This window comes from Clostridium tertium (genome assembly GCF_902652255.1).
Taxonomy (GTDB): domain Bacteria; phylum Bacillota; class Clostridia; order Clostridiales; family Clostridiaceae; genus Clostridium; species Clostridium tertium_A.
The window spans coordinates 1-57,671 of record NZ_CACRTO010000041.1 but is presented as its reverse complement, the minus strand read 5'-3'; the positions used below and the strand labels follow the sequence as shown (position 1 = coordinate 57,671).

At 27.3% G+C, this 57,671-nt stretch carries 62 protein-coding genes and 1 pseudogene; 2 read left to right on the top strand and 61 right to left on the bottom strand.

The genetic code is table 11. The features are described 5' to 3' along the window. Positions 1–134: 134 nt before the first annotated feature. The 61 genes and pseudogenes from GPX08_RS13140 to menA all read right to left on the bottom strand — a co-directional run bounded on the left by GPX08_RS13140 (position 135) and on the right by menA (position 55,783). The gene (locus GPX08_RS13140; protein WP_156627253.1) at positions 135–965 is read right to left on the bottom strand and encodes a hypothetical protein; all 831 of its coding nucleotides are present in this window, start codon (positions 963–965) and stop codon (positions 135–137) included. 26 nt (positions 966–991) lie between these two features. Then, positions 992–2,050, bottom strand: a complete 1,059-nt coding sequence (locus GPX08_RS13135) for a transglycosylase SLT domain-containing protein (RefSeq protein ID WP_156627267.1) — start codon at positions 2,048–2,050, stop codon at positions 992–994. Positions 2,051–2,183: 133 nt separating this feature from the next. Continuing rightward, positions 2,184–2,891, bottom strand: coding sequence for a hypothetical protein (locus GPX08_RS13130; protein WP_156627252.1), 708 nt, complete (start codon positions 2,889–2,891; stop codon positions 2,184–2,186). 1 nt (position 2,892) lies between these two features. After that, on the bottom strand, positions 2,893–4,788 hold the full coding sequence (locus tag GPX08_RS13125; protein WP_156627251.1) for an ATP-binding protein: 1,896 nt from the start codon (positions 4,786–4,788) through the stop codon (positions 2,893–2,895). A gap of 77 nt (positions 4,789–4,865) precedes the next feature. Continuing rightward, positions 4,866–5,366, bottom strand: coding sequence for a hypothetical protein (locus GPX08_RS13120; RefSeq protein ID WP_156627250.1), 501 nt, complete (start codon positions 5,364–5,366; stop codon positions 4,866–4,868). Positions 5,367–5,380: 14 nt separating this feature from the next. Next, positions 5,381–5,647 carry a hypothetical protein gene (locus tag GPX08_RS13115; RefSeq protein ID WP_156627249.1) on the bottom strand — a complete coding sequence of 89 codons (267 nt, stop codon included), beginning with the start codon at positions 5,645–5,647 and terminating at the stop codon, positions 5,381–5,383. A gap of 88 nt (positions 5,648–5,735) precedes the next feature. Further along, complete coding sequence (locus tag GPX08_RS13110) at positions 5,736–6,368, bottom strand: hypothetical protein (RefSeq protein ID WP_156627248.1); 633 nt, start codon at positions 6,366–6,368, stop codon at positions 5,736–5,738. A gap of 68 nt (positions 6,369–6,436) precedes the next feature. Next, on the bottom strand, positions 6,437–7,129 hold the full coding sequence (locus tag GPX08_RS13105) for a hypothetical protein (protein ID WP_156627247.1): 693 nt from the start codon (positions 7,127–7,129) through the stop codon (positions 6,437–6,439). Positions 7,130–7,145: 16 nt separating this feature from the next. Beyond that, entirely contained in the window at positions 7,146–7,799 is a 654-nt protein-coding gene (locus GPX08_RS13100; RefSeq protein ID WP_156627266.1) for a hypothetical protein, read from the bottom strand. 47 nt (positions 7,800–7,846) lie between these two features. Further along, positions 7,847–8,116, bottom strand: a complete 270-nt coding sequence (locus GPX08_RS13095) for a hypothetical protein (RefSeq protein WP_156627246.1) — start codon at positions 8,114–8,116, stop codon at positions 7,847–7,849. 18 nt (positions 8,117–8,134) lie between these two features. Further along, positions 8,135–10,744 carry a hypothetical protein gene (locus tag GPX08_RS13090; protein ID WP_156627245.1) on the bottom strand — a complete coding sequence of 870 codons (2,610 nt, stop codon included), beginning with the start codon at positions 10,742–10,744 and terminating at the stop codon, positions 8,135–8,137. A 7-nt stretch (positions 10,745–10,751) separates the two neighbouring features. Next, on the bottom strand, positions 10,752–12,386 hold the full coding sequence (locus GPX08_RS13085; RefSeq protein WP_156627244.1) for a TraM recognition domain-containing protein: 1,635 nt from the start codon (positions 12,384–12,386) through the stop codon (positions 10,752–10,754). 66 nt (positions 12,387–12,452) lie between these two features. After that, positions 12,453–14,285, bottom strand: coding sequence for a group II intron reverse transcriptase/maturase (gene ltrA / locus GPX08_RS13080; RefSeq protein ID WP_156627265.1), 1,833 nt, complete (start codon positions 14,283–14,285; stop codon positions 12,453–12,455). A gap of 717 nt (positions 14,286–15,002) precedes the next feature. Next, positions 15,003–15,683 carry a type IV secretory system conjugative DNA transfer family protein gene (locus GPX08_RS13075; protein ID WP_156627243.1) on the bottom strand — a complete coding sequence of 227 codons (681 nt, stop codon included), beginning with the start codon at positions 15,681–15,683 and terminating at the stop codon, positions 15,003–15,005. A 46-nt stretch (positions 15,684–15,729) separates the two neighbouring features. Then, positions 15,730–15,966: a hypothetical protein gene (locus tag GPX08_RS13070; RefSeq protein WP_156627242.1), complete on the bottom strand. Its 237-nt coding sequence runs from the start codon at positions 15,964–15,966 to the stop codon at positions 15,730–15,732. A gap of 3 nt (positions 15,967–15,969) precedes the next feature. Then, complete coding sequence (locus tag GPX08_RS13065; protein WP_156627241.1) at positions 15,970–16,254, bottom strand: hypothetical protein; 285 nt, start codon at positions 16,252–16,254, stop codon at positions 15,970–15,972. A 315-nt stretch (positions 16,255–16,569) separates the two neighbouring features. Continuing rightward, complete coding sequence (locus GPX08_RS13060) at positions 16,570–17,406, bottom strand: hypothetical protein (RefSeq protein ID WP_156627240.1); 837 nt, start codon at positions 17,404–17,406, stop codon at positions 16,570–16,572. Positions 17,407–17,878: 472 nt separating this feature from the next. Further along, the gene (locus GPX08_RS13055) at positions 17,879–18,229 is read right to left on the bottom strand and encodes a hypothetical protein (RefSeq protein ID WP_156627239.1); all 351 of its coding nucleotides are present in this window, start codon (positions 18,227–18,229) and stop codon (positions 17,879–17,881) included. A gap of 57 nt (positions 18,230–18,286) precedes the next feature. Then, entirely contained in the window at positions 18,287–18,424 is a 138-nt protein-coding gene (locus tag GPX08_RS13050; RefSeq protein WP_156627238.1) for a hypothetical protein, read from the bottom strand. Positions 18,425–18,783: 359 nt separating this feature from the next. Continuing rightward, the gene (locus GPX08_RS13045) at positions 18,784–19,002 is read right to left on the bottom strand and encodes a hypothetical protein (protein ID WP_156627237.1); all 219 of its coding nucleotides are present in this window, start codon (positions 19,000–19,002) and stop codon (positions 18,784–18,786) included. Beyond that, on the bottom strand, positions 19,002–19,238 hold the full coding sequence (locus GPX08_RS13040; RefSeq protein ID WP_156627236.1) for a helix-turn-helix domain-containing protein: 237 nt from the start codon (positions 19,236–19,238) through the stop codon (positions 19,002–19,004). Before GPX08_RS13040 ends, GPX08_RS13045 begins: the two co-directional genes overlap by 1 nt. Before the next feature lie 18 nt (positions 19,239–19,256). After that, positions 19,257–19,397 carry a hypothetical protein gene (locus tag GPX08_RS13035; RefSeq protein ID WP_156627235.1) on the bottom strand — a complete coding sequence of 47 codons (141 nt, stop codon included), beginning with the start codon at positions 19,395–19,397 and terminating at the stop codon, positions 19,257–19,259. 184 nt (positions 19,398–19,581) lie between these two features. Beyond that, a complete protein-coding gene (locus tag GPX08_RS13030; RefSeq protein ID WP_156627234.1) occupies positions 19,582–19,938 on the bottom strand; it encodes a hypothetical protein in 357 nt (118 codons plus the stop codon). Between the two features lie 208 nt (positions 19,939–20,146). Next, entirely contained in the window at positions 20,147–20,599 is a 453-nt protein-coding gene (locus GPX08_RS13025) for a hypothetical protein (RefSeq protein WP_156627233.1), read from the bottom strand. Positions 20,600–20,822: 223 nt separating this feature from the next. Beyond that, positions 20,823–23,015: a hypothetical protein gene (locus GPX08_RS13020; protein ID WP_156627232.1), complete on the bottom strand. Its 2,193-nt coding sequence runs from the start codon at positions 23,013–23,015 to the stop codon at positions 20,823–20,825. After that, positions 23,015–23,509: an LPXTG cell wall anchor domain-containing protein gene (locus GPX08_RS13015; protein ID WP_156627231.1), complete on the bottom strand. Its 495-nt coding sequence runs from the start codon at positions 23,507–23,509 to the stop codon at positions 23,015–23,017. The genes GPX08_RS13020 and GPX08_RS13015 overlap by 1 nt, the downstream gene beginning before the upstream one ends. A 1-nt stretch (position 23,510) precedes the next feature. Next, positions 23,511–23,978: a hypothetical protein gene (locus GPX08_RS13010; protein WP_156627230.1), complete on the bottom strand. Its 468-nt coding sequence runs from the start codon at positions 23,976–23,978 to the stop codon at positions 23,511–23,513. A 23-nt stretch (positions 23,979–24,001) separates the two neighbouring features. Beyond that, on the bottom strand, positions 24,002–24,538 hold the full coding sequence (locus tag GPX08_RS13005) for a hypothetical protein (protein ID WP_156627229.1): 537 nt from the start codon (positions 24,536–24,538) through the stop codon (positions 24,002–24,004). 292 nt (positions 24,539–24,830) lie between these two features. Next, positions 24,831–25,565, bottom strand: a complete 735-nt coding sequence (locus GPX08_RS13000) for a sortase (RefSeq protein WP_156627228.1) — start codon at positions 25,563–25,565, stop codon at positions 24,831–24,833. Between the two features lie 2 nt (positions 25,566–25,567). Then, a complete protein-coding gene (locus GPX08_RS12995) occupies positions 25,568–26,287 on the bottom strand; it encodes a hypothetical protein (protein ID WP_156627227.1) in 720 nt (239 codons plus the stop codon). Further along, entirely contained in the window at positions 26,268–27,080 is an 813-nt protein-coding gene (locus GPX08_RS12990) for a class C sortase (RefSeq protein WP_156627226.1), read from the bottom strand. Before GPX08_RS12990 ends, GPX08_RS12995 begins: the two co-directional genes overlap by 20 nt. 53 nt (positions 27,081–27,133) lie before the next feature. Next, positions 27,134–28,912, bottom strand: a complete 1,779-nt coding sequence (locus GPX08_RS12985) for an isopeptide-forming domain-containing fimbrial protein (RefSeq protein ID WP_156627264.1) — start codon at positions 28,910–28,912, stop codon at positions 27,134–27,136. A 46-nt stretch (positions 28,913–28,958) separates the two neighbouring features. Then, complete coding sequence (locus tag GPX08_RS12980; RefSeq protein ID WP_156627225.1) at positions 28,959–31,772, bottom strand: hypothetical protein; 2,814 nt, start codon at positions 31,770–31,772, stop codon at positions 28,959–28,961. 238 nt (positions 31,773–32,010) lie between these two features. Then, entirely contained in the window at positions 32,011–32,193 is a 183-nt protein-coding gene (locus GPX08_RS12975) for a hypothetical protein (protein WP_156627224.1), read from the bottom strand. A gap of 113 nt (positions 32,194–32,306) precedes the next feature. Beyond that, complete coding sequence (locus tag GPX08_RS12970; protein ID WP_156627223.1) at positions 32,307–33,149, bottom strand: hypothetical protein; 843 nt, start codon at positions 33,147–33,149, stop codon at positions 32,307–32,309. Between the two features lie 110 nt (positions 33,150–33,259). Next, on the bottom strand, positions 33,260–33,730 hold the full coding sequence (locus GPX08_RS12965; protein ID WP_156627222.1) for a hypothetical protein: 471 nt from the start codon (positions 33,728–33,730) through the stop codon (positions 33,260–33,262). A gap of 136 nt (positions 33,731–33,866) precedes the next feature. Further along, a complete protein-coding gene (locus GPX08_RS12960) occupies positions 33,867–34,571 on the bottom strand; it encodes a DUF2786 domain-containing protein (protein ID WP_156627221.1) in 705 nt (234 codons plus the stop codon). A gap of 12 nt (positions 34,572–34,583) precedes the next feature. Next, on the bottom strand, positions 34,584–34,931 hold the full coding sequence (locus GPX08_RS12955) for a PemK family transcriptional regulator (protein ID WP_156627220.1): 348 nt from the start codon (positions 34,929–34,931) through the stop codon (positions 34,584–34,586). A 12-nt stretch (positions 34,932–34,943) separates the two neighbouring features. Continuing rightward, the gene (locus GPX08_RS12950; RefSeq protein WP_156627219.1) at positions 34,944–35,726 is read right to left on the bottom strand and encodes a hypothetical protein; all 783 of its coding nucleotides are present in this window, start codon (positions 35,724–35,726) and stop codon (positions 34,944–34,946) included. A gap of 24 nt (positions 35,727–35,750) precedes the next feature. Beyond that, positions 35,751–36,260 carry a hypothetical protein gene (locus GPX08_RS12945; protein ID WP_156627218.1) on the bottom strand — a complete coding sequence of 170 codons (510 nt, stop codon included), beginning with the start codon at positions 36,258–36,260 and terminating at the stop codon, positions 35,751–35,753. A gap of 233 nt (positions 36,261–36,493) precedes the next feature. Beyond that, positions 36,494–36,685: pseudogene (locus GPX08_RS12940) on the bottom strand (pirin family protein); the annotation flags it as partial. Positions 36,686–36,883: 198 nt separating this feature from the next. After that, entirely contained in the window at positions 36,884–37,483 is a 600-nt protein-coding gene (locus GPX08_RS12935) for a nitroreductase (RefSeq protein ID WP_156627217.1), read from the bottom strand. A gap of 96 nt (positions 37,484–37,579) precedes the next feature. Next, positions 37,580–38,002, bottom strand: coding sequence for a MarR family transcriptional regulator (locus tag GPX08_RS12930; protein WP_156627216.1), 423 nt, complete (start codon positions 38,000–38,002; stop codon positions 37,580–37,582). Between the two features lie 421 nt (positions 38,003–38,423). Further along, positions 38,424–40,049: a diguanylate cyclase gene (locus tag GPX08_RS12925; protein WP_156627215.1), complete on the bottom strand. Its 1,626-nt coding sequence runs from the start codon at positions 40,047–40,049 to the stop codon at positions 38,424–38,426. Positions 40,050–40,246: 197 nt separating this feature from the next. Further along, positions 40,247–40,585: a hypothetical protein gene (locus GPX08_RS12920; protein WP_156627214.1), complete on the bottom strand. Its 339-nt coding sequence runs from the start codon at positions 40,583–40,585 to the stop codon at positions 40,247–40,249. Positions 40,586–40,808: 223 nt separating this feature from the next. Then, positions 40,809–41,858, bottom strand: coding sequence for a DUF4179 domain-containing protein (locus GPX08_RS12915; protein WP_156627213.1), 1,050 nt, complete (start codon positions 41,856–41,858; stop codon positions 40,809–40,811). Further along, positions 41,858–42,418 (bottom strand): sigma-70 family RNA polymerase sigma factor, encoded by a 561-nt coding sequence (locus tag GPX08_RS12910; protein ID WP_156627212.1) that lies wholly within the window; start codon positions 42,416–42,418, stop codon positions 41,858–41,860. The genes GPX08_RS12915 and GPX08_RS12910 overlap by 1 nt, the downstream gene beginning before the upstream one ends. 154 nt (positions 42,419–42,572) lie before the next feature. After that, positions 42,573–43,172 (bottom strand): CPBP family intramembrane metalloprotease, encoded by a 600-nt coding sequence (locus GPX08_RS12905; protein WP_156627211.1) that lies wholly within the window; start codon positions 43,170–43,172, stop codon positions 42,573–42,575. A gap of 40 nt (positions 43,173–43,212) precedes the next feature. Next, positions 43,213–43,512, bottom strand: a complete 300-nt coding sequence (locus tag GPX08_RS12900) for a hypothetical protein (protein WP_156627210.1) — start codon at positions 43,510–43,512, stop codon at positions 43,213–43,215. Between the two features lie 31 nt (positions 43,513–43,543). Next, positions 43,544–43,855, bottom strand: coding sequence for a hypothetical protein (locus GPX08_RS12895; RefSeq protein WP_156627209.1), 312 nt, complete (start codon positions 43,853–43,855; stop codon positions 43,544–43,546). A gap of 40 nt (positions 43,856–43,895) precedes the next feature. After that, positions 43,896–44,075, bottom strand: coding sequence for a hypothetical protein (locus tag GPX08_RS12890; RefSeq protein ID WP_156627208.1), 180 nt, complete (start codon positions 44,073–44,075; stop codon positions 43,896–43,898). 495 nt (positions 44,076–44,570) lie between these two features. After that, entirely contained in the window at positions 44,571–44,774 is a 204-nt protein-coding gene (locus GPX08_RS12885; RefSeq protein WP_156627207.1) for a transcription initiation factor TFIIIB, read from the bottom strand. A gap of 164 nt (positions 44,775–44,938) precedes the next feature. Then, a complete protein-coding gene (locus tag GPX08_RS12880) occupies positions 44,939–45,313 on the bottom strand; it encodes a hypothetical protein (RefSeq protein ID WP_156627206.1) in 375 nt (124 codons plus the stop codon). A gap of 206 nt (positions 45,314–45,519) precedes the next feature. Further along, on the bottom strand, positions 45,520–46,551 hold the full coding sequence (locus GPX08_RS12875; protein ID WP_156627205.1) for a DUF2804 family protein: 1,032 nt from the start codon (positions 46,549–46,551) through the stop codon (positions 45,520–45,522). A gap of 96 nt (positions 46,552–46,647) precedes the next feature. Beyond that, the gene (locus tag GPX08_RS12870; protein ID WP_156627204.1) at positions 46,648–48,345 is read right to left on the bottom strand and encodes a hypothetical protein; all 1,698 of its coding nucleotides are present in this window, start codon (positions 48,343–48,345) and stop codon (positions 46,648–46,650) included. Positions 48,346–49,059: 714 nt separating this feature from the next. After that, positions 49,060–50,886 carry a glutamine--fructose-6-phosphate transaminase (isomerizing) gene (gene glmS / locus GPX08_RS12865; protein ID WP_156627263.1) on the bottom strand — a complete coding sequence of 609 codons (1,827 nt, stop codon included), beginning with the start codon at positions 50,884–50,886 and terminating at the stop codon, positions 49,060–49,062. A gap of 1,197 nt (positions 50,887–52,083) precedes the next feature. Then, positions 52,084–52,833 (bottom strand): hypothetical protein, encoded by a 750-nt coding sequence (locus GPX08_RS12860; protein ID WP_156627203.1) that lies wholly within the window; start codon positions 52,831–52,833, stop codon positions 52,084–52,086. A 100-nt stretch (positions 52,834–52,933) separates the two neighbouring features. Further along, positions 52,934–53,206 (bottom strand): GIY-YIG nuclease family protein, encoded by a 273-nt coding sequence (locus GPX08_RS12855; protein WP_156627202.1) that lies wholly within the window; start codon positions 53,204–53,206, stop codon positions 52,934–52,936. A gap of 100 nt (positions 53,207–53,306) precedes the next feature. Next, entirely contained in the window at positions 53,307–53,768 is a 462-nt protein-coding gene (locus GPX08_RS12850) for a hypothetical protein (protein ID WP_156627201.1), read from the bottom strand. 155 nt (positions 53,769–53,923) lie between these two features. Next, positions 53,924–54,604 (bottom strand): hypothetical protein, encoded by a 681-nt coding sequence (locus GPX08_RS12845; RefSeq protein WP_156627200.1) that lies wholly within the window; start codon positions 54,602–54,604, stop codon positions 53,924–53,926. A 231-nt stretch (positions 54,605–54,835) separates the two neighbouring features. Then, the gene (menA, locus tag GPX08_RS12840; RefSeq protein ID WP_156627199.1) at positions 54,836–55,783 is read right to left on the bottom strand and encodes a 1,4-dihydroxy-2-naphthoate polyprenyltransferase; all 948 of its coding nucleotides are present in this window, start codon (positions 55,781–55,783) and stop codon (positions 54,836–54,838) included. Between the two features lie 122 nt (positions 55,784–55,905). Here menA and GPX08_RS12835 point away from each other — a divergent pair, with 122 nt between their 5' ends. Next, positions 55,906–56,823, top strand: coding sequence for a WYL domain-containing protein (locus GPX08_RS12835; protein WP_156627198.1), 918 nt, complete (start codon positions 55,906–55,908; stop codon positions 56,821–56,823). Positions 56,824–56,972: 149 nt separating this feature from the next. Next, positions 56,973–57,494 (top strand): ClbS/DfsB family four-helix bundle protein, encoded by a 522-nt coding sequence (locus GPX08_RS12830; RefSeq protein ID WP_156627197.1) that lies wholly within the window; start codon positions 56,973–56,975, stop codon positions 57,492–57,494. Positions 57,495–57,671 lie beyond the last annotated feature (177 nt).

The following is a 57,671-nucleotide window of genomic DNA, read 5'->3' as shown; positions in this document are numbered from 1 at the left end:
TTCCCCCAAAATAATTGGGGGACTAGGCAAAGCCTAGTGTTTCCTTGGGTACAAAAAAATTCCCAAAACGCCCAGTTTACGCCACTTAAACGCCACATAAACGCCACAAAACCTCCCAAGTTGATACATATTTTTTATTGGTAATTTTTCATTTTTTCTTCTAACTTTTTGATTTTTTCTTCATACTCTTTGCATTTTTCACTTTCAATTTTTATTTCACTTTCTAGCTGAATAATACTTGATTGATTAGACTTTATTGTATTTTCTGTTGCTTCAAGTTCACTTTCAGTTTGATATTCTTTGTCATTTTCTAATGTATTTATATTTTCTTTGAATAAATTTATTTTAGAATTTTTATCTGAAATTACTGTATTTATTGCTTCTATTTCTTTTTGAATATCTTTAATTTCATTTTCAATAACCTCGACTGTATATTCATTTATTCCTTTCTCTTTTAAGTCAGTATTAATATTTATATCTCTTACATCAGAATATAATTTAACACTTCCTTTACTCTCTCCATCAGTATTTTTATCTAATACAGTTAATGAAAGAGCTTCCCATTTCCTTGCTACCTTTGTAGTTATTATATAATCACTATTAGTTATTTTGGTTACTTTACTAGGTATAATTTGAGTTGGATTTGTCTTTTCCCTTACTTCAAAATCTAAATTTACTTTTTCATTTAAACTTTGATTTTTAACCTTAATGGTAAATTGAACTAATCCATTTTCATTGTTATATTGTCTATCCTTTAATGTAACTACTACACTATTTAATGGTATTTCTTTATTAATTTCTGTACTCATCAAACTCATTTCTTTATTAAAGAGAATATTTGATGATAGAAAAAATAAAACTCCAATTATACAAATTGAAGCTAAAAAATAATATGATATTGATTTATTCTTATCAAATTTTTTCTTTATATTATCTACTTTAATTTGTATATCTTCCTTCTTCAAACTTTCACCTTCTTTACTTTATTAATCTATTCAACAACTCTTCTAACTCGTCCATTAAATGTTTCTGTCCAATATGGATTGTTTAAATCTGCTATTTCTACTCCCCTAGTAGGACCATCATGTATAAACTTTCCACCACCTAAATAAACAGCAACATGACCATTAATTGTATAGGTATCAAAAAATAATAAATCTCCTCTTTTCATATCCTTTGGATTTATTTCCTTACCCATATTAACAAGTGAAAATGTTACTACACTTGCTCTATCTCCAAGCTGAACTCCTGAACTTGCATACATATAATGAACAAATGAAGAACAATCAAAACGACCAGCCAAAACATCTTCTTCCGTTCTTCCTCCACCCCATACATAAGGTGATTTTCCTACCCACTTCATTCCAGCTTCAATTGATTTTTCTATTATTTCATTACTACTTCCTAATAATCCAACACTACGAAATTCCATAGCATACTTAAATACTTTATTAGGATAATCATGTTGAGCTTTATCTAAATCTACACTCATTCCATAACCAGGACCACCATTATAACAAGCAAAAACTCTCCTTAATGTATCTTTAAAATCTTTATCATTTTCGCTTCTATCCCAACCAACTAGCTTCATATTTTCATTATTATTGTAATCTAATCTCTCTACTTTATTTTGCATATACAGAACATAATTGGTGTAATATCTCATCTCATATGCACCAGCAAATATTTGAGCTTTAGGATCATTTAGATATATATTCCACATATCTTCAGATGTTGAAAAGTTATAACCACCTTTTCTATAAGCATCTCCTAATCCCATATCAATTAAATATTTCCATAAGTCTTTACCCGTTGCTATATCATATTTTTGAATTTGCATCATCCCATACGCTCCACCGTATGAAGCATTAGGATTAAAATTACTTTCTTGTTTTGCAACTGCTGCTAATACCCAATTAGGAACATTAAATATACTAGCTGCTTCATTAAAATATGGTACAAAATCTTTAGGTACTCCTAATGCTCCAATATCAGTAATAAGTCCTCCACCACCGTCAGTTTGAAATTCTTGTGCCTTAAAAAGATACATAGTTACAGAACTTACTAATATTAAAAAGCTAATTGTTATTACTCCTACACTTGATACTAGAAGCTTACTTACTTTTTTTATTAACTGCTTTTCTTTTTCCAATAGCACCACCAACTTTTTTGTATTTTAACGCTTATATAACTCTGTAACTAACTACTTTATACTTATCATTGATCTTTAATAATTTAACTTCATATGAACTTCTTCCTGAGTTTGCTACTTGATCGTATTGGTCAACTACATTCCATTTAACATAAACATCAAATAAAATATAATCATTCTCATATTCATTTTCTTTCTCATATGACTGTACTTCTTCAATCACTTTTTTCTTAATATCTTGATTTTTACCAAGATACATATATAAAGCTTCTACCTCTGGTTTTAATTCATCTGCAACATATTTAACTGCTAACTCTACTGTTTCTTTTGGCTTTTCTATGTCAAAACTTTCTATGGCTTGTACAAAATTTTCAGCTACATTTTTTGCTTTAATTCTTTCCTTTAAGGAAAATTTACTTTCATTAAGAAGATTATTATTTTTTTTAATTTCTTCATCTGAACTTCCGTTTGATATTGTGCTTTTAAATCCTTTTTCTACAACAATATCTTCTTCCATAAAATTATTTTCCTTATCTGACTTATCTAGTTCTTTATCTAAATCATAAATGCTCTCACTTTCTTCATTAGAATTATTAGAATTTTCATTAGGCTTTTCTTCAAGATTATTTGAATATTCTTGTTTGTTTTTTATATCATGAATTAAATCTTCTCCTACAAATATTACTGATAAAACTCCTATTAATATAAAAAAAGCTATTATTAATTTTTTAAATTTCATACTAAGCACCACCCTTAAATAAATCTAATTCTTTACTTGTAACCTCTATTCTGAACTTTATATTTTTAAATCCATTGATCGCTAATATACATTCACCTTTTCTAAAGAAAGGTACTCCTTCAATTTCACTCTCTGTTAATTGACCATCAAAAATATCCATTAAAGCCTTTTTAGAATTATTATCTTGTTGCATGATAAACTTATATTGAGTTAATTCAAAAAGAGTTTTTATCTTTTGTAATGCTTCACTCTCTGCATTTTCAGGAACAACATCTCTAATACTTTGAGTTGCAAATATAAGTCCTGCAAAGTATTTTCTTGCTTCTCTTTCAAAAGAAATTAAATAATCAACTGCCATAATATTATTGGAATTTATGAACTTATGAGCTTCATCAATTAAAAGAAAATACTTTTTACTATCTTCAAAACTAATCTTTCCATCATCATATAACTTCTTAGCTGGAAGTCCTTGTTTTAAAGCATTATTCCATAATAGTGTCATTATGTTAAATGTTTGAGCGTTGAATATTCTTCTATCAAATTGAGTTAAGTTTTTAACTGCAAAACTTACTATTTGTTCATCATCAAAATTACTTATAGATGAATGTCCATTGAAAAGAGTTCCATAATCTCTTACCATACTTTCAATATTTAATATTATTAACTCTAATCTCTCTTGCTTTGTTGAAGTTAGATTCTTCTTTATAATTGCTCTCTCCACATCTTCATAAAGTTCATTTTTCGTATATTCCAATAACTGCTCCATTATTGGATATTCTGTAATTTCATAAGTAGTAGCTTTTTTTCTATCTATTCCATAACTTCTATAGAAATCACTTAAAAGTCTTTCAAATTCTCTTATTTCTGATTGCTCTGCTGTCGGAGAAATAAATTGATATAACATTGAAACTTTACTTAAATGAAGCATATAACTTTGTTCTTCTAATACCTCATTTGTTTCTTCATCAACTACTGTTGCGAATATCTGTAGTGGATTTATAATACCGTCTGTCCCATCTAAAGCTATTACTTTTCCCCCTAAAGCTTCAACTAAAGTTTTAAATTCACCTGATATATCTAAAACTCTAATTGTGTTATTTACTATTGCATTATCCATCATCAACTTTTTTAATAAAGTTGATTTTCCTGAACCCATAAGCCCTACTATTAAGGCATTAAATGATTTTCTATAATCATTCCTAGTAAAAATATCATATAAGACATTTCCACCAGTATATGTTCTACCTAAGTATTTTCCAGTTGGATCATTAAGTTCTGTAAAGTGAAAAGGATAGCCACCACCTAAAAATATTGAAGGTAATGGCTTTCCTACTCTTTTATTAGGATAATATGTTTGATCTGTAGCACTTGAAAATAATGACTTCCATTCATATTCTTGTTCATTAATACAAACAGCACCCCTATAACCTAAATTCTGTAACTTAATTAGTATCTCTTTAACTTTTGTGTCTAATTCTTCTAAAGTTAAAGCTGAAACATAATATCTTATAGTTACAAGTTTTATTATTTCCTCATTTTGAGTAATATCTTCTACTAATGCTTGTAATTTACTAATCTCTGATGTAGCTTTTATTCTGTCAATATTACTTGGAGCATCACCAGCTCTTGTAATCTGCTCTGTAATAGACCTATTAATTTTTTCTAATATCTTATCTTGATTTTCTGTGGAAACATCTATTGTTGTTGTTACATCTTCAAAATTTAATAAATCTTCTAACCAATAATCATTAACTTGTGTTTTAAATTCATATATTCTTATACAAGATTCGTACCCATCACCCTTGATAATAGCTCTTTCCGAAAAACTCACACCACCTACTGGCTGAATAGTTTTCAATAGATATGGATTGTATTCTATATTTTTTCTTAGTGCCATCTGCTTCACTCCTTACTGAAATTTAATCAAAATAAAAAAAGACACTAACTTTAATTAGTATCTTTTTTTAATTATCTTTAATATTCTATAAATATGTATCTATCATCATACAAAACAACAGCTACTGAACATCTTTTATTTATTATAAAAGATGTCTCTAATCCTTCTATACGGTTTCCTAGATCTTTTTTTACAATTTCTGAAATTAATTTTTTTATTTTAACATTATTATATCTAGTATTTATATAATAATGCTCTATGATTTCATTTTCATTTAAAGATGAAATCATATTTATCTTGTCTTTTTTCTTTAAGTATCTTCTTAACTTCAAAGGTAAATAATAATACTTATCAGACTCTTTATATATATTTATACAAAATATAATCTCATCTTCATCTTGAAAAATTTCGTTTAGTATTTTGTATAATTTTTCACTAACTTTTTCAATATATAATTCACATTCTTCTAAATGTGATATACTTTCTTCTAATTCAATAACTCTTTCATTTTTAAATTTCACATTCATATTAATCTTATCTACAAATAAATTAATTTCTTTATTGAAATTGCTTTTCATAAATATCTATTCCCCTATATTAAATTTAAATAACTAGGAATTATTAAATCAAACTTATTTTGTTTTAACACTTCAATAGTTAGTCCTATTACTTCATAACTATTAGTTATTCCGTCAATTTCATTAATTAAAATTAACTTTCTTAATATCTCACTCGATATAAGTTTTATATCCGAAGCATTTAATTCAAACTTTATATCTTTTGCTGAATTTTTTATACTTCTTTCTAATTTTTCAATTTCAAACTTTTCTACTCGATTATCTTTTTTTCTAATATTCATTCTAAATCAACTCCTTAACTCATATATTAAATTGTATCAAATTTTATCTAAAAATATCAAATTAAGGAGTATATCAACTTCCATATATCTAAAAATATGACTTAATATTCTTTTTATCTAATAGTTCATTTATTTTTTCAAAATCATACTCTCTCATATTTTCATCTTCTTCTCTCAACTTATCCAACATTTGAGATATAGTTAAATTATTTTTATCTTTAGCTATACACTTATTTACTTTAATAATCCTACTAAAAAAAGGTTCTTTAGTCTTATATCTCTCTAAATCTTTTTTTATATCAAATAGAATTCCTGTTAATGTAATATCCCAATATAATCCTAATATATTTATTGCATTATACAATTCTAATGAGATTGCATTCCATTTTTCTTTTTTCTCATTTACTCCATTATAGCCACTTCCCCCATTAACATTTTCATTAACATTAACTAATGGATTAAATATTTTAATTGGAGTTAATTGCGCTAATTCTATTAAACTTTTAGCAGCATGTTTTCCACAAACAATTATTTTCTGGTTAGAATTTACTTTCGATGTACATAAAAACTCATAATATTCATTGGTAATAATATCTCCTGCATCACTTTCCTTAGTTCTACCATTTAATAAACATGTATGAGTAATTATTTCAATATAATATTCTTCAACTATTTCTTTTCTCCTATCTTCTCCCCTACACTTTAAATGTTCTAACTGCATTAATATCACTCCTTAAACAAATATTTATTAAATTATACCAAAATTTATCTATTTAAGGCACTTTCAACTTATATTATTAACATTTCCAACTTATCAATCGAAACCTTTTCCATTGTTTCATAAGAATAAAAATCTCCTACATCTAATTTCCCATTCATATAAGCTATACTTGATACAGTTATATTATTCTTGCTATTTTCTGATATCCATAATGCAAAAATTACATTAGGTTCAATTGCATTTTCCCTATACTTAGTAAAAAATAAAATTTCATTAACATTTCTTAGTATTTTTTCTTTTACTATTTTTGTTTTAAATCCATTTTCTTTTAATAGTTTGTTATATTCTTCAAGCAAACTATTTTTAGCAATATCCTTACTTTTATAGTTTTCAGATATTAAATCAAACTGATTATCTTCTTGTAATTTATTTTCTATCTCTTTTATTACAAAATCTAAATCTTCATCTCCATTTATTATTGTTACTTCTTTTGTCCTAAATGCTTCAATTTTTTTGCTATTAAAAGAATATCTAAAAATAATGAACTCATATTTAGTTAAATATTTATTATCCCATTTAAGCCTTATATAACAAACTTTTTTATTTTTACTTATTGATAAATACGTATTATACAATATTTCTTTAATATAGCAATTATAATTATTATCTTTAAAATAATTAATTATGATTTGAATTTCTTTTTTAAATAATGCTCTATTCTCATTTTCGAATGGTATTTTTTCTAATAATCTTTTTATCACTTGATTTCACCTCTATTTAATTTATTAGTTTTGTATTAGGATTATTTAACTTAAATAATATTTTAAGTTTCTTTTCAACATCTAAAGGTTTTAATTGGATTGCTATATTTTGATTTCTTAATAATAATCCTTTAATTTCTTCCTTATTGTCTGTATCTCTAATAAAAATCATTATATAAAATTCTTTATTTTGTCTATTTTCCTCAAGAAATATTAACTGCTCTAATTTTTCTTTCAAGAAATTAGCATAAATTTCATTATCACATTCTTTTAATTTCTTTTCTAAAAATTTTTGCTGCTTTAATGTATTTACAGGAAACTTCATTGATATAAGTTTAAAGTCATATACATATCCTCGTAAAAATGATACGAAACTATATATGTGCATTTTTCTTTCAATCTCATTTAATGAATATATGTCCTTACTATCTATTTGAAATATATCAATATGTCCCATTTGGGTTATTATGCTATCATCATCATCTGCATCTTTAAAAGGCAATAACTCCTTAGTTGTTAGTAAAACCTTTTTATCTTCTTTTCTTATTTCTTTAAGCTCTTTTTTCTTTAGCTTCTTTTTTTCCTTTAATAACTTCTTTTCTTCCTTAGTTAATTTTACCTTTTCTTTCTTTATATCCTTTTTTATATTTATATTTTCAAATTTTTTTATTGCCATAAAATCCTCCAATCAAAAAGGTGTCCTTGAGGGACACCTATCTATTCTCTAGCATAAGCTTTTTTATTTCTTATTAAAGCATAATATATACTTTGAAATTTTCTTTTTTCAGGATTTATGCTACTCTTACTAGTTAATATAATAGAAATAGTAAACATAAATAAATAGTAAGGTACAATTAATGGGGTATATACCAGGGAACTTAATGCCCAGGATATAATTAATACAGAACCTACAAAAACTATATCAAACAAATATAAACTCTTAGTAAACTTCATTGATGATGAAATTTCCTTTGGTAATACATACATAAATTTCACCTACCTTATTTAAATTTTATTTTTCTTACGTTTTATATTCCACTTATTAGTTGAGTTTTTTCCTAAGTTATATGATCTATTTAAATCATCAATAAATTTTGATGATTTAACTTTATCTTTTGCATACTCACCAATAGTCCTATTTTCCATTTTTCCAACTAAATTTTCTTCTCTTGTTTTATTATTTGAATTATCCAATTTTGAGTTAGAAGTATTGTCAGCTTCTTTTGGTCTAATATTTTCAAATCCATTTTTAGAATTAATATTATCTGAATTAGTAGAATTTGAATCTTTACTCTTTCCTATTTCCGTATTTAAGGAATCTTTAGGTCTTACATTATCTACATTACTTCTATTAGAATTTATGTCTTTATTATCGCTTATTTCATCATTTAAGCCACCTTTAGGTCTTACCCCATCTAAGTTATCCTTATTATGGTTTATGCTCTTATTATCGCTCATTTCATCATTTAAGCTACCTTTAGGTCTTACTCCATCTAAGTTGCCCTTATTAGTGTTTATGCCCTTATTATCGCTCATTTCATCATTTAAGCTACCTTTAGGTCTTACCCCATCTAAGTTACCCCTATTAGTGTTTATGCCCTTATTATCGCTCATTTCATCATTTAAGCTACCTTTAGGTCTTACCCCATCTAAGTTACCCCTATTAGGGTTTATGCCCTTATTATCGCTCATTTCATCATTTAAGCTATCTTTAGGTCTTATACCATCTAAGTTGCCCTTATTAGGATTTATGCCCTTATTATCGCTCATTTCATCATTTAAACTATCTTTAGGTGTTACACTATCTAAGTTACTCTTATTAGTGTTTATTCCTTTTATTTGTTGCATATCTCCTTCAATATCATTATTATATTTAGGGTTATTAATATCTTTAGGAGTGTCTATATTCTTATTAGCAATATCATTATTTGGATTTATATTTTTATTTTTGTTCATTTCTTCTTCAATATTATTGACATTCATATTATTATCTCTATTTCTATTAATATCTTTCATATTCTTTGAATTAATATCATTAGGAATAGCCTTATTATTGTCAGTATCATTATTCGGATTTGAATTTTTAGCTCTATTCATTTCTTCTTCGATACTGTTTAGATCACCATTTTTATTACTATCTTTTAAGCTATCAATATCTTTATTGTCAACAATATTATTTGAATTTCTATTCTTAGATCTATTCATTTCGTCCTCTATGTTACTAATATTATCATTATTAACTTTTTCATTATTTCCTGGTTCTTTTGACTTATTATCAGCAACATTAGGATTCTCATTTTTATTACTATCTGAATTTTTCATATCTTGTTCTATATCATTGTTACTTACATTATTCTTATCATTATTATTCTTATCTGTATTATCATCATCATTAATAATATTGCTATTCTTGTCTTTACCAAACATACCACTCAATGCTCCTGCTCCCATACTTGCACCTAATGCAGTAGCCTTTCCTAAACTCTTAACTCCTTCTGATAATGAGCTTAGACCATTCATAGCTCCCTTACTTAAACCATATCCAGCCATAACTGCTGACCAACCATTCTTTAATCCCGCATCAATTCCTAATATTCTTTCTATGATATTAGGACCATCTATAACAGCTATACTTCCACCAACAAGTACAATCATTTTTGCTACTCCATTAGCACTTAGTCCAGCATTTCCTAAGCTTGTACCTAACCAAGAACTAAATATAACGTATAACTTGGTCATTATTGCAGTTGAAAATATAACTATAAACATTGAAAATATATGTTTTATTATTTCCTTTAACTTTTTGCCATCTCCAATATCAGCAAAAGCGAAAAGAGTTGCAAGTAACTTATTAAATGCTAATTCAAATATTAACCTTGCTACTTTTAATCCAATACAAATAAGAGTTATTCCCATAGCTCCTAAAGTAACTATTATAGATAAAAAATCTATTCCATATCTATAATATTCTTCATCAATTTTAAACCATCCTGTCTCTAAATCTTCAAGCTTTTTATTTCCATTCTTATCAAATCTAATTTTCTTTCCTAAAACAGCTTTATTATTAACTTCATCTAAATCTATAGTTTCATTTGCATCTACTGTAAGTATTTCACTAGACTTTATACTATTTTTATTATTTAAATCAAATCCATTTGAATCTAAATAATATAAATCATATATATTATTTTTAATTAATTCATTAGCTGAACTTGTATATTCACTTGCTACATCTTTAACAGCTATACTTGTCATGTTATCTAGCTTTGTCATTAAAGTTGGTAATAATACTAGAATAAGAATAGAAAATAAAATATTAGATGGTAATTCCCCTCTATTCTGCTTTCTATTAAACATTATCTTAAAACCTAATATTCCTATTGATATAGCAAGAATAACCCATACTAACGGTTTATACTTATCTATTAAGGCAGTTACTTCAGGAGAATTAAAGAATCCATTTATATTGTAAATTTTAGTTACAGCCTTCTCTATACTATTAACTAATAACGATAATAGCGTTACTATCTTCCACAATACCCACCTAATACAGTTACTAATTATACCAGCCATTTCAAGGATATTATTCTGCATTAATTTTTCTAATATCTCCAATACTCAATCACCCCACTCTATTACTTTTTAGTCTAAGTTCTCCTTTATCTATATATTTTTTTAAATCCTCTATATCATAGTCATTGTAATATTCATTTAAAATCTCTTTAACTTCTGACCATCTCATATTAAAATCAACTTCTAAAGTAACTTCTTCATCAACAGTCATTTCAATTTTCTTATTTATATCTGAAACTTCATCTATTGTTAGTATTTCATTTACCAAAATATCTTTAAGCTTTTCATTTTTACTAATTTTAGCATCTTCAATCCCTTTTTCTCTTACCATACTTTGTACTAAAGGCTCTTTACTTTTTATATTTCTATATAGCAATAAATCTTCAAGATTTACATCACTATGTAAAGTTTCAACTTTTTCATTTATAAGATTTTTAGTATTATCAAAGAATTCTCCTAAATATTCATACCTATATTTAAGAGTATGATCAGCAGTATTAAATATAGGATATGGTCTAATCTTGTTACCATTTAAATCCCTTCTTTTAGTACCCCTAGCAATAACTATTTCTCCTTCTTCCAAGTGCATTAATTCATCTACTGTTAATATTTTTCTAGCATCTACACTTTCCGTTTGATGTTTTGTCATATCAAAAATTTCTCCACTTCTTGAATAAGTAACAATAGTCTTATCACCTAAAAGTTTTGAAAATTCTTCAGCCGTTTCTACTTCATTAGTGAATATATAAAACTTATTGGAGCAATTACCAAGTATAGTCTTATAATCATCACCATATAATTTTTTTAATTGAGGTATTGCTTGAATAACTAAATTGAATCTTATATTTCTTCCTAAACAAACAGTTACTATATTAGCCATACCTTCTATAACTGGCATATTTCCAAATTCATCTAGTAAAAATATTACTTCTCTATCACATTTTCCACCTGGTCTTAATGAAGCTTCTTTTGCTAAAACATAATATAATTGTCTTACAAAAATACTAGATATAACATGATTTGAACAATCATAGTCAGGTGTAACCATAAATAACGCTACAGGTCTATCATCATTGCTGGTAAATCCTATATCTTTTAAATTAATAGAATTTTTTGATGTTAATTTTGCTATTTCATCCATAGTGAATATTTGTAACTCTGACATTGCAGTAGCAAATATTCCTCCCCTAGTTGTACCCTTAGAGAAATTAGATGTTGCATATTGCATTTTAGCAACAGACTTACTATCCAATCCTTCAAAATATTTATCAAGTTCATTTTTTCCAGTTACATCTTCTTTAGAACCTAATTCTGACAACATATTTGCTACTGTATAAAGCGTTATTTTTTGTAACTCTCCACTTTTAATACATTCATCACAAACTGCTAAAATTAAAGCATTAACCAAACTCATAGCCGATGTTTGCCAAAATGGATCTTTAACACCTGGTTTATAATACAATGTATAAGTTAATGTCTTAACCAAACTTTGAGCTGTACTATAATCTTTTTGTTTATATGCATCTATTATTAATTGCAAAGGGTTATAACTCATTGAGTTCATAGGTTTTAATAAATTTAATATTTCAACTCTATATCCTCTATTTTCTAATATTTCCTTTGATGCACTATAAAGTTGTAGTGATAGGTAACTTTTTGATATTATCTCCAAGTTTTCCCCCACCCCACACCGTACGTGAGCCTTTCAGCTCATACGGCGCTCCATCGTGTCCAAATGATTTTTTATAAGTTAAATTTTAATTGGTTTATTACCTACAGAAGTTCTTAAATTATTTAATTTCTCAACTTGCTTCTTATTTAATTTTATAAAAGTTAGAATTTCATTTATTTTTAGTTCTTCTGTTGAGTGAATTAATTTATGAATTTCAACATCAACTATGATAAGATTTTTATATTCATCTCCACCACCTAATTTTATTGGTTTTATATGGTGGCAATGAACCCTATCAATCCCAATAAACTCTCCTGTTATATAACATTTTCCATATTGAGCAACATATTTTGATAGTCTATTATCGTTATACTCAATACTTCTAGTTTTGGAATAGCTATTTTGTACTTGCCTTAAAACGTGTCTTGGAATAGCTTTTAATTTATTATGTATATTCTTTCTTCCTTTGCTAGTAAAATTGCAAGTATCTTGTGAAAAGTTTTTTGGTATTTTATGACTTACACCAGTTATTGGTAGTAATGGCACTCCCATTACTGAAAATACTTTTGTATTCTTTCTAATACCTTTGGTAAACTTTTGAAATTGCTCTGGTGTTTCTTGAAATTCTATAATTTTGGAACAACTTCTGAGGCGTATTTTAGTAGACTTTAACAGAGTATAATTAACTATTGTAAGATTGTTATAAATATTTGTTGCAATACTATAATAGTTTTGCACTCCTTTAACCATTAGGTTATTATTTATTACTTTTTCTACTGTTGGTTTTCTCTGTATATCCTTAATTTTATTTTTAAGGTTCTTCTTAATATTTTTCATTGCTTTATCACTAATGTCAGTTTTAGCAACATAACCATGCCTTGCAGAATGTTTAACAATAGCTTTTATTTTAAAGCCTAAAAACTCTGATGAATTTCTTTTTAAGTTTATTATTTTAGATTTCTCAGGACTAACTTCTAGACCAAGTCTTTTATTTAGAAAGTCAACTGTTGCGTGATAATATCTTTGTGCATCTATATAACTTCTACACATTATTTTAAAATCATCTGCATATCTAACAATAAATCCATCCTTTAAATTTGTATATTTTCTTGCATAACCATAAAATGTATAGTTTGACCCTTTCCAGTTTTTAGTTTTAATAGTTTCCCATTGATTGCTAACCCACCAATCTAGTTCATTTAGAACTATATTTGATAGGAGTGGACTTATTATTCCACCTTGTGGAGTTCCTTTTGTCGGAACTCCTTCGCCTTCAATTTCAGATTTCAAAAGCTTACTAATAATGCATATTAACCTTTTATCACGAATTCCTAAACTCCATATTTGTCTTAAAAGTTTTCCGTGATTAACATTATCAAAGAAACTTTTAATATCAATATCTACACAATAATGGTGCTTTGCAATATTTATTAGAGTAACAACTCTACTTACTGCATGATGTGTGCTTCTATTTGGTCTAAATCCATATGAATGATTATAGAATTTAGCTTCACATATTGGCTCAATGACTTGTAATATGCATTGTTGGAATATTCTATCCCATATCGTAGGAATACCTAATGGTCTTTTTTGGTTAGAACCGACCTTAGGTATATATACTCTTCTTACTGATTTGGGTCTATAGTCTTTAAGCATACTACGTATTTTTATAATTAATTCATCATCATTTATATTCCAAATATACTTAATTGTTAAACCATCTGTACCAGCTGTCTTACTTCCCTTATTTGTTTTAAGATTTCTATACGCAAGACGTATATTACTCTTAGAACCAATAATCTCAATTAACTTATAAAAGTTATTACCATTTTTGCTATCTGCGTACAACTTATCATATATAAATTGCATATCATAATATTCGTTGTAACGTAGCTTACTTTTCTTTAATATGGTCTGTAACCCCCTCATATGAGTTAATTACATCTATTTAGTCTTACACGAACCCATATCATTTAACGATAATCTTCATTCTTCTCACGACTTGTGCCTTTCCCTCCACTATTTATTAATCATAGTTTCATAGGTACTCTAGCACTACCCTCACTAATATAAATTCAAGTTATAAACTTGCTAATATCACAAGTTCTTTCCTTGAAACCACTTCATAGGTAGTAAGCCCTCCATGTTATTAGCTTTCCACGTTCCAAACACACTATCTATCATATTATTACCCTTAGGTCGTTTCTATGAGCCTGTTAGCTTGATAACCCCTGTAAGATTATATGGGCTTTCATAAAGGCAGAGTCTTACTAACCCACACTAACGACACTATTTGTGTCAGCAAGCCTTTAGACTTGCTCCCGATATAGACCCGTACATTCAAAACTTCGTCAGTACAAAAATAAATTAGTCAATATAGTACATTCTAACCATAGGTATTTTTTAGACTTCCGACATATAGGATACATACCCTACCTCTAAGGCACTTTCGACAACTTTAATTTAGTTGTTACGGTATCTCTCTGCCGACTTCAACGAGCTTATAACATTATATTTCTTACTAAATACTAATGCTATTCGTAGTATCAAAGATAGCCTTTCAAGGCGTTACCCTATCATTCGACTATTCATGTGTTTAGTTGTATTTCATAACAATTAAATTAATTATTATGCAATCCTCATACTTTTCATATGAGAACGTGTCGCACCTCCTTTAGGATCGTTTACCACAAGTGATGACTTTATACCCGCCCTTGAATATAAATCTATAGTTGGAAATATAAATAACTCCCCTTTACCACTTCTAGTAGTCCCTATTATCAAGTTATTAGTTGGGCTATCATCTATAAAAATCTTATCTTTATATCTACTTACAATAACCCCTCCACGCCCTTCATATCCTCCATTTAAACGTTCCTTATCACTTTCCACTTCATCTACTGCCCTATATTGTTCTTTTATTTCATCTAAAGTTGCAAATCTACTATTTCCCTTTTGTCCATCTCTTATATCTTTAAATGAAGCTTTTATATTAAACACTAATTTAAATAAAACTACTCCCGTTAGAACATATGCCAGTAAATAAAGTAATGGATATGATAAATTAGGCATTAGTATATTCCAAATTAAATTAAACCTTTTTTCTAACCCAGTTGCTAATAAAAATAAACCATCAATTGAGTTTGAAATAAGATTCACAAATAAAGTTACTAAAACAAATATTACTATTATTGCTGATGAAAGCAGTTTTTTATCAGCAATTCTTCTAATTAACTTCATTTCTTTATTAGCTTCTTTTTCTTCTAATAAACTTTGAAGCTCATTCTTTACATCTTTTATAAATTGCATATAACCACCCTTTATTATTAAAGGGGAAGTTTATACTTCCCCCAATTTAAAATGTTATCTTCATCTTTAAAAAAGCTGCTAATGCAGAAGCTCCTAATATAAATAAAAGTCCAATCCCTGCTCCTATATACCAAGGCTTAGCTTTTCTTAGTCCTTCTGCTCCACCAAATATTTGCTGAAAGCCACCAACACCAAAAGCTATTGCCGAAGCTGGTATTCCTAAAAGTTGCATCCATCCAACAACCTCATTTCCCATATTTACTAATTGTTGTATAACATCCATTTTTTATTCCTCCTTAAATCTATCTTTTTTTATTGTTTCTTCTAAATCAATTAAATTTTCATTACAAAACTTATCTAACACTAAAGTGTTATATTCTAATTGCTTTAGCATTTTTTCAAATAATATGTTGTACTGACTATCATGTTCTTTTATCTTATCTAGTAATAGAAATTCTCTTTCCAAATATACTTTTAAAAATTCATTTCTACTTTTATATCCTAGATCTCTTGCCTTTTCATCAATACTTGAAACTGCTGCTTTTGAAAGTCCTCGTATTTTAATTTCCAATGCAACTAATCACTCATTTCTTTTTCCAAATTTAAGCTTTCATTTAATAGCTTTGAGTTTGCAAAGATAACCTTTGTGTGCTGTTCATTTAGCCATTCTTCATATGTTTTTCCAGTAACCTCGATTATGGATACTGCTATTTCTTTTATATCCTTATCAAGCTTTTTTCCTGCCATATCTATCACCTCCCTTCAATGAAAAAAGAACTTCTCGGCACAGCCTGTCAGAAGTTCTTTTCTTAAAATATCTACATTAAAAAGGTATCCCCCGGGGATACCTTACTTTTAGTGATTTTAAAATTTTAATTTTTCTTTTTCATCTTGTATAGGTTTTATTTTTCTTATTTATAATTTTAAATTTAACTCCATCTAGTTTATTTAATAATTCTTTTTCCTTTTCTAACTCATTAGCTTTTATTTTTTTATTCCAAGACTTCTTTTCTATTCCATAGCCATTATAAATATATCCATTTTCTTTTAATATCTCTCTATGATTATAAGAATTAAGAACTGCTATATAATATATAGCTTCTATTTCTAAATCATTTCTATCTATTACTTTTATATTTTCTGAATCTGTTAATCTTTTCAGTAGCTCAATTTCTTCATAAATCGTTCCAACTTTCATTTCTTTAAACCACACTTGCTCTAACTTGGAATACTTATATCCATTTATTTGCAGATAGTCTTTTAATTTATAGCTATTACTAACTTTTATAATTTTAATATCTTTTTTATACTCAACTTCTTTTACTTCCCAATTTCTTATACTTCCAAAATATTTTTCTAATCTATCTTTATCTAATGAATCAGTTTCAGTAATAATATCCTTTTTAGATATTATATTTAACTCTAATGCACCTATTATCAAATTATAAAATACATCATAAAATTCTTTTTTATGATCACTTGTTCCCCTATTGATATAATCAATATGATGTGCTACTTCATGTAATATAGTTGTAATTATATGATTATAAGGTCTTGATAAATTAAATATCTCAATTAAATTTCTGTTATAAGTATATCTCCCATGGATTCTTTTCATCTCTTTAGGTATTATCTTTATATAAAACTTCTTATATTCTTCTTTCTTTTCTTCATAGAGATAATCTATAATATCACATACTGTTGTATATATTTTATATTCCATATATATCACTCTCCAAATAATTGCTTGTATCCCCTGGGGATACATTTTGCATTTTATAAATTAAATTCTATTTTTCCTTATCTAATACTAAAATTTTTCTTATCCAATATATAATTTTTATATAAAGCTTTTTTATTAAAAAAATTATTAATACAATTAAAATTATTTTATTAATATCTGTATTAGTATTTTCAATTACTACACATATTCCAGTTAATAAAAAAGGTTCTATCAATGAAACAATTACTATATCAAATAAAAGAATTAATTATATAAAAAATATTAATTTATCCCTAATTTATTTTTATTCCTTATGCTTCTCAAATTTTTACTTAACATAAATTATTTTTAATGAAAGAGTGTACTGAAAATACAAAACTCTCACTAAACTTCACCTCCTTGAAAGTAAAACTATTCCTCCAAAATTAAATTGTGTCCCCTGGTGACACATTCAAGTATCATTCTGATATTTTTATATTATTTTTTGTATCAATAATATACTCATACCTAAAAAGCAAAAAATCTTAACTATAAAAATTCCTATAGATAACTTATTTTTTGGTATTTTTAAAATTAAGATAAGCTTTATAAATTCAAGTATTAATACAATAAAAATAGAAAAACTATGAATTTCCAACAAATTATTCATTTCAATCATATTAATAAAAAAATTAATTCCTATTACACTACATTGACATCCCCCTAATAGCATTACTCTATCTTCAAAAATAGTTTGCAAAAATTCTTTTGTATATATTTTTTCATTTTTACAAATTATATAATCTAAAATATTTTCTATACAAATTAACCACACTATAATCATCTTTATCGCTCCTTATTAAAGGTGTCCTCCGGGGACATCACTATTTTTTCTTTCTTTTTAATATTTTTTCATAAATTTTGATTGCCCCTTCATACTATCAATAAGTTCATCAAAATTAACTTGTCTATTTTTCCAAGGTTTTAATTGACTATTTTGATATTTATAGCTTTCTATGTATCTATCACCTTTCCCCATATTCATGCCTCCTTTTTGTGTCCCCAGGGGACACATAAGTTGCTACCGCACTCCACATTAACTTACTCACTTCGTTCCGTTACTTAATGTTCCATTTGGTCTGATATTATTTTTTGTATCTTCTGCTCTACTATTCTTTCTATCTCTGCTCTTTCTTCATCTGTAAATATCTTTTCATTTCTCTCTTTATCTTCTTTTATTAGTGTCTTTATGTATTCTGAAAAACTATCATGTGATAGTGCAAATATCATTAGTTTTCTCTCTGATTTTTTAAAGCTTATCGAATATATTAATCTCACATCACTTATTTTCCCTTCATCTTTATGTATCTAAAAAAAAGGTATCCCCCGGGGACACCTTCACTCTAACTCTTTAAATACTATATCATCTATCGCCACTTCATATAAACGAGATAATTCATATAGTTCTGTATGTTTTGGAATAGCTTCTGCTTCTTCCATTTTTCTTAATCTCTTTTCTTCAATACCTGTATTATTAGCTACATAACTTACTTTCCAATGCCTTTTACTCCTTAGTAATTTTATGTTTCTTGCTATTCTTTCTAACTTATAATTCATTATACTAAAATTCTCCTTTCTACAATCAACTCTTCTAATGATATGTTTAATGCTTCTGCTAACCTAATAATAACATCTAATCTCATATCAGTTCCTTTTCCAGTTTCCCAGTAATTAATAGCACTTGTAGAAACTCCACTCTTTTGAGATAATTCTTTGACTGTATATCCTTTTCTAACTCTATTTACTCTTAATTGCATACCTAAATTTACACTCTCTTGAAAATTTATATTCATCTTTTCTACTCCTTTATTTTATAAAAAGTGTCCCCCGGGAACACCTTTCATATTATTGCTTTTATCTTTTTGTTCTATCTTCTTTAAAGTTTCCTTCTTACCTTCTTTTTTTAATTTATCAATATAACTATTTATCCAATTTATCATCTTATTTTCCATACCTTAGTCACCTATATAGATAATACTTTTATCTTTTTACTTTCTATATGTTGTATATGTAATTCATTCGTTGGATTTTTTAATACTAACCAATTATCCGGATTTAATCTTCTCTCCTTCATTATTTTCTTTTGTTGTCTTGTCGGCTTCTTTCCTTTCATCTTATTTCATATCTCCTATTCTATTATTTAAATTTTCTATTTTCTCTATTTATAAGTGGCTCTTTAGACCAATTAATTGTTATCAAAATTAGGCTTATTAAAAGTTTAATAATATAATATGCTAATATTATAAGTAAAAATATTATAAATGCAATAGGACAAGTTATTGGTAATACTATATGATACTTTTTAAATTTAAAATATTGTGCATCGATTTTATAATCTCTAACATCCCTAATGAATAACCCAACAACAAAGATATTAAAAATAATATATGAACCTATAAATATTAATTTTAATGCACCTAAAATACCTATACTAATTAAGCTATAAAATACTATTACAAAAATAACACATAAAAAAACAATTAAAAAATCCATTTTTCTCACCATCCTAAATTTATTCTCACTTTCAACTTCTCATCAATTAAAATATTTATTATAATTGCTTTCTTTTATAATTAAAGGTATCCCCGGGGACACCTTTAAAATTTAATATATAATCTATTTAAACTAAATAAATTTAATAAAGTAAATCTCAATTTACTTTATTAAATTTACTTGCTAATGTGTCCCTAGAGGACACCATCTAATCATATTCTTTAATTATATACTCACCAATTGGTAATGTTTTCTTTAAATCTGCAAATCCATCTTTTATCGGAACACATTCTATCAATTCCCCATCTTTATAAATTCCTAATATCTCTTTCTTATCATTTAAAGATACTTTAGACCATATCCTTAACACTAAATATATTAGTGCTATTGTAAATATCCAAAATATATTTATATTTAGTACTTTAATGTTATATACTCCTAATGTAATAACTACTGTATTTATAAAATAAATCAAATAATAAACAACTCTACTTATAATTTCTTTTTTTCTAAACTTTGAATTACTTAAAATTTCTATATTATAATTCATATCTTTTATAATCTTTATCCCTAAAATGAAAAAAGAAAGACCTAATATTATCTTTCCCATTATTTCCATCCCAGCAAATCTTATGAAATCACTTTTTATGCTTTCTAACAAATTTAACACTTCCTTTTATTCTTAAATTGTGTCCCCTGGGGACACTTGATTTATATCTTTTTATTGTTTTAAATAGCTTTATATATAATTACCACCATTCTTTAAAACTAATACAAATAATTACTTATAATTACTAGTATTAATCTTAAATTAAATAAAAACCTAGAGATATAATTTATTCTCTAGGTCTTTATTTAAAATTATTTTACTAGTTGAAATCCCACTAAGGATTATTTATTTCATCTTCCATAGCTGAATCTATAATTATCATTTCTTCTAACTCTTCATTATTGTATTTATCATTGTACGCATCTAAATCCATCTGCCAATGAGCATAAATAGTTGTATTACTAGCTCCCATTTTAGTATTAGCATCTACCTTAGTTCCACCTGATTTAGAAGTATACCAACCTTGAAAGATATATCCTGCTTTAGAAGGTGTAGGTAACGTTCCATAAGGTTGTCCATATACAACTTGCTTATTATTAGGATTAACAAAAGCACCATTAGGATCAAAAGTTAATATATAAGTATTTATACTCCAATTGGCTGTATAACTCTTATTACCAGTAGACCCACTAGATATGGATACTGAAGTCTGAGCTACTGAACCATTTGAACCCGTCCATCCAGTAAAAGTGTAACCAGTTCTTGTTGGATTCTTTAAAGTAAATGTAGCTGTACTTATATTATAACTAGTAGGATTACCACTAACACTTCCTCCATTTAAATTATAACTAATTGAATAATCTATAGGTGTCCATTGTGCATAGTAAGTAACATTATTAGCTGGTATTGTAGTTGTTGTTGTAACCTTAGTACCTCCACTAGCCGAAGTAAACCACCCATTAAAAATGTATCCATTTCTATTAGCTGATGGTAATGTACCTATCTTAGAACCATAAGTATAAGACTTACTATATGAAGAACCATACTTAATTAGCGATACTTCCAAAACAGTGCTACCGTAATCTAAGTAATCCCAACTAATCTTCAATGAATTTCCTAATAGCTTTATAGAACTAGACGCACCATACTTAGCACTATTATAAGTAAAAGTAAATGTATTTCCACTCCAAGTTCCATCTACAATAATTCCATTGATTGTAGGAGAACCTTGTCTTGTAAAGTTCACTCTAGGACCTGGACTTAATGTTAATTCATATTTAACTCCATTCTCAAATGGTGAATTAAGAGTAGCCGTTACTGGATCTGTATTTGAAGTTGCATTAGTTGTAGCAGTTAATGTACCACCACTAGCACTAACCCCAATAAACTCACTAAGAGTTAAATCCGTATTAATCGCTACAGTACCACCATTAGGATTGAATGATATAGTATAATTATTAACCTTCCAATTAGCTGTATAAGATTTATCTCCAGTTGAACCACTAGGAATAGTTATTGAATTTTGCTCTGTAGTGCCATTTGAACCAGTCCATCCAGTAAAGCTATAACCTATCTTGCTTGGATTTTTCAATGTTATAGCTGAAGATTCAATATTATAACTAGTAGGATTCCCACTAACACTTCCACCATTTAAATTATAAGAAATAGAATAATTGATAGGTTGATAAGTAAACTTAATAGTCTTAGTAGATACACTATCAAATACAACACTCTGAACATCAGGAGTTGTATAACCAGTTTTAGCTGGAGCTGATACACTTTTAGTAGAACCAAAAGTTCCACTTATTGTAGAAGTTCCTAAAGACTTACCACTAGAAGATATATATTGTATATTATAAGTATAAGTATTAACACTCCATTCTGCTGTCAATGTTTCTCCACCAACTGGCATTGTATATTTGCTACCTGCTTGATAAATATTATTCTTATTATCTTTCCACCCTTTAAACGTATATCCTGTTCTTGTAGCACTAGGTAAGGTAACATTAGAACCATTAGTAGCTGTAATTGGTTTTATAGAATTTCCTCCATTTGAATTAAAATTTAATGTAAAGTTCTTAGTTCCAAAAGAATAATCAACTTGTAAATCAAATGCAGATTCTTTTACTATGCTAGTCCAAGCACCCCTATTTATATTTACTGGAATAACTTTTTTAGTTCCTTCAGTAATAGGTATAGACATAGGATTATTACCTTTTACTAAGTCTATCCCATTCATTTTTAAATTAAGTAATCTTTTATTCTTTAAAATAGATGATCCTGAAGAAACTAAATTCCAATTATTCTTAGCTGTTACTCCTATATTATTTATTGTTAATGGTAAAAGTGAATTATTAGTAATTCCAAACTCACTAATTGTATTAGTTCCATCAGTATTAAAGATAACATTTATACTACTTGGAACTGTTACATTTACAGTATTAGCTTTTTCTTCTGCATAAACCATTTTAGGATTAAAGGCTATTAAAAATAGTAATGGTATAAATATCTTCTTTACCACTTTCATTAAACCACCTCTTTTCTTTTACGGAAAAGGGTTATATAAATACCAATCACAATTATTATAAAAGCAATACTAATTGTATTACTTTCTATACCCGTACTAGGTAAATTATTCACATTATTAGATTCTAATTCTTTATCTTCTTTACCAATATCTATAATCTTTACAATGTGCTGACTATCTAAATAATCCTTATTAACTGATATATTATAACTAAAGTCCTTATCATCTGATTCTATTATATAATCTCCAAATGGTATGTTTTCAAAAACTATAATTGAAGCTTCTGATTTCGTTTTTGCTATTATAACACCTTCAGAATTCTTTAAATAAAAGATGGAGCCATCTTTTATACAAGGTACTCCATCTTTTTCTATTTCATAAATTAAATTACTTACTTTAGATTCTTCAACAGATATATTTACTTCTCCAAAAGCCAAACTGATATTAATTAAAATTAGAAAAGCTGCTAAAATGAATGTTTTAAAAATTTTCATCTTAATTCACCTCAATTGTTATAGGAAATACAGATGCCACATTCCCCTCCTCAGCATAACCAATTTCTATTTGACAATCATGAGTTCCTTTAGAAAGTTCTTCATCCAATTCAATAGAATTTAGCTCATATCCTCTCTCAATCTTATTAGACTTATAAATTACTTTACCATTTTCATCTAATAACTCAAATTTTATAGGATACTTATTATTCTCTATATTCTTCACATTAAAGCTTGTGCTAAGTTTTCCATCAAACTCACAACTCAAAGAATATTGTACATTCATCATGCCATCTTCAACCACCTGGTTTAGTTCTTCTTGTCTTTCTTCATAATCTATTTCAGTAATTTTATCTACTACTTTTTCATACTCAAACTTCTCTCTATTTAGAAATGTAATAGATCCTATTGCAATTAAAATAACAACTACTAAAGAAGATATTATTTTAAAACACTTAGATTTTTTCATACAAATCGCCACCATATTTATTATTAGTTAAAATCAAAAGTTAATGTCATATCAAAAGCTTTAGATGATGATATAGCTTCTTTAAAAGCTGTACGCTCCATTTCAAATTTTAGAACTTGACTTCCCGTAGCTGGGATTGATATTTGCCCTGAATTAAATGTTGCTGAAGCTTTTTTGTCTTTAGCTGAACTTGGAGCTACTAACTTAGTTACCCCTTCCTTACCTGCTGTAAATTTAATATCTTTAGTTCCTGCCGGTTTAACTTTCATATCAGTAGCTTGATCACAGAAATTCCATCCAGTTGTTCCTGCATCAACATCAATTTTTACTAATGAAACTCCACCTATCTTACTATTATTTTTTACTGTAAAGTTTGTAGGTAATGTATTAGTACCATCTTCATTGAATATAACTGCCATTGTTGAAGGTACTGTCATATTCACAGTTGTTGCCTTTGTTTCAATATTAACTGCTGTTCCAGCTGCAAAAGCTGAAGTTACATTTGCCATAACCACTCCTAAAGATATTACTCCTGTTAAAATTATTTTATTTAATTTCATAAAAAACCCTCCTCATAATTAAACCTTTTATAAATATCAAAAAATTTATTTTTCACAGAATAATAAAAGATGTCCCCTGGGAACATTTTTATTATTATAATTTATTAATTAACTATTGAATCATACTTCTAAATCTTTTTTCGGACCTAGAACCTACTGCAATACAAGCATAAGGTATACTTCCTAATAAAAGTATTCCAACTACATACATAACTATCATAATTCTCACCCATTCTCTTAACTAATTAAATTTATTAAAAGGTGTCCCTAGGGAACACCTTTTTATTAATCTTTATCTTATTTTTTCTTCTACAACTATTCCGTTAACAAGTAATCTATCGGGAGTACCTTCTCCACCGTAGCAAGTTATTAGATTAAAAACTTGTTTAGTTGAATATTCAATAATATTCTTTTCTAAGTTATTATTATTATACTTATTTCTATTAACTAATTCTGAAAGTAAATCTATATATTCTACAGTTCCAAGTTCATATTGTCCACTGAACACATCATCACTTTCATCAGCAATAAATATTGAAAGTATATCACATTTCATAGCTTTTCTTTCTGTATATAAGTAAATATATCTATGTTCTTCTAAAAAATCTGAAGATAAATATTTTCTGAGTTCACCAAACATTTGACTACTAGCCATATTATGTCCGAATATAAAAGTATTACCCTTTGTAAAGTTTGTACCACTAAAGCCAAATAAAGAGCCTAAGGGGGTATAGTCTTTATTTATATCTTTATATAGATACTCTTCATCACTTTCGCCTACTAATATTGGATAATCAACTTTTGTTCCAGGAATGTATATCCATGCTACTACATCTTTATTTATAGATTTTAGTTTCTGAAAATCTATAATTCTACTTAATGGATCTTCTTCATTTTCGCTAGTTGACAACTCTCGAATACTATTATTATTTACTTTGTTGGATATTCTATATTTCCAATCTGTAAAGCCTTTAAATAGAAATATTATAGAAATTACTAATAAAACACTTGCTACTATCTTTTTCAAAGTTACTCCTTCTTTCTTGCATTAAAAAATAAAGTTGCACTACCTATTAAACCTATACCTCCTAAAGCTAAATAAATTGAATTCCCATCATATGCTGTAGCTGGAACTTTAGGTTTTTCTTTCTTAACTATTTCAGTATGCTTAGGTATTACTTGTATATCATAAGACATAGATTTATCTTTTTCATTCCATGAAGGAATCGAAACTATAAAAGGAGTTATATTATCGTAATTTGCTATATTCTTAGCATATACTAAATATACTCCCACATCTAAATCTTCAATATTACATTCTCCATTAGCATTAGTTTTCATTAAATTATCTGTTTTGGCTACTTTCTTAAATAGCTCTACTGCTAATTCTAAATCATTAGCAGTTTTTATATTATTTAAATCAACTTCAACACTTTTATAATCATCTTTTACCTTATAAAGTCCATCTTCAACATCAGCTATTTTAGACATTGAAAATTCAACTCCTTCTTTACTTTGATTATTTTTTGCATCTGCTAATTTTATTGTTATACTTCCCTTATTTGATAAAGAAGCTTTATCATTTAATATTTCACCTAACACCTCACTTGGTGGAATTACTACGCTTCCATCTCCTTTATCAATTATTACTGAATCGCTAATTATAGCTCTCGGTGAAGCCATAACACTAATTGGTATGCTTAATAATATTAATGTTGATACCAAGACTTTAAGCTTTTTTCCTAGCACTCTTAATCCTCCTTCCAAGAATTATTGTTAAAAATACAAAAGGAATTGCTAAAAATACAACTTCTCTAATAGACATATTTTTACTTTCTATATTTTCATATATAGCTGGTTCATATTCAGTTCTTTCACCAGTTACAACAAGTCTATGAGTATTTAACCCATACGGAGTACAAGTTATAAGAGAAACTAAATCTTTTCCTTCTTCAATTTCTAATCCTGCAACATCTTCAGGATCTATTACTTGTATATCATTAACTTTATAAGCTAATGTTTCATTTAATACTCTTATAAAAAATAAATCACCTTCCACTAATTCATCTAGTCTTGTAAATAACTTAGCACTAGGTAATCCCCTATGAGCCGTTAATATGCTCTTTGTATTAATTCCACCTATAGGTAAACTTGTTCCGTTAAGATGTCCTACACCAACAGACAATACTTCATCACTAGTACCATGATAAATAGGTAAGTTTACATTAATACTAGGTATTTCTATACTTCCCATTATTCCATTACCTATATTTAATGTTTCATTGTAACTTTCTTCACTTAAAATACTCAGCTTATCACTACTTAAAGAAGTAAGCGAGTTAAATAAAACCTCATTATACTCATTAGCCTTTGTTAATGTATCTTCAAGAGAAGAATTAGATGAATTATTTATCATCTGCTGATAGGTAGCAACAATCCCTTTCTGAGCCTGTTGCTGAACTATCCCACTAATCAAAGGGTAAGAACATAATATTAATCCTAATAAAAAACTTAATTTTTTTAATATACTATTCTTTCCCATACAATATCTACCTATCTAATATCTAATATCTAATATCTAATATCTAATATTTATTATTTCTTTTTTCTAATTGAATAAACCATTGCTCCAGTTCCTAAACTTATCATTAATAAAGTCATTGGTGAACCAGTTATAGGTAACTTAGTTCCAACCTTATTTACTACTGTTAAGTTCATTGAACCTTCATTTAAATCCGTAGTTAAATTTAAATCTTCAGTATTAAATATTCCTGAATAGAATGATTTTATCTTAGCAGTTGCTTCTAATGTCTTTAATGTTTTATCAGTAGCTCCATCACCTTTAATGTAATTATTTCTATCAGTTGTATAAGTTGGTACTACATTAATTTCTATTGGATCTAAAAGTGGTCTATATCCATCAGGTGCATCTGTTTCTTTAAGCCAATATTGTCCTTGATCTAATCCAATTATGTTAAATACACCATCAGCATTTGAAACCATTTCTACAGCATCTTGAGGTTTAGTTCCACCAGTATGGTCTGTTCCACCAATACTATCTCTATTTATTACTATATATCCATTAGGTGATTTTTTTACATATACTTCATTTTTACAATCTTTATCAGAGTATAATCTAAATTTAGCTCCTTCAAGTTCTAAGTTATGGTCATTAACTTTTAAACCATTTATCTTAAATGTAAAGCATACTACAGTATCCCAAGGAGTTTCCCCAGTTGAGCCATTTCCATCTCCATCAGGGTTATTAGAAAATTCAAGCTTTACATCATTTTCAAAACCTGGTCTACCAGTATCATCAGCTGCTTTATCATTTAAAGTTGCATCAAATTTTAAAACAACATTTTGTCCATATTCATTTTCACCTAAAGCATTTTTATTATTAAATTCTCTATCTACTATAGCTTTTAAATCTAATATTTCTGCTTTAAATGTTTCTCCGTTTCCTAGATTCTCAACTATATTAAATTCACCTGGGTTTAATGTATAGTTCTTATTTTTCCCTTCAATAACGATTGATACAGAATCTTTCTTAAATGTTAAAGCTTCATCCATCTTATCATGGTAAGCATAATAATAAGTATCATATCCATTCATATTAGGTACATTGGATTCAAACTTATAATGAACTGTTTGACCTATCTCATAATCCCCTATATCATTCCAACCATTATTACCTATTGCATCTTTATTATCATCTTCTAATATCTTCTTAGTTACAGAAGGATAATCTGCTTTTATTTGAATATCTGCATTAGGATTAGCCGTATTAACCATACAAAGTGAACTTGCTGAATGAGTATTGCCTACAGCAGTTACTTCATCAACAACATAATACCCATAGTCTAATCCTGCAATAACTATGCTATTATCAGCCTTAGTTTCACTAACACTAACAACATCACCTTTAATGTTTAATTTCTTGATTTCATCCCTTAATTCTTCTACAAAGTATCTAAAATCACTATATCTACCTTCTAAAGTTTGATCTGCATTAGCACCTTCAATCTTATTAGTATTTAAAGATTGAATATAATCAATTATTTCATATTCAGTTACTTGAGCTGCTGCCTTATTTAATTTCTTACCTACTACATTTTGTAATGGAGTTTTATAAGTAGGATTTATTGTATAATTAATTGATTCTAACTTGGCTGAATTTTCTGCATCAAATAGCTTGTACACATTAAACTTTTTCCCTACTAAAGTTTGTCCCATGTTTCCTGAAATAGTTATTTGAGCACTTCCTCGACCTAAATTTGCTACTCCTCCTGGAGTTCCTACTTCAGCCTTTACATCTACTATACTTTGTGTGTTTTCTTCAGCAAAAACATTTATTGAACTCATTTGACCCATTATTATTCCTGCTAATAATAATGAACTAAATACTTTTCTTGTTTTCTTACTTATCATTACCCGATTCCCCTTTACCATCTTTTATTTTCTTTTTATTTGAAAAAACTGAATAAGACATTAATCCTACTCCAACCAATAATATAGGTATCATTAACCAAGAACCCGTTTTAGGTAACTTCATACCTATTGTGTTTACAACCTTCATATTTACTTCTCTATCAGCTTTAGTTCCAGCTAAATATATATCCTTGCTTGAATCTGTATCATTTGATGTGTATTTAACACCATCTATATAGTAATTAAATACATTATTAACTGGTATTGATTCTGCATATATTTCATAAACATGAACTTTTCCAAAAATATCTACTGGTATTCTATAGCCTTCAGGAGCTTTTGTTTCTTTCATATAATATTTTGTTCCTGGTCTCAAATTTTTAAATTTAAGATTACCATTTCTATCACTTACTTGAGTTTCTATAGCATTATTACACGCACTATCTGAATATAAAGTAAATTCAGCACCTTCTAAAACTGCTCCTTTATCATTAATTTTTGTTAATCTTATACTAAATGGTTTAACATCATCATTTACTGTTAAAAGTCCATCACCTTCAAAAGTTGAATAATTCATACCCATGTTTGTAGTATTTGAAATAACTTTTATAGTATTATCTGACTTAACCTCGAATACAAATTCATTTCTATTTACTTCATAACCTTCAGGAGCTTCAATTTCAACTATTTTATGAGTACCTTGAGTTAAACCTCTAATGATTACTTCCCCATTTGAACCAGTTTTTAATTCTTCTATACTGCCATCAGGCTTAGTATGTCTGAACTTAGCATTAGGTATTAAAGTTGAAGTTCCACTTTGAACTTTCTTTATAACAAAGTTTAAAGAATCTTCTTTAATTATTGGTTCATTGTAAGTACTTACCCCTTCAGATTGACCTGGAACTATTTTTCTTATAAATATTTCCGGATTAATTTTATATCCAACAGGAGCTTTTATTTCTTGTATTGTTAGATTTCCTTGAGGCAATGTTGGGTTCCCCCTTGAATCTAACCAAAAATCATCTCCTGATACTTTAAACTCATTGCTCAACTTTGTATAACCGTAATTATTGGTTTTCATAACCCAAATCTTTGTAGGGGATACTCCTAGATCTGCTGGATTAACTCCATCAGCATATTCTCCTGCATAGAACTTGAAAGTAAAATGAGCATCAGCTAAAGTTCCACTTCCTTGAGGAGTATTGGCTCCAGTATCCTTATCTACTTTTCTAAGGAGTAGAGAAACTGGGTCTGTTTTAGGTTTATCTTTAAAGGTCTTAGTAGCCTTGCTACCCGCACTAACAGTTATAGGATAAGTAGTCTTATCTAAGTAATATCCTTTAGGTGCTTTGGTTTCTTTTATATAATAAGTTCCCGCATCTAAATCAACTACTTGTGAGTAGTTATTACTACCAATTACAAGAGTAGCAACCTGTCCAGTAGCATTAGAATTTGTATATACTCCATATTCAGCACCAACTAATGAATAACTATTATTCCCATTAGTTATTGAAGGATCTGCTGATTCTTTAGAAATTTGTAATCTACCTTTTTGTTCAAATTCCCAATATGCTAAGTCTTGAGTAGCTCCACCATTAGTAGTTACTACATATACCTTAAATCCACTTGGTGGTGTTGCTAGTCCACTAACATAATTGTAAAAATCATTTCCTAAACTATATGATGCATGACCATTAGCTTTTGAAGCTGCTTGAGTAGTTGCAATCATAAGTAAGTTTTGATTACTTGCCCAAGAACTTGATATACTACCAGTTCCAGGACCATTGTACCCATAGTAAAGAATTTTTCTTAACATATCATTATTTGCTAATCTTTTATTAGTAGCAATAGTTCCACTAGATGGATCTTTCATTTCAAACATTACACAAAAAGCTTGTTTCCCATTGATTGATAATAATGGAGCTGTATGTGCATATCCATTATAGTAATCTGTTATTGCCCCTCTATTTCCAACTACTAATGTTTCTCTTGTATTTAAAAAAGAAAATCTATTACTAATTAAATCGCTTTTAAAAAGTCTGCTTTCAACTAAACTTTGTCTAACAATAAATTCATCATTACTATTAATTTCAGTTAAAAATCCTTTTATTTCATCATTGGTTAATGAGTTCAATAATATAAGGACACCTTCGTTCATTAAATCAGCACTAGATTTATTAGAAAGATATTCTTCAGTTAAAAAGAAGTTTTCATCAACCTGATCCAATAAATTTTTCTCAGTTGCTAACTTCTTTCTAGCTTCTATTAGTTTTTCTTCCATCTTAATGCCATCATTATACTTATTTATAATAATTTCTTCTGTAAGTTCATTTTCAATATCACTAGAAATTTCCGATTTATTATTATCTTCTTTTTCTTCTTTGACTTCATCCTTAGTTTCTTCTTTAATGTCATTATTAACTTCTTCTTTAATTTCTTTTTCAAAGTTTACATCAATAAAAGTACCATCAGATTTTGTACTAACATCATATATTCTACTGTTAGCACTTTCTCCAACTTGAGAATCAACCCCATTTACAGAAGCTATTAAATAGCCATCATCAGGAGTTACTGTTAATTTCAAATCACTATTTACAGTTGCATTAGCTTTTAATACATCCTTATCTTCTAAAGAATATTTTGAATAGCCATCATCAACAATAACAGTACCTTTACCATTAACTTTGATTTCTAACTTAGCAACTTCTTCTAAAGCCTGAGCTTGTACTTTTATATCACTACCCATTCCTATAAAGATACAACTAGTTAGAACTAAACTTAAAATTCTTTTAAGTTTTCTCAACAAACTTCCCTCCTTAACTCTTTATTGTAGTTAAAAATTTGCAATTATTTTTTATCCCCTCCTTATCATCCTTTTAAATTATGCAATTAAAAAACTCCAACTATCTTTAATAGTTGAAGTTCTTTATGTTACATAATTTTCATACTAAAAAAACACCTATATACTAGGTGTTTTAAATTAAAACTAAATATAATCATTATTAATTTAAAAAGTGTTCCCGAGGAACACTTTTCTTTATTTAAGCATTTACTAAACTTAATATTTTATTTATGGCTTTTTCTTTGCTAATATCCTCACACTTCATAATATTAACTATCTCAAAATTTAAATAATCATCTGAAATATATTCGTTATTATAAGCTTTTTTTATTTTATTTATATCTTTTTCAGATAAAATTACATTTATACTCTCATTTTTCATTAATAAAATTACCCCCTTGTGTAAAGACAACAACGAAGTAAAGTTTCTGTTAATAAGGGTGTAGCTTCATTGTTACGCCTTTATTATACTTATTATTCCTTACTATAAAAATATTATTTAGTTGCTCCACAACTACAACTATATCCAGTTGTTACAGTTTCATCCCAAGCTGCTTTATCAACAATCCATTTACTTTCATATACAGCATCGTGAGTTATTTTATCAGTTCCTACTTGAATCTGTTTCCAATCAGAAGAATATCCAGCACATTTCGTATTCCCTACTAATAAAGCTTCATACATATGCTTATCTGGATCAGATGTTATATCCGCTCCACACCCATTACAAATATACACTTCTTGTTCTTCATATATTGGAACTTCTTCTGTCCATGCTTCACTAACTAAAATATTTTCATAATGTCCTTGTTCCTCATGATGAACTTTACTAGTAATTGGATTCCAGCTATGAGTATGTTTATTTGAATCACTTGTATTATTATCATTAGGCTTATTTGGAACTGTACCATTATTAGTGTTATTATTTGTACTATTATTTTCAGTTGAATCATTTTTACTGCTTGTACTATTTGAACCCGAATTTGATGTTCCTGAAGCAACTTCTTCAATTGAACTGCTATTATTCTCTTTAACTAATTTCTTTTCTGCTTCTGCAATTTTATTTTCTAAATCCTTTTTTTCTTCATCTGATAGATTAGATGTATCTACCTTTTTTAATTCTTCTAATTCCTCTTTGGCATCCTTCTTTTCTTTATTAACATCTTTCTTATCATCTTTTTTATTTTCTTTCTCTATAGCAATATTTTTATTTTCTACATTCTTATTATTTAATAGCATTGTTCCAGCTAATGTTAATACTAAAACTCCTGCTACTGTTCCAGCAATCATTTGTACTTTCTTATTCTTTAACATTTCCTTCATTTTTTCAAAATTCATAAGTTAATTCCTCCTTACAAACTTGTATCCCCCGGGGACACCTTTTATTATTCCAATTTCAAATTTCTGTTTATTTATTATTTTATTTATTATTTTAACATATATTGTATTTATATGTCTAATTTTAACTGTTGTTTTCCATATCCTTTTATATTGTTTATTCTCCAATTTTCAATATCATTAATAGTTATATTAAAATACCACTTTGGATTGAAGAAAGGAACTTTTTCAAATCTTCCTGGATATATTTCTTCTTCCTTGTAATAAGCAATTTTTATAAATCCAGTTTCTATCATTTTTCTTCTTTGATAACTATTTACTTTAAACTTATTTTCAAACCTACTTGGATGTATTCCGTAAGCTTTATGCTTAAACTTATTATAAATATCTAAATATGTTATACCATTTTGTATCAATTTATCTTTTATCATTAAACTACTTTTAGAATTATTAATATCACTAATCCCTAACTCTAATCCCCAAGCTATAATTTCATCTTTTGAAATATTTTCTTCCTTACTTAGTTCTATATATATTTGTTCATTTATGTATTCTAAAAAACGTTCTTCTCCACTCTTCATATTTTCACTCCTTTGTGTCACCCGGGAACACTTTTTTTATTAAGGGGGATTGCTCCCCCTTATTGGAAAACTTACAGTAACCCACTTTAACTTTTGCAGTTGTTTTTGTAATCCCTTTTCGTTAGTCCTGTAAATTTTAAGCTAGTTTAAGTTCTTCTTCTCCTTCATTTTCAATTTTGTCTAAAATATCAAACTTTTCACCATCTTCTTTTCCTTGATTATAAGCTTCAAGATGTCTATTAAATTCTTTATTTACTGATATTTTCCCAAATTCCCTTGAAAACTTAGTATAACTATCTATTACTACTTGATCCTTTTGAAGAACTAATCCCCATTCTTCATTTTCTTTTATTTGACTTCTAAATCTTTCTTTTAGTCCAAATACAAAACCAAGTGCATAATCACTTTTTATCCCATCAAAATGTTTCCTTCTCTTATCTTGCTTCATTCTTTTAACAAGCTTGTTTCCTTCTAAGTCAATCCACTTTACTGCATATTCAAACATTATATTAGCAATTATTACATCTTCTTCTTTTCCATAGAAACATACTCTATGTACTTTATAATTCCCTGTATTGTAATATAAAAAACATCCAAAATTATCTGCTATAACTCTTGCTAGATTACTTTTCCAACTCTTACCTCGAAATTTTTGCTCTGTTTTAAAATCTTCTATTTTAACATTTTCTTTTAAATAACTTTCTACTTCTTGTAATGATAACTTGTACTTAATTAAAAGTTTTTGTGCCTTTAACATAGCATTTTGAGCTTCATTCTGATTTGAACTTTTACTTAATGCTAATAACTTTTGAATTTTAACTATAATATCTATTTGTTCCATTATTAACACCCCTTATAATCCAACACTTACTTTCAATGCTTCATCTAAATTTTTCATTTCCAAATAGTCTAATCTTCCTATCCATCCCTTTAATTTTCTCTTATCTAAAGTTCTTATTTGTTCCAATAATATTATTGAATTTTTATCTAAATAAAAATTATTTTTTGTTTCAACATGAACTGGCAACTTAGCCTTATTTATTTGTGATGTTACAGAAGCTACTATAACTGTAGGACTATATTTATTTCCTATATCATTTTGAATAATAACTACAGGTCTTTCTCCTTGTTGCTCACTTCCTGCATTTTTATCATATCCTAAATCAGCTTTAAATATATCTCCTCTCTTTATATATTCCATAATTTCACCTCTTTATTTATCCCATCCTAATAATCTACGTTCTAAATTTATATATTTTTGTTCTTCTGCTTTAATCATAAAAGCACTAGGCTTTTTTCTTTCATTCCTTAGTATCTCTTTAAACTTCGATTGATTATGTACTTTGTTATGTATTACTTTCTTTATGTAATTTACTAATCCTTTTCTATGTATTGGTTCTTTATCTGTCTTTGTATATAAACTTTCTATTATTTGCATAAATGGAGTTGAACCTTTTTCAATCCCCACTTCATCCATCATTGTATATGCTGTTTCTATTACAACATCTTGTGAAATAACTTCTTTTTCAAAGTCATTAACTTCACTCTTTTTTTCTACTACTTCATCTTTTGACATATTATGTAACTTTTCTCTGACTTCTCTTTTAAAGTCTTCAAGCTCTTTCTTTAATCTTTCTACTTCTTCATTTAAAGCACTATTTTCTTCTCTTAATTTTTCATTTTCTTTCCTTATTTCATCATCAGATTTACAGTCATAAGTACCATAAAATTTTAATCGCCCTTTATTCATTGTTTTTAGCAATCCTAAGCTAACTAACTTATTTGCTATTTTCTTAAAATTTGATAAAGTTAAGAAAAACTTATTCTTATATTTTGTATATAGCTTGTCTAATGAAAATCTAAGAAAACCAATTTCTTTATCTTGCCAATACTTAATACTTGCAAAAATAGACATAGCCACATTTCTTTGATACTGTTCTGGAAAATATTTATTAAACTTCTCCCTTTGCTCTATTGTCAAAGTGATCATAGCCATTTTTAACGCTCCTTTCTATAAACTTTAAACACTAATCTCTTCTATACCTTTTCTAACTTCCTTTTGAAGTTCCCTTAATCTTTCTGCTTCACTCTTAACATATTTTATTAAATCTAACTTTCCATTTTTCTCTTCAAACTTATTGAATTTTCTAATTTCCTCATTAACACTTACACCTGGCATATCTATTGGAAAAGCAATTCCTTGTTCTTTAGCTTTCTTTTTATCTAATACTAAATCTCCCATACTGTTATTTTTATAAGCAGAAATACAAGCTTTTATAGTTGCTCTATTACTTAGAAATTTACTACTTTCCCTATTAATTGCTTTTTTTATTTCTCTACACTCTATTTGCTTTAACTTCCTATTTTTCTCACAAATAATCTTTTTCTTTTTAAATAACTGTATTCTTTTTTGCACTGCTTCTTTTGTTCTATTCAATTCTGCTCCTATTTCTTTACTTGTATAGCCTAAGTTAAACAGTTCTATTAATTTGACATCTTCATCATTTGCCCAATTACTTTTTTTAACCATCAAATCACCTCTAAAAAAGAATATAGTTCGCCCATACCATAAGTGTGGAAAATTTCTTTTTATTCATAAATTATTTTCTTTTTATTAACTTAATATTAATAAACTTTTTTTCTCCTGTTTTATGGTAAAAAAACAGGATATTAATACTTAAGTAATTAATATATCTCTATATTAACAACTTAATATTAATATCCTCTTTTTTCAAACTTTATTTTAATCAATTATAGGAGTTCTATTTCCATATCTTTATGTGGATGAAGAGGAAATCCTGTCCCAGCTGCTATTAAGTCATCATTAATAACTCTTAATGCTCCAAAATTCATATTATCTATATTAAAATATTCTGCAAAAGAAAAGTGAAATATACTTCTAAGCCATCCTAGCTCACTCTTGCCCATATTTTTATGATCAATTCTTCTAATCATATTCTTACCTCCTTATTTATACTTCTCAATAATCACATTTTAGAATGAAAAAATTTAGAAAGTGCTGTCGCACAATGAAAAAATTAAGAATGAATAATGAAAAAACTCCCTAAGGAGTTTTTAAAAGAAAATAATATTAGTAATTCTATAAAAATTACATCCTTAATTCTTTCATTTTTTCATTCTTTCACTCTTTAATTATTTTATTACTTTAACTCTATCTTCTATTGGGGAAAATTCCTTTTCTCCAGCTCCTGATACAATCTTACCGAAAGGCATTTGAGCCATCATTCTCCAGTTATTTGGTATATTAAATTCCTTTTTAACTTCTGCATCTATTAATTCAGTATAATGTTGAAGGCTTGCTCCAAGTCCTTCAGTTGCAAATGCAGTCCAAACTGAGAATTGCATCATACCAGATGTTTGAAGAGCCCATACTGGGAAATTATCCTTATATAATTCAAATTGTTTTTGTAATGATTCCACAACTGCAAAATCTTCAAAGAATAAAACTGTTCCATATCCACCCTTAAAAGAATTTATTTTTGCTTCAGTTGATGCAAAATCACTTGCTGGAACTATCTTTCTTAAAGCTTCCATAGTTATATTCCATATCTTATCATGAGACTCTCCTAATAAGATAACAGTTCTTGTAGTTTGAGAATTGAAAGCTGATGGTACATGCTTTACCATATACTCTACTATTTCCTTAATTCTTTCATCTGATATTGGTGACTCCTTACTTATTGCATAAATGCTTCTTCTTTCCTTTATTGCTTCATAAAAATTTTTATTCATTTATAACCTCTCCTATCTTTTTATATAAAATTTCTTTATTAATTCTCATAAATCTTTTTTAAATATTATTTCAAAACTTTTCTCTGCTAAATTAGATTATTTTAAAACTTTTCTTAGTTGAATTAAATTCTCTAAAAGCTGAGTTTTACTTTCTTCATCTATATCTTTAAATAAATTATCTAAAAAGTCCTTATGTTTAGGAAATATATGTGAAATATAATCTTTTCCTTTTTCCGTTAAGGAAACATAATAAACTCTTTTATCTTTATTACATTTTCTACGAATTACAAAACCCTTTTTTTCTAGCTTATTTATTACATAAGTAATTGTTCCACTAGTTACAAGAATTTTTTCAGCTACCTTTTGCACTGGTTGATCGCCTTTGTGATATAACATTTCTAAAACGCCAAACTCACTAATATTTAATCCAAATTCCTGTAGACTTTTCTCTATTTCAAAGAATAAATCATTATGAGTTCTCGCCATTGCAACTACTAGCTTTAAATTTACATTGTCCATATATTCACCTACATTATCTTGATTTCAAGATAATTATACCTCTAGTATATCTTGAAGTCAAGATAATAATGAAAATTATTATCAATTGCTATTTTTGAAATTATAAAATGACTATAAATCATATAATTTATAATCCTAACATTTACATTATCTTTTCTAAATTTGATTTTTATCTATAGAATATCTTTAAATATTTTCTTAATTTAATTAAAATAAAAAATCACTTAGTATAATTTCTAAGTGATCTTTATTTCAACCGAATTCTTATTATAATTCTTTTTATAATGCAAATTTACTTTAGTATCTTTTTCTCAACTAACTGTAATATTGTATTAGATATAGTTCCAACAACAGGTATTAAAAATATAACATTATATTTTAAGTCATTATCATCTTAAACCACCACTAAAACTAATATAAATTACAAAGAAGAAGTATATCTATTTTTACCTGATCTCTTTGATTTATATAAATTTTCATCAGCCAACTTTAAAACTTCCATAGGATCTTCGCCATTTGTTGGATAGAAAGCACCACCTATACTGCAACCCACTTTCATTTCTTTTTCTTGAATTAGATATGTATTGCTAATTTCTTTAATTAAATTATTAGCGAATTCATTACTCTCTCCTAAATAATCGTCTGAATCAGCCTTCTTTATAATTAGGAACTCATCTCCACCTAATCTTATTGCAACATCATCTTCTCCCATATTAGTATTAATTCTATTTGATACTTCTTTTAAAATAATATCCCCTGCATCATGTCCATATGTATCATTAATTAATTTAAATCCATCTAAATCTAAGTAATAAAATGTGAATATTTCTTTATTTGATTCTGCTCTTAACTGGATATCTTCTATATATCTCTTAAGATATTCCCTATTAGGTAGTCCTGTTAAATTATCATGATGTGCAATCCCCTGCATTTCACCAAGAGCATTCTCAGTACTAATTAAACTACTTATAAGACTTCTTAAGGATTTAGATAGCATTTCTATATCTTTAATTCCTTTGTATCTAGGTATTTCTATATCTTCGCCAAATCTAAGTCTGTCTGCTGCTAAAATAATCTTTTTAATTGGTCTTGCTATTATATCTGCACTAACCCATCCTATAAAAGCAAAAACTACTGCTAAAATACAAACTATTACTATAACAAAGTCTTTAAGATTTTCTACTGGTTCATAAGCTATATCTATAGGTTGTCTTACTACAACAGTCCAACCTAATCCTTTATAATCCTTATATCCATTTTCTACTGCATATCCTGTTAAGTATTCCTTCCCATCATTCCACTTTTCAACACTCCAGCTATTTTTTACATCACTGTCCTCTTCTATACTACTTAATTCAAGCTTTCCTCCTAGCATATTTCCCGGCCCTAATAATACAGTATTGTCACTGCTTACTATAAAAACATCTAAATTATTTCTATTTCTTAATGACTCCATCATAAAATCTTCTATTTCTTTTGCCCATTTCCAGCTTAAATGAGTAGCTAATATTCCTTTTAAATTATTATTAGAATCCTTTATTGGAATACTAATATCAACAAACTTCATAGCTTCTCCCGTCGGATTAGGAAGTAGCTTTGAAAGTAAAACAGCTTCATGTACGTCCCCAATAAAAGGTTCATTTAATGCTTCTTTATAAACTGGTCTCTCTGAAATATTTTTACCTTCTAAAATTCCATTTGTAGATATAGCCACATTTCCTTCTGTATCTAATACACCTATCCAAGCATATTCAGGTACATCTTCTTGTAATTTTTCAATTAAATTTTTAATCTGTTCTTTGTTCTCAATATTTTTAAAGGAATCCATATTACTTAAAAGATCGACTTCCCTATATTTAGCCCACATATACCTATCTAGTTTATCAGCCATTTGAAAGGCTGTCTCTGAAAGTGTATTCCCAATTTGATTTTTATACTCTTTCATTGATTTATAGCTTATTATATAACTTATGGTTGTAATAAGAACTATAATTATTAAAGCAAAGTTTAAAGCAAAGAAAGATCTTAAACTTATAGATTTTTTCATCTCTAATCTCCCTAATTTTAAAATAAATTATCCAAACATTAATATTTATATTACCATAACTATTAATATTTGGATATTATCTTAACTTTAATTTTCTTATATTAATCTTTATCTTCAAAATCAGTAATTAATAATCTTCCATTAACTATAACTAGAATTCCTAATAATAAACTATCATAGCCTCTTTATAATTGACATTAAAGTATTCTAAAACAGCTTATATCAAATGATATATTATCATTTGGTTTAACATCAATGGCTAAATACTCTTTAATTTCTTTTTCAAGAATCAAAACATCTGCCCCAACTCCACCACCTGGCAAGCTGCCTTTCATAAATTTATATTCATTTATCCAAATTCCTTTAGAAACTATATCTCTATGTTTTTCATTATCTATAATCAAATTCAATTTAGGCTCTTTATTTGAAAATCTATCATTTCTTCTTTCCCAAGCTGAAATAACAAAAAGTATAAAATAAATTAAAACACAAATTCCTATTATCCTTACTGGCTTACTTAAAGATATTTTTTTCATTACTTCCTCCTTTATTTCTATTATTCAAAGAAGTACATTAACTTAAATATATCTTTCTTATATCTAATGAAATCACATTTGTGAATAACCACTATAAATGTTATATATTAATAATAATTGTAATTATTTTCTATTGTTAAAGGACTATAAATCATATAATTTATAGTCCTCCAATTAGCATTCTATTTTAAAACTTAATTTATATCTACAGTATATCCCTCCATTAACTTTCTTTTCTTAAATTAATCTTTATATCTTCTCCATTTATATCCCTTATAATGATTTTCACTTTATCTAAATTATCAAAGGTAGTTAAGTCATACATAAAGGCTATTCTTACTCCCCCATCTATATTTTCCATATTTCCATTAGTGAATTTATAAATATTACTTTCATTCTCATCAGTAAGTATCATTTTATTAACTATATTTTCATCTACTTTTAACGCTTCTATATTTATGTCCATTTTTACTATTGTATTAGTGGCTGAAGATACCATAGAATCAAATTTAATATTTTCATTTTCCTCTTCTAAAACATAGTCTATACTTTCAACATTCGTAACTCCATCATATAAATCTAACTCATAACTCCAGTTACCATTAATTTTTTCTATTGAATCAGCATTATTTTTATATAAACCAATATCAACAATTTCTAGGGATATACTCTTTATATCTTCAATTATACTTTTTGTATCTGTAATTATTAAATCACATTTTATCTCTCCACTTTCTGCATTAGCTAAATCTGCATTCCACTCAAACCCTGTAAAATATGGTGAATACATTCCTTCTTCATCTTTACCTAAAATAACTCTATCATTATTATCTTTAATATTTAAACCAAACCTTAAACCACTAACATCTTTTAATTTATCAGCATCATCAAAGTTCAAAGTAAATGATATTCCTATTTTATTTTTATCAGGAATTATTTCATTAACTTTTATTGATATTCCATTATCTTTTACTTCATTATCTAACATCTCTTGAACATAGCCATTACTTTTAGCTTTTTGTATTCCTCTATCTTTTAAAAACTCTTCAATACTAGCTAATACCTTAGGTCCTATAGAAAATGATAAAATTAAACATGCTCCAATAAAAGAAGCTACTATCTTTTTATTAATTTTACTTTTGCTTTTCTTATTTCTATTAATCTCTTCTCCATTTCTAATTTCACCAAAAGCATCATTTACTTTTTCTAAAATCCCTTCTGGAATACTTTCCTTTTCACTTAACTTATCTTTAATATTCTTATCTATATCCACTACTTACTTCCCCCTACCTCAAAATCTCTATTTTCCTCATTATAACTTTTTAAATAAATCTCCTTAAGCTTTTGCCTTGCCCTACTTAATCTAGACTTTATTGTGCCTTCCTTTTCCTTTAATATCTCACTTATTTCCCTTGTATTAAATCCACTTACATAATAAAGTACAACAACTGTTTTATAACTTTCATCTATAGAATTTAAAGTCTCATTAAATACTATATTTTCTTCTATACTACCCTTATCATCCAATAAATCTTCATTCTCAATACTCTCATAATAATCTTCAACATATATTACTTTTTTATTTTTAGAGATAATATCATTGCATTTATTTATAAGTATTTTTATTAGCCAAGTTTTAAAATATGAAGTATTCTTAAGTACACATATGCTTTTATATGCTGATAATATTGTTTCTTGTATTGCGTCTCCTATATCTTCTTCAGAACTAAGCCTAGTTTTCGCTACCTTATACATCATCTGAAGATGCTCATTTATTATAGATATAAAAGCTTCTTTATCCCCATTTTGAGCTTTTTTTATAAGAAGTTCCATTAGTTTGCCTCCTGAAAGTTTTCTACGCATGCGCTTCTCTTTACATATATTAGACTTAATATATCATAGAATAGTTGCATTGAATTTCTTTAAATAAAAAAATAGTAGCTCTTCTTATAATTAGAAGAATACTACTATTGTTCTTAAAACTTACTTATATAAATTTATTACTACTGTTTTTAAATATATTTTCTGCTTGCCTTCTATGTAAAATTATTGTAGCTACTAATAATACTATAGAAATAGTAAATATAATTGCTGTTATTAAAACTCCTTTATTAACATAAAAGTCCCTTAGAAAATTTCCATTTATTAATCCTATTGCATTACATACTGAGTGAAAAATAATTGGCGCAATAATTGTTTTATATTTCTCATATATTAGGCAACAGTTATATCCAGCAAAAAAAGCAAAAATAATAGTTATAGGCTGAATATGAATAACTCCAAATATTATAGATGCAATTACCATTGCTTTTTTAAGACTTATTTTCTTCTTTAGCAATCCATATAGTCCTTGTCTAAAAATTATTTCTTCGATTATTGGTGCAAAAATAATTGCCCAAATAAAATACATATATGACTCGTATTCTAGTTTTATAATTTCATCACTAGGAAATATAGTTGATATTCCTGTTGAAATTATAATTTGAATCAGTATTACTATAACTTGAAATAAAACAGCATATATTGCTATATTTTTAACCTCTTTTATCTCAATATACTTCTTAAGTTTTACCATTATATCCTCCATTAGTTGTAGTACGAAATTAATTATATCTACTTAGTTTCTTTCAATTATTCTTAGACTTATATTTATCTTCTCCTTCAATATCCGTACAAAATAGCCTTCCATTAACCATAATAAAAATTCCTAATAATAAACTACTATACACTTCCTTATAATTAATAGTGGAACTATCTATAAACCATTCAATTAAAATAACTGAGATAAAAATAATCACAAAAGAAATAAGCTTCTTTTTCACCGTATTTCCTATAATTCTTAAGGGATTCTTCCAAACTTTAAATAATAATATCTGAGCTATAGTCATACTTATCATTACTGGAATTATTCTATATACAAAATCCATAAACATTCCCCTTTATACATTTATAATAAATCTACTCTACTTTCTTTATATTAATCTGCTTATCTTCTCTTTCGGTACTAATAATCCTACTGTAAATAGCCCATAAAAACCCATATATAATGCAGCTATATACTTCTTCAAACTTAATATCATATTTTTTAAAATTTATAATTATTGCCATATATAATAACAATACCACAATTGCTGATATAATCTTTTTCCATTTAGTATTTGATATATATATAAAAGTATTTTTTAAAATCTTGAATGATATTAGATATCCTATAGAGCCACCTATCATATAAAATAATAAAATAATTAAAAATAAATTCTTTTCATACATAACTTCTCCCTCTTTACCCTTTTATGATAAAACTTAAACTCTACTGTATTTTCTCTTTATACTCTTCTTTTTTAGGCAATTCTTTATATAATGCCAATTGAATTATGTCTATCCATATCCCTACTATTACTCCAGACCATATATCTCTGTAACTAGTAATATACTTACCCATATTAACTTTAATTACAATATATATAGCAGAAATCTCAACTAAAAACATAAATCTTCCTTTAAATATAGTTCCAATAAATCTTGGAGTCTTTTTAAAAAAGTTTAGATAAAAGTAACTAAACTATAGATCCACTTATAGCAACCGATAACATATGTACTACATAAAAATTAAATGTACTCATAGATATTCCCCTTGACTTTTATCTTTAGTAAGCCTTTATTTATAAAAACTTACTCCCATTAACTTTACTCTAATAAATCTACATTATTGCTCTATAATAAATTGTATCAACAATTCCTATCTATTTCTGTAGAATTTTGTAAATCAATTTATTTTTTTCTTCCCATAAAATGACTTTTATTTTGCCTTTTGTTTATATACTTCACTTTTATAAAAGCAAATTTTAAATTTGTTATATTCTATTAAAATTTAAGGAATATTTAGCTATTTTTATATTTGTTTATTCTTTTTGTTTAATAAAAATGAGGTATTGTTTCTACTTTAGAAACAATGCCTCTTCTATTTTTAATATTTATTATTAACTTAACACCTAATTTGCTTAGCTGGCTTAAATTTTTCAGGTTTTTCTACCCTCATTGATAATATATATCCACAATTTGTACAAATTTCTGCAATTATATCTGATCCAGTTGAAAATTTATCTACAGCCATCATACTTCCATGACCACTCTGCTTTCCCATAGCAATTTCTTCACATCCACAAAGTGGACATTTTCTATTATTCATATATGCCCCTACTCCCTTCAATTAACTCTTGTTATTATCTATTATACAATACTCTCCTTGAAAATAATGTATTATTTTATTTAATTTTACATTTCAATCTATATAATGTATTAGAGTAAAAATTAAAGCTACGCATCCTAAAATAAGATGTGTAGCTTTTATCTCTAAGATTGAACTACATAGTTAACATTATCTAATCCATTTTCCATAAATACATCTTCAAGTGTTAGTGAATCTCCCCTTAAATCTACTACATTAGCTAGTTCATATTCCCATTTATAATTGACATTATTAAATATATTTACTGACTTACTATTTGTATTTATTTCAGATGGCTCACTTATAGTACCTACAGCCAAAACTTTAGTTTCATTAGTATTTTCTCCATCTACTAATACAAACTTTTCAAATTGATTATAGTTATTAGGCAAATTAGCTAATGCATAAATCCCCTTATCTATAACCTCATTTATAGTATCCTTAGTCGCTTTTAAAACTATTATCTTGTCTTGACTCATTAAATTACTTGTTAAACACATAAGATTGCCTCCTTATTTTTATACATATCATCATCTTTAAACATATTTTTGTTCTATCAGATGTATTAATTTTTTAAATCCTATATAAATTCGAAATTACGTCTTTTTTTAAAACTCCTATCCAATATTTATAATTAGAGTATGCATTCTTATATTATTTTATTATTGTAAAAGCTTCCATTCCTCTTCTCCAGATAAGTTATGTTTTACCACTTGTTTGAAACCCTTTCTGCAAAAGCAAGAAAATCCTTCAATACTATCTTTTTACCATTATCTAATATCATGGTGCCGTTAAATTTACCAAAAACTTGATTTTGATCACTACAAATTAATTTTACATCAGTGCAAGAAGCTCTATTTAAAATAGGTTCAAATTCCATTTCAAATCTTTTATCACTACTTGTAAAAGTCCAAGGTTTAATATATAAATAATTTCCTTTTTCATCAGTTGGGATATTGAACGTAACATCTTCTAGCTTATGCAAAATACCATCATAGAAAATAACATTTTCACTTGCTGAACTTGTATCTCCAAATCCATATCCAATATTAAATCCTACCTCATGATTATCTACTATTCCACAACCTGCGCCCCAGTACCATACATTTTTATAAGTCCAAACACCTCTGCCCCAATCTAAAATACCTCTTGTATTATTTTTATTAAATTCGTATTTAAAATCACCTAATTGAAAATATCCACTAACTTTGAATCCTACTATTTTTTGATTATAATAAAAGTGTTTTTCTTTTTTAAATGGAGTTGCAATAACCATTGAATCTTGAGGTTCTTCACCTAATTCAAGATAACAATAAAATGTTTTCTTATCATGAAAATTATCCATTCTACATTCTAAAATTCTTTTATTATTTTTATGTTTATATGATAAATCAATTTTTTCTGAAGTATAAACTACATCACCCTCTTTAGAACTTGAAGGCATATTTATTTTGCCAAGGGAAAATCCTTGAATTGGCGATACTGTTTTTTCCCTTGCATTCTTAAAGTCTAAGATAGAAACACTCTCTAAACTCATATAAGAATTATCTGCAAGAGTTAAAGCAATGCCATATTCCTCATTATATATTAAATAGTAATCCCATTCTTTAATACGTAGAAAGCTAGCTTTAATATCTTTTCTATCATAATCTAATATTAAATGCCTTGCATATCCTTTTTGTTTTAAATTTCCTTGTTCATTTAATAATTTTGTATTACTTATAATCTCTCTTTGCATAATAATTCCCCCTTTTTTATTTTAAATTTCTAAAATAAATCATAAAAAATAATTGAATCTTATCTATACTATTGATTTCTAGTTTTGCTAAATTTTTTAATCAATATATTTCATCAGATTTTCTTTTATAAAACCTATGCTATTTTTTATAGTTTCTTTTTCAAAAGGCGAATTTAAATTTGCCGCCTTTAATAATTCATAATAGGATAAACTTCCCCCAGCAGAACAAAGCTTTTTATAGTCTTCCCATGTGGGTTTCTTATCTTTGTCCATACGTTTTGCAAATTCCATAGCTGACATTGCTGATATTGCATAGCTAATTAAATAGAAGGGGAACATGTAAACTCCCATACTCTTATATAATAGGATTTCCCCTATATTTTCTCCTTCAATTTCAGAATAATCTATTCCAGGGTTCATCTTTTTAGTTTCTTCTAAATACTTATTAGCTCTTTCTTCAATTGTTGCTTCTGGATTCATATATAACCAGCTTTCAAACTCATGAATTGCACAGTAGGATATAACTTCTTTAAGTGATCCTTCTAAAAATTGAAATCTAAACTTCTTTGCATCCTCTCCAAAGAATAGTTCAGAATAATCTTGAGCAAAGTGCTCCATAGTTTTAGATGGTATTTCGGCTACATCATTTGGCATGGCAGAATAAAAACAAAGCGGTTGATTTTTTAAACTTAAGTACATTTGATATGCATGTCCGACTTCATGGGTTAATACATTTACATCAGTGTATGAGCCATCGCAATTTCCAAAGACATAAGGAAATTTAAGTTTAAATAACTCTGTACAAAATCCCATTCCTGAAATTTTATTAGGTGATTCTGAAACATCAAGATAGTTTTTATCAACCATAGTATTATATATTTCACTTATATCTCTATCTAAACTTAAGTACATTTCCTTAGCTTTTTCACTTAAAACTTCACCATTCCCTATTGGTTTTGCATTTCCATCAAGAAAATTCAAACCTTGATCATAGTATTTTAATTTATCTAAGCCTAATCTTTTAGCTTGAGCATCACTTAATATTTCTAAAAAGCCTGAAAGTTCTTCATTAACATTAGCACAAAAATCTAGAAGTTCTTTTTGCCCATAATCACGTCTTCCCTTTTCAACATTCATATAATCTGCAAAAGACTTAAAACCATTTACCTTAGCTATTTCATTTCTTACTTTAACTAATTCATCTAAAATACCTTTAAAGTCCTCTCTTAAATTAATGTAAACTTTATTAAGATTAATTGTTGCTTTCTTCCTAACATCTCTATCTTTGCTTGTAGTATATTTTCTTATTTCTCCTTCACTTAATAACTCCCCATTAAACTCAACCTTTATAGTTGCTTTTAATTTTTGATATTTATATATTAATTCTTGTTCTTTTTCAAGAAGATCCATTCCCTTTGATTTAAGATTTATGCTATCTTGTAGTTTAATTAAAAATTCTTCCCCAAATTCATTATTTATTTCTTTAGTAAAAGATGAATTTAAAAGCTCACTATAAAATTCATTGTAATTAATAGTAGATTCATTTTGCATACCTTCCTGCATTTCATCATTATAATACTTATCAGAACTATCAAGATAAGCTCTAATCATAGAAATAGCTAGATTTGTGTGTAAATCACTATAAACTACTTCAAATTTTTTTATGATATCTTTTAATTCTTCAAAATTCTTAGCCTTTTTAACCCCATCCGTTAGACTTGTAATTGTCTTATTAATTTCATCAAAGTTAGGTCTTACATATTGTAAGTCCTTAAAATTTTTCAAAGTTTCCATTCTCTATTTTCCCCCTTATTATTTATTACCATAAACATAATCTATTAATATAATTATACAGCATTATTTTTACCAAAATATACTTTAATTGTAAAATAGATATTTTAATATTTTCTTTTTAATTTATATTTAATTCTTATTGCCTAAGAGTATAACTTTTATATCATATCTTCAATATTAGGAGTTGTCTTATTTCTTTATATTACGCTCAAGAATAAAAAGCCTAGATATTCTAAAATTAATTAAAATACCTAGGCTCATCACTAATAAAAAATGCACACTCGTCCACCAATTGTAAGAGTGTGCAGCCTTATATTAAACTTTTATCCGATCGCTACCATTGCTAACACTTCCACCTTCTATAAGTGGGAGCTAAGCACTGCTACGCGCCTGGATTAGTTCTTCTAACCTTCAGATGGAGTAGGGTATTCCTATTAAGAAAACTCCACCTGAAGATAAGAATCACTTTATTATACTAACTTTTCTAAATCAGCAATTATAACATTTACTAAATCCAACTTTCCCTTTGCATAGTCCTTTTCATTTAGCCAGTCTAAGCCAATTTCTAAAGCCTTTTTAGTTTCTTTATATTCTTCTAATAATTTTTTAATAGTTTCTTCTCTCATTTATATCTCTCCTCATATAATTACTCAATTGCAACTAATTTTCCAAGGTTATTTCTCTTAAATTAAGAAAGCTTGTCACGATATAAAACTATTCAACTGTAACTGATTTTGCAAGATTACGTGGCTTGTCTACATCACAACCTTTTTGCTTTGCCATATAATAAGATATTAATTGTAGTGGAACTACTGATAATACTGGTGTTAGTAATGAATTAGTTCTTGGAATGTAAATAACATCATCACATACTTCCTTAGCCTCTTCATCCCCTTCATTTGCTATTGCTAAAACTCTTGCGCCCCTAGTAACTACTTCTCTAATATTACTTATCATCTTATCTTTTAATTTATCTTCAGTTAGTAATGCTATTACAGGAGTTCCCTTTTCTATTAATGCAATTGGGCCATGTTTAAGTTCTCCTCCTGCATAAGCTTCTGAATGAATATATGATATTTCCTTAAGCTTTAACGAACCTTCTAATGCAACTGCATAATCTAATCCTCTTCCTAAGAAGAATAAATCTTTATCCATATAGTTTTTTGAAGCATATTTTTGAAGTTCATCTTTTTTATCTAAAACCTCTTTTACCTTATCAGATAATATTAATAATTCTTCTTTAAGATTTTCTGCTAATTCCTTACTTAATGTTCCTTTAAGTTCTCCAAAATATATTCCTAAGATATACATTGCTATAAGTTGTGTTTCATATGCCTTAGTTGAAGCAACTGCAATTTCTGGTCCTGCCCAAGTATAAAGAACATGATGAGCTTCTCTTGAAACTGAACTTCCTACAACATTAGTTATAGCAATAACCTTAGCTCCCGTTTTCTTTGCATCTCTTAATACTGCTAATGTGTCTGCTGTTTCCCCTGATTGACTTACTACTATTAGTAATGACTTTTCTGTTATTAATGGATCTCTATATCTAAACTCTGAAGCTATATCTACTTCAACTGGTATCTTAGCTAATTTTTCTATAATTGTCTTTCCTACTAATCCAGCATGATAGGCTGTCCCACAAGCTACTATAAATACTCTGTCGAAGTTTTCTAATTCTTCCTTTGTAAGATTAATATCATCTAATTGAACTTTTGTATCCTTTAAAACTCTAGAAGTTAAAGTATCTTTTATAGCCTTTGGTTGCTCATGTATTTCCTTTAACATAAAGTCTTCATATCCACCTTTTTCAGCTGCATCAACATCCCAAGTTACATGATAAATTTCTTTATCTATTTCTTCTCCATCTTCTGTTTTTATTTCTACTCCATCATTTGTTATAATTACAAATTCTTTATCCTCTAATAAATAAACTTCTCTAGTATGATTTAAAACTGCTGGAATATCTGAAGCTATAAAATATTCATCTTTTCCTACTCCAACTATTAATGGGCTATCTTTTCTAACTGCAACTATCTTATCTGGCTCTTCTTTACAAATAACACCAATTGCATAACTACCTTCCATCTTTGAAGTTGCCTTAGTTACAGCCTCAAATAAATCACCTTTGTAATAGTAATCTACTAAGTTAGGAATTACTTCAGTATCTGTATCTGAGCAAAATGTATATCCCTTAGTCTTTAACCATTCTTTAAGCTTTATATAATTTTCTATTATCCCATTATGAACAACACTTATTGTCACATCTCCATTACTATGAGGATGTGAATTAATATCTGATGGTTCTCCATGAGTTGCCCATCTAGTGTGACCAATTCCTATATGTCCCTTCAAAGGATTTTCACTTAAATTTTCTTCTAAGTTTTTAAGTCTTCCTTTATATTTTTTTACTTTTATTTCTCCATCTTCTAATATTGCTACTCCTGCTGAATCATATCCTCTATACTCTAACTTAGATAATCCTTCAACTAATATAGGAGATGCTTCTTTTCTTCCTACGAATCCAACTATTCCACACATTATATTTTTTCTTCCTTCCATTGTCTATTATTTTCATTCAAAATTAAGGACATATTACAACAGCTCAAAATTAAAAATGTAGAATGTAAACTATACTTACTAAGATAATGCGAATAAACATATTAATTTCAGAAACCCCTTAAAGGCTTTCTTCTTTAATTTCACATTTTTCATTATTAATTTTTCATTCTGTGATAGTACCTTGAAGGTTTTAACACCAGGCTAATATTGTCCTATAAGTCACCTTATAGTTTTGTTAGCCGTTAACGGTAGTGTGCAATACCGTGGGGCACCCGCCGAAGTATCGATAAACTCCCCATCCTCGTCAACTTAAGTGAGACTCCAAATTTTATATTTGGCTAGTCGAACTTACTCAGCTATGCTGAGTTTCCCCTCTGATTCCAAATCTTTGATTTGGTCAATCGAACTTACTCAGCTATGCTGAGTTTCCCCTCTGACTCCAAATTTTATATTTAGCTAGTCGAACTTACTCAGTTTTGCTGCATTTCCTCTATTACTCCCAATTCTACATTTGGTCAGTCGAACTTGCTCAGCCTTTCTAAATTTCCTATAGAGCTTTAAATTTTATATTTAAATAGACGAACTTAATTAAATTGAAATTTGAATTATCATCGGTTTTCCTTCTCATTTCATTTTAATTTGTGTACTCTGCATAACTTCAACTTAATAAAACAAGTTCTAGAGTTTCAGTTAAGTTCGCCTATATAAACCATAATTTATTGCCTAAAAGAAATTCCTAATCAATTCAATAATAGATTTTAATCCTCAAAGACAACTCTACTCGCATTTGCTCGCTGAGTAAGTTCCACCAACCAAATCGTAGATTTGGGGTGTCACTTAAGTTCTGGCGCTTTATTTTTGCCTATCCTCCTTTTCTTCTTTTTATCATTTAATTTATAGTACATTTTATGCAACTAAAATTAAAATCTACACTCATTTTAGCATACTTTTTCTTAAATTCAACCATTTACAGTTAAATTTAATTAATTTCACCTAAATTTATAAAATAATTCTACATATCTTTAATTTTCTCTTGTTTACTCTTATTAATAACTATACATGTAGATGTCTAGACAACTGTAAATGAATAATCTTTCATTTTAATGAAATTTAAAAGGAGTTATAAAAATTTATCTCTATAATAAATTTCTATAACTCCTTAATTTTAAATTTAAATTATTCTTCATTATCTATTTTACTTAACTCATTATTTTCTTTATCTTCTTGTGATATTGAAGGTTTATTCTCATTACTATCTTTAACTTTATCCATAATATAAAAATGCTTTTCCCCAATATACTTTTCTAAATTAATACTTTTTTCTTCTAACTGCTTCAACAGTTCTTCTTTTTTGGTAGATATAGCTCCACTTGCTATAGCAGCTCCACTAGAAGTACGATTTTTATCTAATTCAATTTCTGATTTTAATACTCTTGCTTCACCATCAACCTTACTTTTTATAGATGCTAAAGTTTTGGTTTTCTTAAGATCAGTAGATAAATTAGATACAGCCTTTAATCTTTCGTTTTCTACTTCCTTTTCTGTCTTCTCTTTATTATCATTCTTTTCTTTAATTTTTTCAGTTTGCTTTTCAACATCTTCCTTCATAACATTTGCCATTTGCTCATCTATACTTTTTAATTGGTTCTCATATAGTTCAAGCTGTGACTTAATTGAATCTAAACTATCTCCTTTTTCAAGAGTAGACCCAATCAAACTATTTTTTTGATCAGTAATCTCCATTTTTTGCTTCATAAGATTTTCTAATAAGCTCATAGCCTTACCTTTAGGAGATATTGATACAACATCTCTATTTTCATTTTTAACACTATCTTCTAGGTTTTGAGCTTTTCTAGAAAAGATTTGCTTTATAGGATTATTATTTAGAAAATTATTTTGTTGTCCAATATTTAAGTTGATTTTCAATTCAATACCTCCTTAGTTTTTCTTTATTATATAGATAAAATCCATGTATTAGATTTATCGATAATAAGAGTCAAAAATTAAGGCTTATGTATTAAATTATCTATAAAACACTTATTATTTCATCATTATTCTTTTTTTGTATTATTAGTTGTAACTTTTCTTCTCTTGATAACTGCTTTATAGCATATTCTCTTTTCATTGCATCTTTTTTATCTTGAAATTCTTCAAAATATACAATTTCTACTGGGAGCCTAGGCTTAGTATATTTTGCTCCTTTTCCACTATTGTGAGCCTTAAGCCTTTTTTCTAAAGAGGTTGTCCATCCTGTATATAAAGTATTATCTGAGCATTTTAATATATAAACATAATTCATTTTATCACCTAGTTTTACTTTTCTTATAATCTAATAAATAAATTATAACTTAAAAATAGGTTATCTTAAACACTGATACTTAAGATAACCCATCTTCTATTTATTTCTTAAAAGACTCTTCTATTTTATTTTTCATTTCTTCAACTTTATCTTTAGCTATCTCTGTATTCTCTCTAATAGATTTATCATATTCGTTGAATAAATTTCTCATATACTCCATTGTACTTGCCAAAGAAGCATCTTCTATTGTATTACCCATACTATTCATCTTATTTTCAAATTCTGTCCTATATGCTTCCCACTCTGTAGGATCTATTTTATCCACACCATTTTCTACTTTTTTATTAAAATCTGTGTATAAATCTTCTACATCCTTTCTAGCCTTTTCCATATCCGTACCTATTGCTGTTCCAGGAGTATTAGAATTACTAGTACCAGGATTAGTACCATCTGTCATTCCTGTACCACTATTATTAGCTGGTGGAGTCTCTTTATTAGTTTTTCCACAAGCTGCTAGTCCTAAGCTGCAAGTGATTAACATACCTATTAATAGTTTTTTCATTTTCATTCCTCCTTTCCTTAATTTTATTTTCTCTTTAATTTTATAAATTATACTATTTGAGTAATATCCTATTTTCTTTATGAACTTTTAAATTTAAAATAAACATAATCTCAAATAAAAAGGGGCTGTTTGTGCGACAGCTCCTTTTCACCTATTTATTCAACTATTCCACCATTACTTATCGTATAATCTACACAAACTTCCTTCTCATTATTTTCATTGTAACTAAATGAAAGCATTAATGTTCCTTTTTCTAGTTTGCTATTTATATTTTCATCTTTATCTGTATTGAAAAATATATGTGATTCTCTATCTTCATCCGTTTCATTAACCACTTTTTCAATTTCATCTAAATCTAATTTAGGATCTATTTCCTTTATTTTTTCTAAATGAGCTTTTAATACTGGATAATTATCTAATTCAAATTCTGGAGTTCTTAATACCGCGGAACAAACATAAGTAAAATCAGTTTGAACTAATTTTCCTTCCTCATTTTCTGTAAGTAAATAATATACACTTCCATCTTCGATTGATTTTTCTGATGACATAACCTCTATATATGTATCAAAATATATTCCATAATCATCTTCGTCCTCGTTATTACCTCTCTCTTCTATAAGATATCCACCTATAGAATTCTTTTCAACAATTTCTGCATATTCTTTTAATGTTCCATTTACTTTTTCAAAGAATTCTTCCTTATCAACTGGTTTAACCTCTTCAATTTCAGTTTGTTCATCATAGTTTTCTTCATTAGCTATATCCCTACTACATTGAACAAATGTTATAGTTGTTGCTATTACTAATAATATTGCTAATAACCTTCTTTTTTTCATTATATCCCCCTCTTTTTATAACTATATTTTTAGTAAAATTATCCTAAAATATTATAGCACTTTAACATTTATCTTTAAAGTATCTCTCTATAAGCGAAAAGTGCACCTATATAATTTTACTTATACAATAGTAGTACTATAAGTAATAGTAAAATTAATAGATGCACTTCCAAACTAAATAAAATAATTTGCAACGAACTATCTCATTAATAATTAATTATCAATTTTTTGTTACAACAATACTCCACCTAAAATAGTTAATACATAAACTAAATTTGTAATAACAAAGTTCTTTACAGCTAGTATAAATGTATCTTTCTTAGTTTGAAGCTTATTAAATTTATGTATATTTCCTTGAACTAGTTTTAAAACTAATAATGTAACTAAAGAAATAATAGGTAAAACTCTAGTAAATACACCTATTACTATTGAAATAAATCCAATATAATATAACCACTTAAAGACCTTTAAAGCATTTTCTTTTCCAATATATATAGGAAGTGTATATCTTTTATTGACTATATCATCCTCTATATCACAAATATTATTGGCAAGCATTATATTTGCTATTCCCATTATTAGAGATAAGCTTATTAAGAATATATTTATTAACTCTATAATATTAAAGCTAATATTTATGTTACTTAAGTTATTAAAACTTATATTTAATATTCCAGCATCGAATACGTGAATATAAATAGTTAAGAATGTTATTATAAATCCCATAGCTAGTCCTGAGAATATTTCACCAAAAGGTGTTCTTGAAATTGGAATAGGTCCAAAAGAATATGTAATTCCTATAACAAAGGATATTGCTCCAATTAATAAAACTATTATATTTGTATTTTTAACTAATAATAGTCCTAAAGCAGCTGCAATAATTAACATAGTAAAAATAGTTACCCTAACTACCTTTGGATTTAAATTATGACTTACTATTGCATTATGTGTTTCATATCCATAGCCTTCTTTTTTTATAGCTTTAGCATAATCCATATAGTTGTTTATCGCTGTAGTAGTCATATCAAATATTATCATTGAAGAAAACATTATAATTGCATTCTTCGCATTAAAAGTATCAAATCTATATATTGAATAAAATGTTCCTAATAAGAAAGGAATAACACTTGCTACCTTTGTTCTAATTTCTACTAAGTTTAAAAAGCTTTTAATATCCATTTACTTTCCTCCTTATTTATTACTTTAATATTTTACCATAAACAGAAAGAAAATATAAACTATTTTAAACTTGCCATCTATTGTCATGTTCCTTATATTATAATAATCTTGAGGTGATAATAATGCAGAAAAGCAGATTGTTTAAAATATTATATATTCTTTTAGAAAAAGGACATGTTACTGCTTCAGAACTAGCTGAAGAATTTGAAGTCTCTATAAGAACGATATATAGAGATATAGATTCATTAAGTAGTGCTGGCATTCCTATATATTGTACACAAGGGAAAGGTGGCGGGATTTCTTTAATAAATCAATATGTACTTAATAAAGATATTTTGTCCGAAAATGATCAACTAACAATTATTAGTGCTTTACAAAGTATGTTTGCTGTTTTGCCTCAGATGGAAAATGGTTTACTTCTAAAACTTAATGCATTATTTAAGCAAAATAACCCAGATTGGATACAAATAGATTTTTCACGCTGGGGAAACGAGAATGTGGACAACGATAAATTTAATATAATTAAATCAGCAATTTTGAATAGAAATATTATAACATTTAAATATGTAAGTTCTTATAGTAAGGTAAGTAAAAGAAAAGTTAAGCCATTAAGATTATGCTACAAGAGTCATGCATGGTATTTACAGACTTATTGTCTAGAAAAAGATGACTTTAGAACTTTTAAAATAAATCGTATTACACAAGTTGAGACTTTATCTGAAACATTCCTCCCTATTCTACCTCCACCTATAGAAGTAACTGAAAATGCTAATAGTTACCCATATATTAAATTACGTTTTAGAAAAGAGATAGCCTATAGAGTCTACGATGAATTTAATTATTCTAAGATTATAGAGGAGGATAATGGCGATATAATAGTTGAAGCTAATTTACCAGTAGATAATTGGCTATATGGCTATTTACTATCCTTCTGTGGTTACGTTGATATTATAGAACCTATACAATTAAAAAATGACTTTATAAGAATTCTAAAAGAAATATCTAATCATTATATAAATAATAATAAAATCCAAGAGTAAGAATATAACTCCTGTAATATGCACCTATGTAACTTCTTTAAATAAACTTTATAAACATGACATATGGTGTCATGTTATATATTCTATAATAAATATATAAATCAAATTTAAGAGAGTTTAGAAGATGGAAGAAAAGGGAGGAATATATTATGTCAAGACCTACAAGTAAAGAAGACTTACTAGAAGCTGCTAAGGAAGAACTTTCAAAAATATTTACACTTATTGATTCAATGTCAGAGGAAGAGCAAACTACAACTTTTTTATTTGAGGATAGGGATAGAAATTTACGTGATATTCTTATTCATTTATATGAATGGCATCAGCTACTACTTAACTGGGTAAATTCGAATCTAAATGGTGAAAGGAAGCCGTTTATCCCAGAGCCATATAACTGGAAAACCTACGGTCAAATGAATATTGTGTTTTGGGAAAAGCATCAAGGTACGTCTCTTAATACATCAATAGAAATGCTTAAAGAAAGCCATTCTAATGTAATTCAGCTAATTGAAAAGTTTTCTAATGATGAATTGTTTTCTAAAAAAGTTTATCCCTGGACAGGAACTACTACTTTAGGCAGTTATTGTGTATCTGCGACGTCAAGCCACTATAATTGGGCAATAAAAAAGATCAAAAAGCATATTAAAACATATAGATCAAGCCTTAAAGCTTAGACTTAAAGAATTACAATAAAAAGAGACACTTCATATATGAAGTGTCTCTTTCAGTTTGTTGATAAACCCCCTGTTAAAAAACAGAGGGTTTTCTATATTGTATGTGCGTAATATTGCATATTTAAAATATTAGTATAAATAATCATAATATAATCTAAAAATAGCAAAGATAGTCTT

Excerpts from the sequence above, each read along its gene's own strand:
- GPX08_RS13005 (WP_156627229.1), bottom strand. The coding sequence starts at position 24,538 with ATGAAATTAAATAAAATAATTTTAACAGGAGTAATATCTTTAGGAGTG.
- GPX08_RS12960 (WP_156627221.1), bottom strand. The coding sequence starts at position 34,571 with ATGGAACAAATAGATATTATAGTTAAAATTCAAAAGTTATTAGCATTA.
- GPX08_RS12945 (WP_156627218.1), bottom strand. The coding sequence starts at position 36,260 with ATGGTTAAAAAAAGTAATTGGGCAAATGATGAAGATGTCAAATTAATA.
- GPX08_RS12890 (WP_156627208.1), bottom strand. The coding sequence starts at position 44,075 with ATGTTTTTAGTTGAGATTTCTGCTATATATATTGTAATTAAAGTTAAT.
- GPX08_RS12900 (WP_156627210.1), bottom strand. The coding sequence starts at position 43,512 with ATGGATTTTGTATATAGAATAATTCCAGTAATGATAAGTATGACTATA.
- GPX08_RS12925 (WP_156627215.1), bottom strand. The coding sequence starts at position 40,049 with ATGAAAAAATCTATAAGTTTAAGATCTTTCTTTGCTTTAAACTTTGCT.
- GPX08_RS13125 (WP_156627251.1), bottom strand. The coding sequence starts at position 4,788 with ATGGCACTAAGAAAAAATATAGAATACAATCCATATCTATTGAAAACT.
- GPX08_RS12870 (WP_156627204.1), bottom strand. The coding sequence starts at position 48,345 with ATGGAAACTTTGAAAAATTTTAAGGACTTACAATATGTAAGACCTAAC.
- GPX08_RS12850 (WP_156627201.1), bottom strand. The coding sequence starts at position 53,768 with ATGAAAAAACTATTAATAGGTATGTTAATCACTTGCAGCTTAGGACTA.
- GPX08_RS12950 (WP_156627219.1), bottom strand. The coding sequence starts at position 35,726 with ATGGCTATGATCACTTTGACAATAGAGCAAAGGGAGAAGTTTAATAAA.
- GPX08_RS13075 (WP_156627243.1), bottom strand. The coding sequence starts at position 15,683 with ATGCAATTTATAAAAGATGTAAAGAATGAGCTTCAAAGTTTATTAGAA.
- GPX08_RS13030 (WP_156627234.1), bottom strand. The coding sequence starts at position 19,938 with ATGGATTTTTTAATTGTTTTTTTATGTGTTATTTTTGTAATAGTATTT.
- GPX08_RS12885 (WP_156627207.1), bottom strand. The coding sequence starts at position 44,774 with ATGAATAATAGAAAATGTCCACTTTGTGGATGTGAAGAAATTGCTATG.
- GPX08_RS12930 (WP_156627216.1), bottom strand. The coding sequence starts at position 38,002 with ATGGACAATGTAAATTTAAAGCTAGTAGTTGCAATGGCGAGAACTCAT.
- GPX08_RS12880 (WP_156627206.1), bottom strand. The coding sequence starts at position 45,313 with ATGTGTTTAACAAGTAATTTAATGAGTCAAGACAAGATAATAGTTTTA.
- GPX08_RS13115 (WP_156627249.1), bottom strand. The coding sequence starts at position 5,647 with ATGAATATTAGAAAAAAAGATAATCGAGTAGAAAAGTTTGAAATTGAA.
- GPX08_RS12970 (WP_156627223.1), bottom strand. The coding sequence starts at position 33,149 with ATGAATTTTGAAAAAATGAAGGAAATGTTAAAGAATAAGAAAGTACAA.
- GPX08_RS12835 (WP_156627198.1), top strand. The coding sequence starts at position 55,906 with ATGCAGAAAAGCAGATTGTTTAAAATATTATATATTCTTTTAGAAAAA.
- GPX08_RS12975 (WP_156627224.1), bottom strand. The coding sequence starts at position 32,193 with ATGAAAAATGAGAGTATAAATGTAATTTTATCTGAAAAAGATATAAAT.
- GPX08_RS12855 (WP_156627202.1), bottom strand. The coding sequence starts at position 53,206 with ATGAATTATGTTTATATATTAAAATGCTCAGATAATACTTTATATACA.
- GPX08_RS13045 (WP_156627237.1), bottom strand. The coding sequence starts at position 19,002 with ATGAATTATAAGTTAGAAAGAATAGCAAGAAACATAAAATTACTAAGG.
- GPX08_RS13135 (WP_156627267.1), bottom strand. The coding sequence starts at position 2,050 with ATGTATCTTTTTAAGGCACAAGAATTTCAAACTGACGGTGGTGGAGGA.
- GPX08_RS13020 (WP_156627232.1), bottom strand. The coding sequence starts at position 23,015 with ATGAAAGTGGTAAAGAAGATATTTATACCATTACTATTTTTAATAGCC.
- GPX08_RS13110 (WP_156627248.1), bottom strand. The coding sequence starts at position 6,368 with ATGCAGTTAGAACATTTAAAGTGTAGGGGAGAAGATAGGAGAAAAGAA.
- GPX08_RS13040 (WP_156627236.1), bottom strand. The coding sequence starts at position 19,238 with ATGAATATAAATTTTCAAGAGAGTGTAAATTTAGGTATGCAATTAAGA.
- GPX08_RS12990 (WP_156627226.1), bottom strand. The coding sequence starts at position 27,080 with ATGGGAAAGAATAGTATATTAAAAAAATTAAGTTTTTTATTAGGATTA.
- GPX08_RS12875 (WP_156627205.1), bottom strand. The coding sequence starts at position 46,551 with ATGCAAAGAGAGATTATAAGTAATACAAAATTATTAAATGAACAAGGA.
- GPX08_RS12920 (WP_156627214.1), bottom strand. The coding sequence starts at position 40,585 with ATGAAAAAAATATCTTTAAGTAAGCCAGTAAGGATAATAGGAATTTGT.
- GPX08_RS13060 (WP_156627240.1), bottom strand. The coding sequence starts at position 17,406 with ATGGAATATAAAATATATACAACAGTATGTGATATTATAGATTATCTC.
- menA (WP_156627199.1), bottom strand. The coding sequence starts at position 55,783 with ATGGATATTAAAAGCTTTTTAAACTTAGTAGAAATTAGAACAAAGGTA.
- GPX08_RS13120 (WP_156627250.1), bottom strand. The coding sequence starts at position 5,366 with ATGAAAAGCAATTTCAATAAAGAAATTAATTTATTTGTAGATAAGATT.
- glmS (WP_156627263.1), bottom strand. The coding sequence starts at position 50,886 with ATGTGTGGAATAGTTGGATTCGTAGGAAGAAAAGAAGCATCTCCTATA.
- GPX08_RS13015 (WP_156627231.1), bottom strand. The coding sequence starts at position 23,509 with ATGAAAATTTTTAAAACATTCATTTTAGCAGCTTTTCTAATTTTAATT.
- GPX08_RS13095 (WP_156627246.1), bottom strand. The coding sequence starts at position 8,116 with ATGTATGTATTACCAAAGGAAATTTCATCATCAATGAAGTTTACTAAG.
- GPX08_RS13035 (WP_156627235.1), bottom strand. The coding sequence starts at position 19,397 with ATGGAAAATAAGATGATAAATTGGATAAATAGTTATATTGATAAATTA.
- GPX08_RS12965 (WP_156627222.1), bottom strand. The coding sequence starts at position 33,730 with ATGAAGAGTGGAGAAGAACGTTTTTTAGAATACATAAATGAACAAATA.
- GPX08_RS12845 (WP_156627200.1), bottom strand. The coding sequence starts at position 54,604 with ATGAAAAAAAGAAGGTTATTAGCAATATTATTAGTAATAGCAACAACT.
- GPX08_RS12830 (WP_156627197.1), top strand. The coding sequence starts at position 56,973 with ATGTCAAGACCTACAAGTAAAGAAGACTTACTAGAAGCTGCTAAGGAA.
- GPX08_RS13050 (WP_156627238.1), bottom strand. The coding sequence starts at position 18,424 with ATGGGGAAAGGTGATAGATACATAGAAAGCTATAAATATCAAAATAGT.
- GPX08_RS13055 (WP_156627239.1), bottom strand. The coding sequence starts at position 18,229 with ATGATTATAGTGTGGTTAATTTGTATAGAAAATATTTTAGATTATATA.
- GPX08_RS13010 (WP_156627230.1), bottom strand. The coding sequence starts at position 23,978 with ATGAAAAAATCTAAGTGTTTTAAAATAATATCTTCTTTAGTAGTTGTT.
- GPX08_RS12910 (WP_156627212.1), bottom strand. The coding sequence starts at position 42,418 with ATGGAACTTCTTATAAAAAAAGCTCAAAATGGGGATAAAGAAGCTTTT.
- GPX08_RS12935 (WP_156627217.1), bottom strand. The coding sequence starts at position 37,483 with ATGAATAAAAATTTTTATGAAGCAATAAAGGAAAGAAGAAGCATTTAT.
- GPX08_RS13130 (WP_156627252.1), bottom strand. The coding sequence starts at position 2,891 with ATGAAATTTAAAAAATTAATAATAGCTTTTTTTATATTAATAGGAGTT.
- GPX08_RS13070 (WP_156627242.1), bottom strand. The coding sequence starts at position 15,966 with ATGGATGTTATACAACAATTAGTAAATATGGGAAATGAGGTTGTTGGA.
- GPX08_RS12895 (WP_156627209.1), bottom strand. The coding sequence starts at position 43,855 with ATGTATGAAAAGAATTTATTTTTAATTATTTTATTATTTTATATGATA.
- GPX08_RS12955 (WP_156627220.1), bottom strand. The coding sequence starts at position 34,931 with ATGGAATATATAAAGAGAGGAGATATATTTAAAGCTGATTTAGGATAT.
- GPX08_RS12985 (WP_156627264.1), bottom strand. The coding sequence starts at position 28,912 with ATGGGTCAAATGAGTTCAATAAATGTTTTTGCTGAAGAAAACACACAA.
- GPX08_RS12905 (WP_156627211.1), bottom strand. The coding sequence starts at position 43,172 with ATGGAGGATATAATGGTAAAACTTAAGAAGTATATTGAGATAAAAGAG.